General features: G+C 63.2%; 50 protein-coding genes (1 of these 50 running past the window's edge). 31 read left to right on the top strand and 19 right to left on the bottom strand.

What is annotated here, in order from left to right; all coding sequences use genetic code 11:
- From R3E49_RS05625 to rpoS, 11 genes are all read left to right on the top strand, one after another.
- Positions 1 to 1,447, top strand: partial view of a CTP synthase gene (locus R3E49_RS05625; protein ID WP_371294137.1) — the 3' portion only. 182 nt of this gene lie to the left of the window's left edge; the window shows 1,447 of its 1,629 coding nt (coding positions 183-1,629); its start codon lies off the left edge, out of view; its stop codon occupies positions 1,445 to 1,447.
- A gap of 21 nt (positions 1,448 to 1,468) precedes the next feature.
- On the top strand, positions 1,469 to 2,320 hold the full coding sequence (gene kdsA, locus R3E49_RS05620; RefSeq protein WP_371294136.1) for a 3-deoxy-8-phosphooctulonate synthase: 852 nt from the start codon (positions 1,469 to 1,471) through the stop codon (positions 2,318 to 2,320).
- A 24-nt stretch (positions 2,321 to 2,344) separates the two neighbouring features.
- Positions 2,345 to 3,640 carry a phosphopyruvate hydratase gene (gene eno / locus R3E49_RS05615; RefSeq protein ID WP_371294135.1) on the top strand — a complete coding sequence of 432 codons (1,296 nt, stop codon included), beginning with the start codon at positions 2,345 to 2,347 and terminating at the stop codon, positions 3,638 to 3,640.
- Between the two features lies 1 nt (position 3,641).
- On the top strand, positions 3,642 to 3,965 hold the full coding sequence (gene ftsB / locus R3E49_RS05610; protein WP_371294134.1) for a cell division protein FtsB: 324 nt from the start codon (positions 3,642 to 3,644) through the stop codon (positions 3,963 to 3,965).
- Positions 3,962 to 4,672 (top strand): 2-C-methyl-D-erythritol 4-phosphate cytidylyltransferase, encoded by a 711-nt coding sequence (gene ispD / locus R3E49_RS05605; RefSeq protein WP_371294133.1) that lies wholly within the window; start codon positions 3,962 to 3,964, stop codon positions 4,670 to 4,672. The genes ftsB and ispD overlap by 4 nt, the downstream gene beginning before the upstream one ends.
- A gap of 5 nt (positions 4,673 to 4,677) precedes the next feature.
- The gene (ispF, locus tag R3E49_RS05600) at positions 4,678 to 5,160 is read left to right on the top strand and encodes a 2-C-methyl-D-erythritol 2,4-cyclodiphosphate synthase (RefSeq protein WP_371294298.1); all 483 of its coding nucleotides are present in this window, start codon (positions 4,678 to 4,680) and stop codon (positions 5,158 to 5,160) included.
- Positions 5,157 to 6,212 (top strand): tRNA pseudouridine(13) synthase TruD, encoded by a 1,056-nt coding sequence (gene truD, locus R3E49_RS05595; protein WP_371294132.1) that lies wholly within the window; start codon positions 5,157 to 5,159, stop codon positions 6,210 to 6,212. Before ispF ends, truD begins: the two co-directional genes overlap by 4 nt.
- A gap of 22 nt (positions 6,213 to 6,234) precedes the next feature.
- Positions 6,235 to 6,867, top strand: coding sequence for a protein-L-isoaspartate(D-aspartate) O-methyltransferase (locus R3E49_RS05590; protein ID WP_371294297.1), 633 nt, complete (start codon positions 6,235 to 6,237; stop codon positions 6,865 to 6,867).
- 4 nt (positions 6,868 to 6,871) lie between these two features.
- On the top strand, positions 6,872 to 7,774 hold the full coding sequence (locus tag R3E49_RS05585) for a DUF368 domain-containing protein (protein WP_371294131.1): 903 nt from the start codon (positions 6,872 to 6,874) through the stop codon (positions 7,772 to 7,774).
- A gap of 4 nt (positions 7,775 to 7,778) precedes the next feature.
- Positions 7,779 to 8,618: a peptidoglycan DD-metalloendopeptidase family protein gene (locus R3E49_RS05580; RefSeq protein ID WP_371294130.1), complete on the top strand. Its 840-nt coding sequence runs from the start codon at positions 7,779 to 7,781 to the stop codon at positions 8,616 to 8,618.
- A gap of 151 nt (positions 8,619 to 8,769) precedes the next feature.
- Positions 8,770 to 9,741 carry an RNA polymerase sigma factor RpoS gene (rpoS, locus tag R3E49_RS05575; protein WP_371294129.1) on the top strand — a complete coding sequence of 324 codons (972 nt, stop codon included), beginning with the start codon at positions 8,770 to 8,772 and terminating at the stop codon, positions 9,739 to 9,741.
- A 4-nt stretch (positions 9,742 to 9,745) separates the two neighbouring features.
- Here the strand turns inward: rpoS and fdxA are convergent, their stop codons facing one another.
- The 3 genes from fdxA to R3E49_RS05560 all read right to left on the bottom strand — a co-directional run bounded on the left by fdxA (position 9,746) and on the right by R3E49_RS05560 (position 13,317).
- Positions 9,746 to 10,069, bottom strand: coding sequence for a ferredoxin FdxA (gene fdxA / locus R3E49_RS05570; protein ID WP_371294128.1), 324 nt, complete (start codon positions 10,067 to 10,069; stop codon positions 9,746 to 9,748).
- A gap of 143 nt (positions 10,070 to 10,212) precedes the next feature.
- Complete coding sequence (mutS, locus tag R3E49_RS05565) at positions 10,213 to 12,771, bottom strand: DNA mismatch repair protein MutS (RefSeq protein WP_371294127.1); 2,559 nt, start codon at positions 12,769 to 12,771, stop codon at positions 10,213 to 10,215.
- 75 nt (positions 12,772 to 12,846) lie between these two features.
- Positions 12,847 to 13,317, bottom strand: a complete 471-nt coding sequence (locus tag R3E49_RS05560) for a YbjN domain-containing protein (protein ID WP_371294126.1) — start codon at positions 13,315 to 13,317, stop codon at positions 12,847 to 12,849.
- A gap of 84 nt (positions 13,318 to 13,401) precedes the next feature.
- On the opposite strand from R3E49_RS05560, the gene R3E49_RS05555 reads away from it, so the two are divergent.
- From R3E49_RS05555 to R3E49_RS05535, 5 genes are all read left to right on the top strand, one after another.
- The gene (locus R3E49_RS05555) at positions 13,402 to 14,871 is read left to right on the top strand and encodes a glutamate-cysteine ligase family protein (RefSeq protein WP_371294125.1); all 1,470 of its coding nucleotides are present in this window, start codon (positions 13,402 to 13,404) and stop codon (positions 14,869 to 14,871) included.
- Positions 14,868 to 15,896 (top strand): succinylglutamate desuccinylase/aspartoacylase family protein, encoded by a 1,029-nt coding sequence (locus R3E49_RS05550; RefSeq protein ID WP_371294124.1) that lies wholly within the window; start codon positions 14,868 to 14,870, stop codon positions 15,894 to 15,896. The genes R3E49_RS05555 and R3E49_RS05550 overlap by 4 nt, the downstream gene beginning before the upstream one ends.
- Positions 15,897 to 16,071: 175 nt before the next feature.
- Entirely contained in the window at positions 16,072 to 17,121 is a 1,050-nt protein-coding gene (recA, locus tag R3E49_RS05545) for a recombinase RecA (protein WP_371294123.1), read from the top strand.
- A gap of 131 nt (positions 17,122 to 17,252) precedes the next feature.
- Positions 17,253 to 17,810, top strand: a complete 558-nt coding sequence (locus R3E49_RS05540; protein WP_371294122.1) for a regulatory protein RecX — start codon at positions 17,253 to 17,255, stop codon at positions 17,808 to 17,810.
- A gap of 8 nt (positions 17,811 to 17,818) precedes the next feature.
- A complete protein-coding gene (locus R3E49_RS05535; RefSeq protein ID WP_371294121.1) occupies positions 17,819 to 19,618 on the top strand; it encodes an ABC transporter ATP-binding protein/permease in 1,800 nt (599 codons plus the stop codon).
- On the opposite strand, the gene R3E49_RS05530 is transcribed toward R3E49_RS05535, so the two are convergent.
- The 6 genes from R3E49_RS05530 to R3E49_RS05505 all read right to left on the bottom strand — a co-directional run bounded on the left by R3E49_RS05530 (position 19,612) and on the right by R3E49_RS05505 (position 27,889).
- Entirely contained in the window at positions 19,612 to 21,147 is a 1,536-nt protein-coding gene (locus tag R3E49_RS05530; protein ID WP_371294120.1) for an AbgT family transporter, read from the bottom strand. The genes R3E49_RS05535 and R3E49_RS05530 overlap by 7 nt on opposite strands.
- Before the next feature lie 76 nt (positions 21,148 to 21,223).
- A complete protein-coding gene (locus R3E49_RS05525; RefSeq protein WP_371294119.1) occupies positions 21,224 to 21,646 on the bottom strand; it encodes a nuclear transport factor 2 family protein in 423 nt (140 codons plus the stop codon).
- Positions 21,647 to 21,839: 193 nt separating this feature from the next.
- Entirely contained in the window at positions 21,840 to 23,024 is a 1,185-nt protein-coding gene (locus R3E49_RS05520) for a hydroxymethylglutaryl-CoA reductase (protein WP_371294118.1), read from the bottom strand.
- A gap of 80 nt (positions 23,025 to 23,104) precedes the next feature.
- Positions 23,105 to 24,910, bottom strand: a complete 1,806-nt coding sequence (recQ, locus tag R3E49_RS05515) for a DNA helicase RecQ (protein ID WP_371294117.1) — start codon at positions 24,908 to 24,910, stop codon at positions 23,105 to 23,107.
- A gap of 44 nt (positions 24,911 to 24,954) precedes the next feature.
- Positions 24,955 to 26,415: an acyl-CoA carboxylase subunit beta gene (locus tag R3E49_RS05510; protein WP_371294116.1), complete on the bottom strand. Its 1,461-nt coding sequence runs from the start codon at positions 26,413 to 26,415 to the stop codon at positions 24,955 to 24,957.
- 1 nt (position 26,416) lies between these two features.
- Positions 26,417 to 27,889 (bottom strand): flavin-containing monooxygenase, encoded by a 1,473-nt coding sequence (locus tag R3E49_RS05505; protein ID WP_371294115.1) that lies wholly within the window; start codon positions 27,887 to 27,889, stop codon positions 26,417 to 26,419.
- A gap of 125 nt (positions 27,890 to 28,014) precedes the next feature.
- On the opposite strand from R3E49_RS05505, the gene R3E49_RS05500 reads away from it, so the two are divergent.
- The 4 genes from R3E49_RS05500 to R3E49_RS05485 all read left to right on the top strand — a co-directional run bounded on the left by R3E49_RS05500 (position 28,015) and on the right by R3E49_RS05485 (position 33,369).
- Positions 28,015 to 29,088 (top strand): helix-turn-helix domain-containing protein, encoded by a 1,074-nt coding sequence (locus tag R3E49_RS05500; protein ID WP_371294114.1) that lies wholly within the window; start codon positions 28,015 to 28,017, stop codon positions 29,086 to 29,088.
- A gap of 183 nt (positions 29,089 to 29,271) precedes the next feature.
- A complete protein-coding gene (locus R3E49_RS05495; protein WP_027949191.1) occupies positions 29,272 to 29,472 on the top strand; it encodes a cold-shock protein in 201 nt (66 codons plus the stop codon).
- Positions 29,473 to 29,629: 157 nt separating this feature from the next.
- Complete coding sequence (locus R3E49_RS05490; protein ID WP_371294113.1) at positions 29,630 to 31,540, top strand: DUF3604 domain-containing protein; 1,911 nt, start codon at positions 29,630 to 29,632, stop codon at positions 31,538 to 31,540.
- Between the two features lie 104 nt (positions 31,541 to 31,644).
- Entirely contained in the window at positions 31,645 to 33,369 is a 1,725-nt protein-coding gene (locus R3E49_RS05485) for an SLC13 family permease (RefSeq protein ID WP_371294112.1), read from the top strand.
- A 5-nt stretch (positions 33,370 to 33,374) separates the two neighbouring features.
- On the opposite strand, the gene R3E49_RS05480 is transcribed toward R3E49_RS05485, so the two are convergent.
- A complete protein-coding gene (locus tag R3E49_RS05480; RefSeq protein WP_371294111.1) occupies positions 33,375 to 34,379 on the bottom strand; it encodes a Rieske 2Fe-2S domain-containing protein in 1,005 nt (334 codons plus the stop codon).
- Between the two features lie 237 nt (positions 34,380 to 34,616).
- On the opposite strand from R3E49_RS05480, the gene R3E49_RS05475 reads away from it, so the two are divergent.
- The 3 genes from R3E49_RS05475 to R3E49_RS05465 are packed head-to-tail and all read left to right on the top strand — an operon-like array spanning position 34,617 to position 37,096.
- Positions 34,617 to 35,390, top strand: a complete 774-nt coding sequence (locus tag R3E49_RS05475) for an SDR family NAD(P)-dependent oxidoreductase (protein ID WP_371294110.1) — start codon at positions 34,617 to 34,619, stop codon at positions 35,388 to 35,390.
- A 4-nt stretch (positions 35,391 to 35,394) separates the two neighbouring features.
- Entirely contained in the window at positions 35,395 to 36,021 is a 627-nt protein-coding gene (locus R3E49_RS05470; RefSeq protein WP_371294109.1) for a nuclear transport factor 2 family protein, read from the top strand.
- 10 nt (positions 36,022 to 36,031) lie between these two features.
- A complete protein-coding gene (locus tag R3E49_RS05465) occupies positions 36,032 to 37,096 on the top strand; it encodes an alkene reductase (protein ID WP_371294108.1) in 1,065 nt (354 codons plus the stop codon).
- Between the two features lie 54 nt (positions 37,097 to 37,150).
- Here R3E49_RS05465 and R3E49_RS05460 read toward each other — a convergent pair whose 3' ends face one another.
- On the bottom strand, positions 37,151 to 37,909 hold the full coding sequence (locus R3E49_RS05460) for an SDR family NAD(P)-dependent oxidoreductase (protein WP_371294107.1): 759 nt from the start codon (positions 37,907 to 37,909) through the stop codon (positions 37,151 to 37,153).
- A gap of 217 nt (positions 37,910 to 38,126) precedes the next feature.
- Between R3E49_RS05460 and R3E49_RS05455 the strand changes: the two genes are divergently transcribed.
- Both R3E49_RS05455 and R3E49_RS05450 read left to right on the top strand, forming a co-directional pair.
- Positions 38,127 to 38,879, top strand: coding sequence for an SDR family NAD(P)-dependent oxidoreductase (locus R3E49_RS05455; protein WP_371294106.1), 753 nt, complete (start codon positions 38,127 to 38,129; stop codon positions 38,877 to 38,879).
- A 12-nt stretch (positions 38,880 to 38,891) separates the two neighbouring features.
- Positions 38,892 to 40,361 (top strand): alanine/glycine:cation symporter family protein, encoded by a 1,470-nt coding sequence (locus tag R3E49_RS05450; RefSeq protein ID WP_371294105.1) that lies wholly within the window; start codon positions 38,892 to 38,894, stop codon positions 40,359 to 40,361.
- Here R3E49_RS05450 and tauD read toward each other — a convergent pair.
- From tauD to R3E49_RS05435, 3 genes are read right to left on the bottom strand one after another with little or no spacing between them, the layout of a single operon-like run.
- On the bottom strand, positions 40,355 to 41,179 hold the full coding sequence (gene tauD, locus R3E49_RS05445) for a taurine dioxygenase (protein ID WP_371294104.1): 825 nt from the start codon (positions 41,177 to 41,179) through the stop codon (positions 40,355 to 40,357). The two genes, R3E49_RS05450 and tauD, sit on opposite strands and share 7 nt — an antisense overlap.
- A 56-nt stretch (positions 41,180 to 41,235) precedes the next feature.
- Positions 41,236 to 42,618: an ATP-binding protein gene (locus R3E49_RS05440; protein ID WP_371294103.1), complete on the bottom strand. Its 1,383-nt coding sequence runs from the start codon at positions 42,616 to 42,618 to the stop codon at positions 41,236 to 41,238.
- Positions 42,615 to 43,316, bottom strand: coding sequence for a response regulator transcription factor (locus R3E49_RS05435; protein WP_371294102.1), 702 nt, complete (start codon positions 43,314 to 43,316; stop codon positions 42,615 to 42,617). The genes R3E49_RS05440 and R3E49_RS05435 overlap by 4 nt, the downstream gene beginning before the upstream one ends.
- 173 nt (positions 43,317 to 43,489) lie before the next feature.
- Between R3E49_RS05435 and R3E49_RS05430 the strand changes: the two genes are divergently transcribed.
- Positions 43,490 to 43,951, top strand: coding sequence for a Spy/CpxP family protein refolding chaperone (locus tag R3E49_RS05430; protein ID WP_371294101.1), 462 nt, complete (start codon positions 43,490 to 43,492; stop codon positions 43,949 to 43,951).
- Positions 43,952 to 43,954: 3 nt separating this feature from the next.
- Here the strand turns inward: R3E49_RS05430 and R3E49_RS05425 are convergent, their stop codons facing one another.
- From R3E49_RS05425 to R3E49_RS05410, 4 genes are read right to left on the bottom strand one after another with little or no spacing between them, the layout of a single operon-like run.
- On the bottom strand, positions 43,955 to 46,909 hold the full coding sequence (locus tag R3E49_RS05425; protein WP_371294100.1) for an insulinase family protein: 2,955 nt from the start codon (positions 46,907 to 46,909) through the stop codon (positions 43,955 to 43,957).
- 34 nt (positions 46,910 to 46,943) lie between these two features.
- Entirely contained in the window at positions 46,944 to 47,726 is a 783-nt protein-coding gene (locus R3E49_RS05420) for a glutaminyl-peptide cyclotransferase (protein ID WP_371294099.1), read from the bottom strand.
- Positions 47,723 to 49,606, bottom strand: a complete 1,884-nt coding sequence (mnmC, locus tag R3E49_RS05415) for an FAD-dependent 5-carboxymethylaminomethyl-2-thiouridine(34) oxidoreductase MnmC (protein ID WP_371294098.1) — start codon at positions 49,604 to 49,606, stop codon at positions 47,723 to 47,725. The genes R3E49_RS05420 and mnmC overlap by 4 nt, the downstream gene beginning before the upstream one ends.
- A gap of 41 nt (positions 49,607 to 49,647) precedes the next feature.
- Positions 49,648 to 50,406 carry an SDR family NAD(P)-dependent oxidoreductase gene (locus tag R3E49_RS05410; protein WP_371294097.1) on the bottom strand — a complete coding sequence of 253 codons (759 nt, stop codon included), beginning with the start codon at positions 50,404 to 50,406 and terminating at the stop codon, positions 49,648 to 49,650.
- Between the two features lie 164 nt (positions 50,407 to 50,570).
- Here R3E49_RS05410 and R3E49_RS05405 point away from each other — a divergent pair, with 164 nt between their 5' ends.
- Positions 50,571 to 51,071: a hypothetical protein gene (locus R3E49_RS05405; RefSeq protein WP_371294096.1), complete on the top strand. Its 501-nt coding sequence runs from the start codon at positions 50,571 to 50,573 to the stop codon at positions 51,069 to 51,071.
- Between the two features lie 3 nt (positions 51,072 to 51,074).
- Here the strand turns inward: R3E49_RS05405 and R3E49_RS05400 are convergent, their stop codons facing one another.
- Entirely contained in the window at positions 51,075 to 51,545 is a 471-nt protein-coding gene (locus R3E49_RS05400) for a MaoC family dehydratase (protein WP_371294095.1), read from the bottom strand.
- An 88-nt stretch (positions 51,546 to 51,633) separates the two neighbouring features.
- Here R3E49_RS05400 and hrpA point away from each other — a divergent pair, with 88 nt between their 5' ends.
- From hrpA to R3E49_RS05380, 4 genes are all read left to right on the top strand, one after another.
- Positions 51,634 to 55,395 carry an ATP-dependent RNA helicase HrpA gene (gene hrpA, locus R3E49_RS05395; RefSeq protein WP_371294094.1) on the top strand — a complete coding sequence of 1,254 codons (3,762 nt, stop codon included), beginning with the start codon at positions 51,634 to 51,636 and terminating at the stop codon, positions 55,393 to 55,395.
- 126 nt (positions 55,396 to 55,521) lie between these two features.
- Entirely contained in the window at positions 55,522 to 55,863 is a 342-nt protein-coding gene (locus R3E49_RS05390) for a hypothetical protein (RefSeq protein ID WP_371294093.1), read from the top strand.
- Positions 55,863 to 56,717 (top strand): DUF692 domain-containing protein, encoded by an 855-nt coding sequence (locus R3E49_RS05385; protein WP_371294092.1) that lies wholly within the window; start codon positions 55,863 to 55,865, stop codon positions 56,715 to 56,717. The genes R3E49_RS05390 and R3E49_RS05385 overlap by 1 nt, the downstream gene beginning before the upstream one ends.
- Entirely contained in the window at positions 56,710 to 57,444 is a 735-nt protein-coding gene (locus R3E49_RS05380) for a DUF2063 domain-containing protein (RefSeq protein ID WP_371294091.1), read from the top strand. The genes R3E49_RS05385 and R3E49_RS05380 overlap by 8 nt, the downstream gene beginning before the upstream one ends.
- Positions 57,445 to 57,511: the final 67 nt, after the last annotated feature.

The following is a 57,511-nucleotide window of genomic DNA, read 5'->3' as shown; positions in this document are numbered from 1 at the left end:
GACCGAAGACGGCGCCGAGACCGACCTGGATCTGGGCCACTACGAGCGCTTTACCCGCGCCACCATGAAACGCACCAACAACTTCACCACGGGGCGCGTTTACAACACGGTGTTGAAAAAGGAGCGACGGGGCGATTACCTGGGCGGTACCGTGCAGGTGATTCCGCATATCACCGACGAAATCAAACGGCGTGTCATCCTCGGTGCCGGTGATGCCGATGTCGCCATCGTCGAAATCGGCGGCACAGTCGGTGACATCGAAAGCCTGCCCTTTCTGGAGGCCGCGCGGCAGCTGCGGGTAGAGGTCGGTTCCAGCCGGGCGTTGCTGATGCACCTGACGCTGGTGCCCTACATCGCGACCGCCGGGGAAATCAAAACCAAGCCTACCCAGCACTCCGTCAAGGAGCTCCGCTCGATCGGCCTGCAGCCGGATATCCTGCTGTGCCGCTGCTCCGTGCCCATTGAGGAGAGTGCCTGCAAGAAGATATCCCTGTTTACCAATGTGGAAGAGCGGGCGGTGATTCCGCTGCTCGATGCCGACTCCATCTATCGCATTCCCGGCATGTTGCACGCCTATGGGCTCGACGAATTCGTGGTAGAGCGTTTCAACCTGGATTGCCCGCCGGCGGATCTCGCCGAATGGGACGATGTGCTGCGCCGTGAGTTCAGCGACACCTGCGGTACGGTGCGCATCGCCATGGTCGGCAAATATATGGATCTGCTGGACGCCTACAAGTCGCTCAACGAGGCGCTGAAGCACGCGGGCCTGCAAACCCTGGCGGAAGTGAAGATCGACTACATCGATGCCGAGGATATCGAACGCGACGGCACGTCAGTGCTCGCCGGCGCTGACGCCATACTGGTGCCCGGCGGTTTTGGCGACCGCGGCGTGGAAGGGAAAATCACTGCGGTACGCTATGCGCGTGAGAACAAGGTACCGTTCCTGGGCATCTGTCTGGGGATGCACGTGGCACTGATTGAGTACGCGCGCAATGTGATCGGCCTTGAGGGCGCCAACTCCACGGAGATGCAGGCCTCAACCCCGCATCCGATCGTCGCGCTGATCACCGAGTGGCAGAATGCGGACGGCTCTACCCAGCAGCGCGATGCCAGCTCTGACCTCGGTGGCACCATGCGCCTCGGCGCCCAGACCTGCTACCTTGAACCGGGTTCCCAGGTGCGTGCAATTTACGGCCAGGACACGGTGCTGGAGCGCCATCGTCACCGCTATGAAATCAACAACAATTACGTGGAGCAGCTGACCGCTGCGGGCGTTCGAATTGGTGGCTGGTCGGCAGACAAGGCGCTGGTGGAGATGATTGAACTGCCCGATCACCCCTGGTTTATTGCCTGCCAGTTCCACCCGGAATTCACGTCTCGCCCGCGGGGCGGACACCCGCTGTTCACCAGCTACATTGAGGCCGCGCTGGCTCATGCCAGGGGTTGATCAGGCAGCGGGGCGCAGGCCGTGAGCGCGCGCGTGGAGCAACTCGGCGGCATCGCCATTGGTAATCGGGAACCCTTTGTCCTACTGGGTGGCGTGAATGTGCTGGAAAGCCGCGACTTCGCCCTGCGGGTGGCGGAGCACTATGTGGCGGTGTGCGAACGCCTTTCCATTCCCCTGGTATTCAAGGCTTCCTACGATAAGGCCAACCGCTCCTCCATCCATTCCTTTCGCGGTCCAGGGCTTGACGAGGGCCTGGCAATACTGGCGGCGGTAAAGGCGGAGTTCGGCGTTCCGCTGATTACCGATGTGCATGCACCGGAGCAGGCCGCGGCCGCCGCAGAAGTGTGTGACATTATCCAGCTGCCGGCCTTCCTCGCCCGCCAGACTGATCTGGTCGCGGCGATGGCGGCCACCGGTGCGATGATCAATATCAAGAAGCCCCAGTTCCTCAGCCCGACCCAAATGGCGAACGTGGTTGAAAAGTTCGTGGAGTGTGGCAATGAGCGACTGCTGATCTGTGAGCGCGGCAGCAACTTCGGCTACGACAACCTGGTGGTGGACATGCTCGGCTTCGGGGTCATGAAGCGTGTCTGCGGCGACCGCCCGTTGATTTTCGACGTGACCCATGCGCTGCAGTGCCGGGATCCCGCGGGTGCCGCCTCAGGTGGGCGCCGGTCGCAGGTGTTGGAGCTGGCGCGCGCAGGCATGGCGCTCGGGCTGGCGGGCCTTTTCCTGGAAGCGCACCCGGACCCCGCGCGGGCGCTGTGCGACGGCCCCAGTGCGCTGGCACTGCACCAACTGGAACCCTTTCTTGAGCAGGTGCAGGCCGTGGACAAGCTGGTCAAGCAACTGCCGAACCTCATTATTGATTGAACTTTGCCTTCTGGAGTTGACGCAATGAGCAAGATTGCCAATGTACAGGCCTTTGAGGTCATGGATTCCCGGGGCAACCCGACGGTCATGGCTGAGGTCACCCTGGACAGCGGTGAGGTCGGGTCTGCCTGTGCACCGTCCGGTGCATCCACCGGCTCGCGCGAGGCGCTTGAGCTGCGCGATGGCGACAAGCAACGCTATCTGGGGAAGGGTGTGCTCACGGCAGTTGGTCACGTCAACAGCGACATCCGTGCACTGCTGCTGGGCATGGACCCCGGTCGCCAGCGCGATGTCGACGCCGCGATGATTGATGCCGATGGCACCGAGAACAAGGCCCGCTTTGGTGCCAATGCGATTCTCGCCGTTTCACTGGCGACGGCCAAAGCGGCGGCGCAGGCACGCAAGCTGCCACTCTACCAGCATATCGCAGAGCTCAACGGTACCGAGCGTTTGAGCATGCCGGTGCCGATGATGAATATTCTCAACGGGGGAGAGCACGCGGACAACAACGTCGACATCCAGGAGTTCATGGTGCAGCCGGTCGCGGCCCCGACCTTTGCCGAGGCTTTGCGCGCCGGCGCCGAGATCTTCCACGCGCTGAAAAAAGTGCTGTCCGAGCGTGGGCTGAGTACGGCGGTGGGTGACGAGGGTGGCTTTGCTCCCAATCTGCCATCCAATGAAGCGGCGCTGGACGTGATTGCGGAAGCGGTCGCTAACGCGGGTTACCGGCTTGGCAGCGATATCACCCTGGCACTGGACTGCGCCGCATCGGAGTTTTACCGCGATGGGGTGTACGATCTCGCCGGCGAGGGCAAGCGCTTCAGCAGCGCCGAGTTCACGGATTACCTCGCCAATCTAGCATCCGCGCATCCTATCGTCTCCATTGAAGACGGTCTCGACGAGTCTGACTGGGATGGCTGGAAGATGCTGACCGACAAGATTGGCGATCGTGTACAGCTGGTGGGTGATGACCTGTTCGTGACCAACACGCGCATTCTGAAGCGTGGTATCGACACCGGCGTGGCCAATTCCATCCTGATCAAGTTCAACCAGATCGGCAGCCTGTCGGAAACCCTGGATGCGATCGCGATGGCACGCAAGGCCGGCTACACCGCTGTTATCTCGCACCGTTCCGGGGAAACCGAGGATACGACCATTGCCGATCTGGCCGTTGCTACTGCGTCGGGGCAGATCAAAACGGGCTCCCTGTGTCGCTCGGACCGGGTCGCCAAGTACAACCGCTTGCTGCGCATCGAGGCGGAACTGGGCGCCCGCGCCGCCTACCGCGGGCTTGCCGAAATCGCCGGTCGGCGCGGGTAACATGAAGTACCTGCTGGCCGGTATGCTGTTATTGCTGGTCGCGCTGCAGTACAGGTTGTGGTTCGCCGAGGGCAGTCTCGCTGAACGGCACCGTCTGCAGCAGCAGGTGCAGCGCGAAGAGGCCGTCAATAGCGAGTTGCGCGCGCGTAACGCGGTACTCGAGCGCGAGGTACTGGATCTGCAATCGGGCAATGATGGCCTGGAACAGCGCGCTCGTGAGCAGCTGGGGCTGGTGCGCGAAGGCGAGGTGTTTTATCAGGTGGTCCCTGAGGCTGCAGCAGAGCAGGGGCAAGCACAGGCGCCGCGCTCTGAGCCAGGGGAGTGAGCGAGGTGGCTCGGTGTTGGGGGGTGATCCCTGCGGCGGGAAGCGGCTCGCGCATGGGCCTGTCCGAACCCAAGCAGCATCGGCTGCTGGGTGGCAAGACCCTGCTGGAGCACAGCCTTGACGCCCTGTTACGGCTCCCGGGCATGCTGGGCGTTGTCATTGCCCTTGCGGCTGATGACCCCAGAGCGTCGGACTTTCGCGACAGGGATGAGCGCGTACACGTCGTAGCCGGTGGGGTGCAGCGCGCCGATTCCGTGCTGGCCGCGTTGCACTTTTTGCAAAAAATTGCATATGAAGATGACTGGGTGCTGGTGCACGATGCGGCGCGTCCCTGCCTGAGCCCGGCAGACGGGGAGCGTCTGGTGTCCGAGGTGCTGGCGCACGGCGGCGGTGGGCTTCTGGCGGAACCGCTGGTCGACACGCTGAAGCGCGTGGGTGCCGATGGCCTGGTGCAGGCCACCGTCGATCGCCGCGGCCTCTGGCGTGCCCAGACACCCCAGATGTTCCCGCTGCTGCCGCTGCAGCAGGCGCTGTTGGCGGCCCTGGCGGCCGGCGTTGCTGTGACCGATGAAGCCTCCGCCATGGAGTGGGGGGGGCACCCGGTACGGGTGGTGTCCGGGTCGCCACGCAACTTCAAGGTGACGGTCCCCGGCGATCTTGAACTGGCGGCTTTTTACCTGGGTATCGCCGACGGAGGGCGGGAGTGAGCGCAATGCGAATCGGACACGGCTTTGATGTGCATCGTTTCGGCCCCGGCAGTGGTGTGGTGCTGGGCGGTGTCAGCATCCCCCATACCCAGGGCCTTGTGGCGCACTCGGACGGCGACGTACTGATCCACGCACTCTGTGATGCCTTGCTCGGTGCGGTGGGTGCTGGAGATATCGGCCGGCACTTCCCGGACAGCGACCCGGCGTTTGCCGCGATCGACAGCCGTATCTTGCTGCGCCGCGTGGTTGAACAGGTGTTTGCCCAGGGCTGGCAATTGGTCAACGCAGACACCACGCTGGTCGCGGAGGCGCCGCGCATGGCGGCCCACATACCCGCGATGCAGGTGAACCTGGCCGCCGACCTGCGCGTGGCTGTGGGGCAGGTCAACGTCAAGGCCACCACGACCGAAAAACTGGGCTTTACCGGCCGTGGCGAAGGGATAGCGGCGCACGCGGTGGTGCTGCTGCAGGGTATTGCTCACGCATGAATCCCGAACTCGGTCGCGTTGGGCCCATCGCTGACGCGACGGCGATCATACGCAGTGTGCCCGAGGACTTCCGGGTGTCCGAGCAGTTGGGCTTCGTTCCTGATGGGCAGGGCGAGCACGTGTTCCTCTATATCGAGAAGCGGGGACTGAATACCGCGGATCTGGTGCAGCGTGTGTCATCCCTGGCGGGCATCCATCCCCGAGATATTGGCTTCAGTGGTCTGAAGGACCGGAACGCGGTCACCCGCCAGTGGCTCAGCGTGCGCATGGCCGGCAAGCCTGAGCCCGACTGGCAGCGCCTCCAGGTGACCGACGAGGTCACTGTACTGGAGTGCCAGCGTCATTCGCGCAAGCTCAAGCGCGGCGTGCATCGGAGCAACGCGTTTGCACTGCGCCTGCGGGATGTGCAGGGGGATATGGAGGGCGTGGTGTCAGCGCTGGAGCGTATTCGCGACCGTGGCGTCCCCAACTACTTTGGCGAGCAGCGTTTCGGGCGTGACGGCGGGACGCTGTTACAGGCCCAGGCGTGGATGCTGCGCGGCGCGCGCAAGTTGAGCCACAGCAAGCGTGGCCTGTTTCTGTCGGCATTGCGCAGCGACCTGTTCAACCGCCTGTTGGCGCAGCGGGTACAAGACGGCACCTGGGAGCGCCTGCAGCAGGGCGACGTCTGCCAGCTGCAGGGCAGTCGCAGCCTGTTCCCCTGTACCGAACTGGATGCCGCGTTGCAGCAGCGCGCCGCGGCGGGCGATGTCCATCCCGGGCTGCCACTCTGGGGCGGCGGCGAGAGCCTGCAGAGCCCCGCGCTGGTCGCGGCGCAGAAGGCCCTGCTGGCGCCCCAGGCGGGTGTCTGCGAGTTTCTGGAGCAGGCGGGTTTAAGCCTGGCATATCGCCCTGCGCGACTTCTGCCGGATGACTTTTCGTGGCGCTTTTGTGATGATGGGTCGTTGCTGTTGACGTTTCATTTACCGCCGGGCAGCTATGCGACCGCCTTGCTGGCGGAAATACTGAATTACAGGGAAGGGTACAGGGAGCGTGAGGGGCGCAGTGAATAACGTCGATCTCAATGGCATCGGGATGACCTCGCAGCGCACGCGTGAGCGTCTTGTGCGGCGTCTTGCCGAGCAGGGCATTCAGGATGAGCGCGTGCTCGACGTCATGCGCCGCACGCCCCGGCACCTGTTTCTCGATGAGGCGATGGCGCACCGCGCGTATGAGGACACGGCCCTGCCGATCGGGTTCCAGCAGACGCTTTCCCAGCCCTACATCGTGGCGCGCATGACTGAGCTGCTGCTGGAACAGGGCCTCCGCAGTCGCGTGCTGGAAATTGGCACGGGGTCGGGATACCAGACCGCGGTACTGGCACAGTTGGTCGATGAGGTGTGGAGTGTGGAGCGCATCAAGCCGCTGCTGGACAAGGCACGTGCCCGGTTACGCCAGCTGAAATTGCGCAACGTGCGCTTCAGTCACGCTGATGGTGGACTGGGTTGGGAAGAGGCGGCGCCATTTGATGGCATCCTCAGTACCGCGGCCCCGGAAAGCATCCCCGAGGATCTCCTCTTGCAACTGGCGCCCGGCGGTTGTCTGGTCATTCCGGTGGGCGCATCGCTGCAGAACCTGCAGGTTATCACCCGGACCAGTGAGGGCTACGAGACGCGACTGGTAGAAGCGGTACGCTTTGTCCCTCTGCGTTCGGGTACGGTGAAATGAGCCCATGACGCCACTGGGTGTGTTTCTTCGCGGGGTCCTGATGGGCGCAGCGGATATTGTGCCCGGTGTGTCGGGTGGCACCATGGCATTCATCACTGGCATCTACGATCGCCTGCTGGCGAGTATCCGCGCCTTTGATCTACCGCTCCTGCGCCTGCTGCATCGCGGTGACCTGCGGCGCGCCTGGGTGCATGTTGACGGCGCGTTTCTGCTCACGCTGGTCGCGGGCATAGCCACCAGCATCCTGTCTCTGGCCCGGGTCATCGCCTGGTTGCTGGAGGCATACCCGGTGCCGCTCTGGGCGTTTTTCTTCGGCCTGATACTGGCCTCGGCACTGGTGCTGCTGCGGCAGGTACCGCATTGGAGCACGGCCCGCGTGTTGTGCCTGATCATTGGGCTCGGCGTGGCGGCGGCGATCGCGCTGAGTCCTGTAGTGGCGCTTCCCCCGGGACTCCCCGCAGTGTTCATTACCGGGTTTATCGCCATCTGCGCGATGATACTCCCGGGCATATCCGGCAGTTTCATTCTCATCCTCCTGGGCATGTACTCGACCGTCCTGCATGCCGTGAAGAACCTTGAGCTGGCCGTTATGCTGGTGTTTGCGCTGGGTGCCGGCCTGGGCCTGATGTGCTTTTCCCGCGTGCTGCACTGGCTGTTGCGGCGCTACCACGCGGCGACCATGGCGCTGTTGACCGGTTTCCTGTTCGGGTCACTGCTCGTGGTATGGCCCTGGAAACATCCGCTGGACTGGGTGCTCGGCAGCGATGGTGTGCCGCGCCCCGCGCAGCAGGTGCCGGTACTACCCTGGCAGTTTGCCGACGACCCCTGGCTGCTAACCTGCCTGATTCTGATGGTGTTTGGCTTTGCGCTGGTGTGGGTGATTGAGAGGCGCTGGGGTGGGTCGTAGGCAAATGCCCCCGCTGCTGGGACTGATCGCGCTGTTGCTGCTGGCGGGCTGCGGTAGCGGTGGACGTGCGCCCATTGAAGATCGACAATCCCCAGCCGCCGTGGGTGGAGTGGCGTCTGAACGCTACGTTGTGCGGCGGGGAGATACCCTCTACGCGATCGCTTTCCGCTTCGGTATGGATTATCGCAGCGTCGCCGCCGCCAACGGGATTGCTGCACCCTACACGATCTACCCCGGGCAGAACCTGATTATCCGGCCCGGTCGCGATGTGGTCGCGAGTCAGCGCAGCTCCCAGCCATCGCCGGGCAGTCCCCGCCCCGTCCCGACCCAGGCCACAGCGACGCCGGCGGTGGTTCCCGGGCCTGTCAGCCCGCCAGCGGCGCCGCCACCGGGCAGCGTAGCGGGCGCGCCGCGCAGCGAAAAGCCGGCGCCACCGCTGGCCGCGGCCAGCACGCCACCGGCACCGCGCCTGACGCCGGTCAGCGCCTGGCGCTGGCCCTCCCAGGGCCCGGTGACACGCAGGTATTCCGCCACTGTGCACAAGGGCATCGATATTGGCGGACGCCGGGGTGACCCGGTGGTGGCCGTGGCTGCGGGTGATGTGGTGTACGCGGGTACCGGTATCGTGGGTTTTGGTGAGTTGCTGATTATCAAGCACGACGATGTTTACCTCAGCGCCTACGGGCACAACGACCGCTTGCTGGTCGCCGAAGGCGCACGTGTGGCCGCGGGCCAGCAGATTGCCGAGAAGGGCAGCACCGGCACCGACGTCGTGAAGTTGCATTTCGAGATCCGTAAAGAGGGTAAACCCATCGACCCCCTGCAACTTTTGCCCAGGCGTTAGGTGTCTTGTGGCGTCAGGTGTCTTGTAATGAATTGTAAGCATGGGGTAACCTGATCAACCGGCGACAGAAAGCTCCCTTACGCGGGTGAGATTGAGGTGTGGCATGGAAGTCGAGATAACAAAAACAGGCCAGAGAGCCGCGACCCACGCAGTGCGCGAAACCGAAGAACCGGTCTACGCAGAATGCGCCGACGCGGCTGAGCTCGAAGGGCTGGACGCGGAGGAGGCAGCGGTCGACGATGATGAGGAACTCGCCTTCGACCGCGCCAAGGCGGCTCGTTCCGGCGAAAAGTCGCTGGATGCGACCCAGTTGTATCTCAACGAGATCGGATTTTCCCCGCTGCTGACCGCCGACGAGGAAAAACACTTCGCGCGTTTGGCGTTGCAGGGTGACGAGGCAGCGCGTCGCAGGATGATCGAGAGCAACCTGCGGCTGGTGGTGAAGATTTCTCGCCGTTACCTCAATCGAGGCCTCACGCTGCTCGACCTGATTGAAGAGGGCAACCTGGGACTGATTCGGGCCGTGGAGAAGTTTGACCCCGAGCGGGGCTTCCGTTTTTCCACCTATGCGACCTGGTGGATTCGCCAGACGATTGAACGCGGCATCATGAACCAGACCCGGACCATTCGTCTGCCCATCCACGTGGTCAAGGAACTCAATGTGTACCTGCGCGCCGCGCGGGAACTCACCCAGAAACTCGACCATGAGCCCACCGCGGAAGAAATCGCGGAGATGCTTGATCGCCCAACCGGCGAAGTCAAACGCATGCTGGGGCTCAACGAGCGGGTAACCTCCATTGATGTGCCGATCAGTTCAGACTCTGATCGCGCTATGCTGGAAACCATTGCAGACAGCAACGACAGCGACCCCTCGCACCTGTTGCAGGAGGATGACATTCGCAACAGCATCAGCCAGTGGCTGGATCAGCTCTCCGAGAAGCAGCGTGAAGTGGTTGCACGGCGTTTCGGCCTGCGCGGGCACGAAAGCAGCACGCTGGAAGAGGTAGGGCGGGAGATAGGCCTGACACGTGAACGGGTCAGGCAGATTCAGGTCGAGGCGCTGCGCCGCTTACGCCAGATCATGGAGACACAGGGCCTGACCGGCGACGCGATTTTCCGCTGAGGCCTCAGCGCTCCAGCAGTGCCAGTTTGTTGGGCTTGTTGGCCCACTCTTCGGCGTCCGGAAGGGCGTCTTTCATCTCTGTGATGTTGGGCCACACTTCGGCCAGCTCGGCATTGAGCTCAAGGAATACCGCCTGATCCTCAGGCAGTTCGTCTTCGGAATAAATGGCGTCTACCGGGCACTCGGGCTCGCAGAGCGCGCAATCGATGCACTCGTCCGGGTGAATAACCAGAAAATTGGGCCCCTCGTAAAAGCAGTCAACTGGACACACTTCCACGCAGTCTGTGTGTTTGCACTTGATACACTGTTCGCCAACAACAAAAGTCATGCCAGTTTTGCCTCATTTGCAGGGGCGCCTCTGCCCCGTGGGCGCCCGTTTCGGGTCGGAAGTTTAACCGCTGCGCCCGGAGTTTTAAAGGGTTCGCGCCGCGCTGTTTTCCCGCGGGCAGGGCGGCCACCAGCGGGCTTGCCCTAGCCCAGGGTCTCACGGAGGCGGTAGAGCAGCTCCAGTGCTTCCCGGGGGGTCAGGGCATCCGGGTCCGTGTTTTCCAGAAGGGAGACCGCAGGGTGTGGTTCAGTGCTGGCGAACAGCTCAGCCTGGGTGGGTGCCGGCAACGGGTCGCCGCGCCCGGGGGCGCGCTCCAGCGCCTGCAGCTTCTCGCGGGCGGCGCGCAGCACCGTATCCGGTATGCCCGCCAGCTTTGCCACCTGCAGGCCAAAGCTGCGGTTTGCCGGCCCTTCCTGGATGTTATGCAGAAACACCACATGGTCCTCGTGCTCGGTGGCGTCCAGATGCACGTTGGCCATGGTCGGGCACTGTTCCGGCAGGGCGGTGAGCTCGAAATAATGTGTGGCGAAAAGCGTGAAGGCCCGCACGGTGCGGGCCAGCTGGACGGCAGCCGCCCAGGCGAGACTGAGGCCATCGAAGGTGCTTGTGCCGCGGCCCACTTCATCCATCAACACCAGGCTGCGCTCGGTCGCGTTGTGCAGAATGTTGGCGGTCTCGGTCATCTCCACCATAAAGGTCGAGCGCCCGCTGGCGAGGTCATCCGAGGAGCCGATACGGGTGAAGATCCGGTCCATGGGCGATAGTCGTACACGGTCTGCCGGCACGAAGCTGCCAACATGTGCGAGCAGGGCGATCAGGGCGTTCTGGCGCATGTAGGTCGATTTGCCGCCCATATTGGGGCCGGTGATCAGCAGCATGCGCCGCTGATCGTTGAGCAGTGTGTCATTGGCGATAAAGGGGTCTTCCAGCACCTGTTCCACCACCAGGTGGCGGCCAGCCTCCACTTCAAAAACCTGTTCCTGCGTGAACTCTGGCTGGCACAGGCGCAGCCGTTCGGCGCGTTCTGCCAGTGTGCCAAGCACGTCCAGCTCGGCGACGGCAGATGCGGTGTCCTGCAGCGCCGCCAGCTGTTCGTTCAGTGTTTCAATCAGGGCCTCGTAGAGCATTTTTTCCCGCGCCAGCGCGCGACTGCGAGCCGAGAGCGCCTTGTCCTCGAAGGCCTTGAGTTCCGGTGTGATAAAGCGTTCCGCATTCTTCAGCGTCTGGCGACGCTGGTAGGTGTCTGGCGCGCGGGCCGACTGCGCGCGACTGATTTCGATAAAATAACCGTGGACGCGGTTGTAGCCCACTTTCAAGGTGCTGATGCCGGTCGCCGCACGCTCCCGCGCTTCAATCTCCAGCAGATAGTCGCCTGCGTTGCTGCTGATGCGGCGCAGCTCGTCGAGTTCGGCATCGTAGCCGGTGGCGATCACACCGCCCTCACGAATGACCACCGGTGGATTCTCGCACACAGCGCGTTCCAGCAGCTGGCAGAGCTGCGGGTATTCCGCCGCCTGCACGGAGAGCGCGTCGAGACGATCCGCGCGACAGGGGGCGAGCGCCTCACGCAGGGTGGGCAGTGCGGCCAGCGAACTGCGCAGGCGGGTCAGGTCCCGCGGTCGCGCGGAACGCAGCGCGACGCGGCTCAGAATACGCTCCATATCGCCTATGGGTTTCAGCGCGGTGCGCAGCGCTTCGAAGCGGTAGTCATCGCAAAGCGCGCACACCGCTTCCTGACGTTGACTGAGCACCGCCGTGTCGGTCAACGGGCGATGTAGCCAACGGCGCAGCAGGCGGCTGCCCATGGCGGTGACGCAGTGGTCCATCACGGAAAACAGCGTGTGCGTTTCGCCGCCGGCGAGGTTGCGGTCAATTTCCAGGTTGCGTCGCGTGGCCGCATCCATAATCACGCTTTCGGCACGATTTTCATGCGCGATGCTGCGGATATGGGGCAGATTACTGCGCTGGGTATCCTTGACGTATTGCAGCAGACAACCTGCGGCCCCGAGTGCCAGCCCCAGGCTCTCACAGCCGAACCCCTGCAGGTCGTGGGTCTGGAACTGCAGGTTCAGGGCACGACGCGCACTATCCTGGTCGAACTCCCAGGCCGGCTGTGCCCGCGCGCCACGTCGTGCGCTGAGCAGGGGCAGGCCAAGCGTGTCCTGGAACAGTACCTCCGCCGGATTCAATCGCTGCAGTTCACTGGCGAGTGCCTCATCACCCTCGACTTCGAGGACGCGGAAACGGCCGCTGGCGAGGTCCAGCCAGGCCAGGCCGAAGCGGCCCCGGTGCTCCGCCACGGCGAGCAACAGGTTGTCGCTGCGCTCCTCCAGCAGAGCCTCGTCACTCAGGGTGCCGGGGGTCACGACCCGCACGACCTGGCGTTCCACCGGGCCCTTGCTGGTCGCCGGGTCACCGATCTGCTCACAGATGGCCACCGAAACGCCGCTTTTGACCAGCCGCGCGAGATAGCCTTCGGCCGCATGGTAGGGCACGCCCGCCATGGGGATGGGCTCGCCGGCGGATTTGCCCCGCGCGGTCAGGGTAATGTCGAGGAGCTCCGCAGCACGCCTGGCGTCGTCGAAGAACAGTTCATAAAAGTCGCCCATGCGATAGAACACCAGGTCACGTGGATGCTGCGCCTTGATTTTCAGGTACTGCTGCATCATGGGGGTGTGCACGGTTGCGGATTCGCTGGTCATTGTGTGCGGGGTGCCTGTTCCTTGGATCGATGGGTTAACGCAGTGGCGGGCATGCAGGCCGCAGTGGCCGCCCCTTCAATGCACCACGGAGCGTGGCCGCTGACGTGTGGAGCCATCCTCGGAGAAGAGGTAATCGAGCCGCAGGCATTCCTCCGCCAGCTGCAGCATGGCCTGCATGGTCATGGCAACGAAGTGATTGAACTGGCTCTCGGTAATGCCGGCATTGCCGGGGAAAATGGCGGCGGCTACCAGCTGCGGCGTCGCGTCGTCCACCACGTCGAGGAACAGCTTCAGCACCGGGTACTCCATGTTCAACCGCCCCAGGTCGGCGGACAGGGCAAGCAGGGCCATGGGGCGGATTTCCAGCTCTGTGGTGAACAGCAGGCCAAAGCTCTCGGGAATCAGGCGGCTGTCCAGCACCCCCTCCTGTGACCTGATTTCGCTGATGTGCAGGTTGTCGCAGTGCTCGCACAGGTAATTCTGTACGGCGCTGGCGTTCAGCCAGCGTTCCAGCAGGGCGCGGTCGGGTGTGACGGGGGTGGACATGGGACAACCAGTGGCAATTGGGGAAGCCCGATTTTACGTCATGCCCGGACTATCCTCCACCGGCTTCTGTGCTATAACGCTGCCATGGGCACCGATATCCACACCGTGCAGTTTTCCACGGCCGACTACCAGCGCTTCAGCCAGCGGCTCGAGGCGAACCTGCAGCGTCTCGAGGCACTGCTGGCGGTGCCCGGCTTCGGCGAGGGTCCGGCGTCACTGGGCGCTGAACTGGAGCTGTACGTGGTGGATGGTGCGGGCAGGCCCGCACACCTCAACGAAGAGCTGCAAGCCGCGGCGGGCGACGAGCAGCTGACGCTGGAACTCAATCGCTATAACCTCGAGTACAACCTGAGCCCGGTCGCAGTGGCGGACAGCCCTTTTCTCTCACTGGAGGAGGAAATCTGCCGCAAGCTGGGAACGCTGCGCCAGCTGGCGGCACAGCGGGATGCGCTGGTGGTGCCCATCGGCATTCTGCCCACGCTGCAGCGCGATGACTTCGGGCCCGCCTGCATGACGCCAAAACGGCGCTTTGCGGCGCTGGTGGAGCAACTGATTGCCCGCCGTGGGCGCCACTTCACCATCAATATCAACGGGCAGCATCCGCTGCAGCTGGCCATGGACGATATCACCCTGGAGGGCGCCAATACCTCGTTCCAGGTTCACTACCGGGTGGCGCCGGAGCGCTTTGCGGATGTGTTCAACGCGATCCAGGCGGTCACCCCGCTGGCGCTGGCGGTGGCGGGCAATTCCCCCACCCTGTTCGGCCACAGCCTGTGGCAGGAGACGCGTATCCCGCTGTTCAAGCAGTCCATCGACACGCGTCTACCCGACCGCTACGCCTGGAAAGAGCCTGCCCGGGTGAACTTTGGCCAAGGCTGGGTGCGCCGCGATGCGCTGGAGCTGTTTGCCGAGGCGGTGCGTCTCTACCAGCCCCTGTTGCCGGTTTGTGCCGAGGAGGCGGGTGATCCTGCCAGTCTGGAACTGCGTGAGTTACAGCTGCATCAAAGCACGGTGTGGCTGTGGAATCGCCCGGTCTACGACGCCGCCGCGGGCGGTCACCTGCGCGTCGAGATGCGCGCACTGCCGGCGGGGCCCACCGCTGCGGACATGGTAGCCAACGCGGCATTCCTCATCGGTATGGCGGAGGGCCTGCAGCCGGGCCTGCAGCGTTGGCTCCCGGCGTTACCGTTTTCAATTGCTGAACATAACTTTTACCGTGCGGTGCAGGAGGGCCTGGCAGCCCGGCTGGTCTGGCCGCGTCCGCAGCAGACGGTATGCGAGGAGCAATCCGCAGCCAGTCTGGTCGCGGACATGCTGCCGGTGGCACGCCGTGGGCTGGATGCCATCGGTATCGCCGGCACAGAGTCCGACCGCTATCTGGGGATCATCGAGCGGCGGCTGGCCACGGGGCAGACCGGGGCGCGCTGGCAGCTGGCGCATCTCGGGCAGCCGGAGTCCAGAACACGCCCGGATCTAACGCAGTTGAGCGCCATGCTCGAGGCTTACCGCTTGCGCAGCGAGACCAATGAACCGGTAGCGGAGTGGCCGCAGTGAGGCGGGTGCGCTTCCTGCGGAATCCGCTGGCGACGGAAATCGGCGACACCGTAGAGGAGTTTCTGCAGATCCTCGGTGGCCCCGCGAGTGTCTTTCTGGACGGGCGGGATACCCGTCGCACGCGGGCGCTGGTCACGCTCCTGCATGGTAACGAGCCGTCCGGCCTGATGGCCCTGTTCCGCTGGATCAAGTCGGGTCGCCAGCCTGCCGTCAACTGCGTGTGCATCATCGGTTCCGTCGAGGCGGCACTGCGGCCGCCGTTGTTCAGCCATCGCATGCTGCCCGGCGTGCGCGACCTGAACCGCTGCTTCAAGCCGCCCTTTGAGGGTGCCGAGGGCCTCCTCGCAGAGGAAATCCTGCAGATCCTGCGCGTGCACCACCCGGAGGCGGTTATCGACCTGCACAACACCTCCGGCAGTGGGCCGGCCTTTGGGGTCTGCACACACCTCGACCGTGAGCATGACGCGCTGGTCTCACTGTTTACCGAACGCATGATCGTGACCCGGTTGAACCTCGGTGCCTTGATGGAAATCAGCGAACACAGTTACCCCACGGTCACGGTTGAAGTGGGGGGGCGGCTTGACGAGCGCGCCCACGAGCTGGCCTGGGAGGGCCTTTGTCGCTACTTTGACCGTGATCGCGTGCTGGCGGGGGATGAGCCGGTCTGGGCGCTGGAGGTCCTGCAGGATCCGGTGCGCCTGCATCTCAATCCCGGCGTGACACTGGCCTACGGCGAGGTGCCGGACAGCACGGCCGACGTCACCCTGCGGCAGGATATGGAGCATTTCAATTTCGCCACGGTAGGTCCGGATGAACCGCTGGGCTGGATACGCGGAGACCTGCGTAGCCTGTTCTGGGCACAGGACGCGGGGGGGCGCTGTGTGCTTTCCAGTCTGCTGCGCTGCGTCGGAGGGCGCCTTTACCCGGCGACCGCAACAACACTGTTCATGATCACCACGAATGTCGTCATCGCCCGCAGTGATTGCCTGTTCTACGCGGTCCCGCAGGCCCGCGTGTCACCGTGAACCCCACCGACCTGTCGCCCAGGCAGGCATATCCCTGATCGCCGGGCAGATTTGGTGGTTCAGGGGGCTTGCAATTCGCGGCCAATGCACTGAGTATATATACAGTACTCGGGTCCGGGAATCTGGCACCCTCAACCTCCGCCGCACAGGCCATCAAAGACAGGAGCCGTCGATTATGGACGCCAACAAGCAGAAAGCACTGGACGCAGCCCTCAGCCAGATCGAACGCCAGTTCGGCAAGGGCACGGTGATGCGCATGGGCGACAACGAACGCGTGGCCATGCCCGCGATCTCGACCGGTTCACTCGGTCTGGATATTGCGCTCGGCATCGGTGGCCTGCCCAAGGGGCGTATCTGCGAGATCTACGGCCCCGAGTCTTCGGGCAAGACGACACTCACACTGCAGGTGATCGCCGAGTCGCAGAAAGCCGGGGGCACCGCGGCGTTTATTGATGCCGAGCATGCGCTTGATCCCAGCTACGCGGAAAAACTCGGCGTCTGCGTAGACGACCTTATCCTGTCACAGCCAGATACCGGTGAACAGGCACTCGAGGTCGCCGAGATGCTGGTGCGGTCCGGCGCGGTGGACGTGCTGGTCATCGACTCAGTTGCCGCGTTGACGCCGAAGGCGGAAATCGAAGGTGAAATGGGGGATTCCCACGTTGGTCTGCAGGCGCGGTTGCTGAGTCAGGCCATGCGCAAGCTCACCGGAGCCATCAAGCACAGCAACTGTCTGGTGATCTTTATCAACCAGATTCGTATGAAGATCGGCGTGATGTTCGGCAACCCGGAAACGACGACGGGCGGTAACGCGCTGAAGTTCTATTCATCGGTGCGTCTGGACATCCGCCGCATCGGTGCGGTGAAGGAGGGCGACGAGGTGGTCGGCAACGAAACCCGCGTCAAAGTGGTGAAGAACAAGGTGTCCCCACCCTTCAAACAGGCCGAATTCCAGATTATGTACGGCAAGGGCATCTATCACATGGGTGAAGTCATCGACTGGGGTGTGAAGCTCAATCTGATCGACAAATCCGGTGCCTGGTACGCCTACAAAGGAGACAAGATCGGGCAGGGCAAGGCCAATGCGGCGCGCTTCCTGGAGGAGAACCTGCCCATCGCGGAGGAAATAGAAGCCGAAATCCGTCGTCAGACCATGGTCGCCGCAGCGCCCCCGGCAAAAAAGGTTGCGCCGGCTGCTGAAGCCGATCTGCCGGACGACGAGTAAGGCAAAACCCGGGTGCCGCGCACCCGGGGTTGTTTTCCAGGTGCCGGGCTCCACTCACCCCCACTCTCGCGTGCCCGGCACCTCTTTTATGACTCATCGCATTGCGGATGGCTCGCGGTATCATGGCGTCCATGTCTGATCAAACTACCCATCCTGACACGCAGGACCCGGCGACTCGGGTGGAGGCCACGGCCTCAGTGGGTGACATACGCGTTGCTGCCATGGACCTGTTGGCACGGCGTGAGCATGCCCGCAGCGAGTTGCAAACCAAGCTGCAGCGCCGTTTCGACGACGCAGCGCTGGTGAGCCGCGTGCTGGACGACCTTGCTGCGGAGAACCTGCAGAGCGATGCACGCTATGCTGAAAGCCTGCTGCGCCAGCGACTGGACCGAGGCTACGGGCCGGTGCGTATCCGTCAGGAAATGCGCGAACGCGGTGTGGCGCAGGCGCGCATTCTCGCCGCCCTGGAGACCGTGGATCCAGACTGGTGTGAGGCGGCCACCGTGGCCTTTCAGCGCAAGTTCGGGCAGGCGCGAGAATTGCAGCCCGAGGACCCCGGGGAGTCGCCGTCCTATCACGTCCGCCGCGAAGCACAGCAGCAGCGCTTGAAGGAGAAGGCGCGGCGTATGCGCTTTATGCAGTACCGCGGTTTCCTGCCGGAGCATTTCCGGCACCTGCTTGAGGACTGATTGCCGCGATGCGACCCCGCACTGACGCCGAGCCTGGGCAGGTACTCGACTGGTCGGTTCTGCCCCGTCTCTGGCCCTACCTGCGCGATCATCGTCGACGTATCGCCCTGGCGATGGCCTGTCTGTTGCTCGCCAAGGGCGCGATACTCGTCATTCCCTTCATCATGAAGCATCTCGTGGATGGCTTGAACCTGGAGTCGGGTGCGCAACTCGCGGGGTCGGTGGCGCTGGGGTTGATCGCCGCCTACGGCGTGGCGCGCCTGTCCAGCGTACTGTTTGCCGAGTTACGTGACACCCTGTTCGGTCGCGTCACCGAGCGCGCCATGCGTTCCCTTGGGCTGACGGTGTTTCGCCATGTACATCAGCTGGACCTCGGTTTTCATCTGGAGCGGCGCACCGGTGGCCTGGCCCGCGACATCGAGCGGGGCACCAGCGGGGTGAGTTTTCTGCTGCGTTTCATGGTCTTCAATATTGTGCCCACACTGTTCGAGATCGCCGTGGTGGTTTCGGTTTTCCTGTTCAGTTACGGGCTGAGTTATGCGCTGGTGACCCTGGTTTCCGTCGTCGCCTATGGCTGGTTTTCCTTCGGCGCGACGGAGTGGCGCACACGCTTTGTGCGGGAAATGAACGAGGCCGATTCGGCCTCCAACACCCGCGCCGTGGACAGTCTGCTCAATTTTGAAACCGTCAAGTATTTTGGCAATGAAGCCTACGAGGTGCAGCGCTACGACGAAGATCTGGCGCGTTGGGAGCAGGCGCGACGGCGCAACCGCCTGTCTCTGTTCGGGCTCAACGGCGGCCAGGCGCTGATCATTGCGCTGGCACAAACGGCCATCATCGGCCTCGCGGTGTTGCAGGTGCGGACGGGGCAGCTTACGCTCGGTGACTTCGTGCTGATCAGTCAGTACATGATCCAGCTGTTTCTGCCACTCGGTTTTCTCGGTTTTGTCTACCGCGAAATGAAAGGGGCAATGGCCAATATCGAGCGTCTGTTTGGCCTGCTGGATGTACGCCCGGAGCTCGCCGACCGGCCCGGAGCGCCGGCCCTGGGCGTCGCCGGCGGCGGTATCCGTTTTGAGCAGGTGAGCTTTCGTTACCCGGCCGGGCGCAGCATTCTCGACCGGGTCAGTTTCGAGGTGCCGCCAGGCAAGAAAGTGGCGGTGGTGGGAGCCAGTGGCGCTGGCAAGTCTACACTGGTCAAGCTGCTGTTTCGCTTTTACGACCCCAGTGCGGGGCAGATACTCATTGACGGGCAGGACATCGCAGAGGTCACCCGCGAATCGCTGCGCAGGGCGATTGGTATCGTGCCCCAAGACACCGTGCTGTTCAACGACACCCTGCTGGAGAACCTGCGATACGGCAAGCCTGGTGCCTCGGACGCCGAGGTGGCCGAGGCCGCCAGCATGGCCCACCTGGACGAGTTCCTTGCCCAGCTGCCCGATGGTTGGCAGACCCGGGTGGGCGAGCGCGGACTCAAGCTTTCCGGGGGGGAGAAGCAGCGTGTCTCCATTGCCCGCACCATCCTCAAGCGTCCGCCCATCCTGGTGTTTGACGAGGCCACCTCCAGCCTGGACAGCCGCTCGGAGCAGGCGATTCTGAAGGCGCTGCGGGAGATTGCTCTGAACCACACCAGCCTGGTGATTGCTCACCGCCTGTCCACGGTTGTCGACGCAGACCGTATTCTGGTGCTGGATCAGGGCCGGATCGTCGAACAGGGTGGCCACCGCGAATTATTGGCTTCCGGTGGCCGCTACGCGGCACTGTGGGCCGCTCAGCAGGAGCAATCGCTGCCCGAGGCTCCTCAGTAGCTATAACTGGACTGCAGGCCCAGCGGTAGGCCCAGAGCCCAGTAGCCGAGCAGAAACAGCGTCCACAAAATGATGAAACTCACCGAGTAGGGCAGCATCAGCGCGGTGACCGTACCGATCCCGGCGCTGCGAACGTAGCGCTGGCAATAGACCACCACCAGCGGAAAGTAGGGCATCAGCGGTGTGATGATATTGGTGGTGGAGTCGCCGATACGGTACGCCGCCTGGGTCAGATCCGGTGACGCACCGAGTTTCATCAGCATGGGTACCAGGATGGGGGCGAGCAGCGCCCATTTGGCCGATGCCGAACCCACGAACAGGTTGAGAAAGCCTGTGAGCAGGACAATGCCGGAAATGGTGAGCGCGCCGGGCAGGCCCAGTGCCTGCAGCCCCTGCGCACCCTTCACCGCCAGCAGTATGCCCAGGTTTGAGGCGCCAAAGGCGTAAATGAACTGGGCGATAAAGAACATGATGACCAGGTAGTAGCCCATGGTTTGCATGGTTTTGGTCATGCCCTCGATCACGTCCCGGCTGCTGGTGACCGTGCCCGCGCTGATGCCGTAAACCACGGCGGGCAGCAGGAAGAGCAGGAAGATCAACGGCACGATAGACGCCATGAGCGGAGCACCATTCTCGGTCAGGGAGCCACCCGGGCCACGCCAGGCGGAACCCTCGGGCACTGCACTCAGGCACAGCAGTATGATGGCCACGAGCATGCTCCACAGAGCGAAGCGCAGCGCGCGCCGCTCAGTCGTACTGAGCGCCTGCATTCCGGTTTCAGCAGCAACATCCGCGTCGATCGGCGTGCGACGCAGGTGGGGTTCGACAAAGCGATCCGTGACCAGCCAGCCGACCAGCACGATCAGTAATGAGGAGGCGGAGGTGAAGAAATAGTTGTTCAGCGGGTTGAGGACCACAGACGGGTCAATAATCTGTGCGGCGGACTGGGAGATACCCTGCAGCATCGGGTCGACGGAGGAGGGCACAAAGTTTGCGGAGTAGCCCCCCGAAACACCGGCAAAAGCCGCAGCAATGCCCGCCAGCGGGTGGCGGCCCGCCGCGTGGAAGATGATGCCTCCCAGCGGTATGACCAGTACGTAGCCGGCATCTGCGGCGGTGTGGCTGACGATCCCAACCACAATCACCATGGGGGTCAGCAGCCAGCGTGCCGTCACCCCTAACATGGCGCGCAGGGTGGAGTTGATGAACCCGGTGTGTTCAGCAACACCAATACCCAGCATGGCCACCAGCACCACTCCGATCGGGTGGAAGTGGGCGAAGGTTGTCACCATATCTGCAAGGAACTGCGTCATGGCGGTCGGCGAGAACTGGTTGACAACCTGCAGTGCCTCGCCACTCCGCGGATCAATCAGGTCGTATTCGAACCGTGAAAAAAGCAAGGACAGCGCCCAGGTGATGAACAGCAGGGCGATGAACAGTACGGCCGGGTCCGGCAGGCGGTTGCCGACGCGTTCAATACCGGCCAGCAGCCGCTGGGTCACTGTCACGGGGTGGGCAGGTGGGTTCATGCTGGCGGCGACTCCCTAAAAGCCCAGTGTAAATCGCCCTTCCGCTGGACACAAACAGTGGGTGCAGGCGCGGCGCTCAGTCGAGGGGGTAGGGCGGCCGTTGTCCGCCGCAGAGTACGTCAGTGACCTGCTCGGTATCCATATATTCGGTGAGCTTGACCAGCTGTCCCTTGTCGAACTCGAACAGGAAATGGTAATCGTTGCTGTAGGTCTGGCCGGAGATGTGTTCGCCTTCGCTGCAGGCCTCCACGGCCACCTTTTCACCCTCCGCCACCATGCCGCGAATGGTGAACGTCAGGCCGTCTGGAAACACATCCATGATGCTGGCGATCGCCGGCCGCAGGTCGGCGCACTCGGTGACGCCGGAGATCAGGGTGGCGCCCATGGTTTCCACGCTCCCGTTCTTGGCGTAGGCCGCAACGACGGCATCGACATTGCCGGCACTCAGGTCGCTGAGAAACTGGCGCACGCGGGCTTTGTTATCGGTCTCTGTGGTCATGCGGTGGTCTCGTCGGGGCGCGCGCCGGTTGGCGTCACTGACTTCATCATAGTGCGCCCCGCCTGTGGCGCCACAGCGCTGGTACAGCATTTCAAGCCAGTGGGCCCGGGCGTTGTCAGGAGAGAGTTTCTGGTTCAACTATTCGATAGCGCTGCGGGCCCATCGGGCCCGCTCACGGGGATGGTCGCGCCGGTCAGCGATTGCGCCCCAGTCGCTCGTGTGCGTTCACCCACTCATTCTGCCGGGTTTCCTTGTCCACCCGCGTGGCTGCGCCCAGGGACAGCTCTCCCGCGACCACCAGTCCCGCGGCAATTTCCGCCAGCTTCAGGGCCTTGCCCTGGCCATGACAGCCCATGATCTCCAGGCATTCACGCTGTGTGGGCAGGTTGGTGCCGCCCCCGTAGGTGGCGAGAATCAGTGCCGGCAGGGTGATGGAGAAGAAGTAATCCCCCTCGCGGGTGACGCGGGTGTACACGCTGCACTGGTTGGACTCGCCGATGTTGGCGATATCCTGCCCGGTTGCCAGATACAGTGCGGCGAGTCCGTTGGCCGGGTGTGCAGCGTTATTGGAAGAGTGAGTGAGAAAGGAAGCGACGGTGGTAATGCCCCAACCATAGTGCATCGCCTCGGGTGTGATACGCAGATGCGATTGCAGCACATCGCGGGGTACGGTGATTTCAGCGGTCACGCGGCGGCCGCGCCCCTTCAGGGAGTTCACTGACGAGGTGCGCTTCTCGGTGTCGAAATTGCCGGAGAGCAGGTAGTGACGCATTTGCGGAAAGCGCTCGCGTATCCACTCACAGGCGACAAAGGTGGCCTTGCTGGTCATGTTTTGGCCCGCTGCATCACCCGTACTGTAGTCAAACCGGGTGAAGACCATGTTGTGTGCAATGTAGTGTTCAATCTCGTTGAGCTTGCCGACGGAGGTGGTGCTTTCCGCAACGGCTTTGATGGCGGTAAAGTGCTCATCCAGCCAGAGGTTGAAATCCCGCGCGTCGCGGGCATCGCGGAACACGAAGCAGGGCGCGCGCTGCATCGCCTCGCCGCAGACCGTGGTCTTGACACCACCGCTTTCACGGATGACTTTCATACCCCGGTTGTAGCTGGCCAGCATGGTACCCTCCACAGTGGCCATCGGGACATAGAACTCCCCCTGGGCGTGCTCGCCGTCGATCAACAGGGGCCCCGCGAGGCCGATGGGTACCTGGGCCACACCAAACAGGTTTTCAATGTTGCCAGACATGTCCTGCGGATCAAATGAATACTGCCGCGTGTGATTTAGCTGCGCCCCCGTCTTTTCTTCGATGAAGGACTGCCGCTGGGCGATGATCTCGGCACTGTAGTCGTTGTCGTTGGAACGGGGAATTCTGCTGCTCATGGCGCTGTCCTCGGCAAAAGGCGCCAGAGTAGGAAAAAGGGGGGTAGGGTGCAAGCGCGGGCCAGACCGGCCGGCGCCGCTCAGTTGTCCCTGCGTTGCAGGTGTTGCTGGATGACCTGCAGAAAGTCCTCGCCGTACTTGTCCCGTTTGCGTTCGCCGACGCCGCTGAGGGCGCCGAAGGCCGCTATGCTCCGCGGCAGCTCGGCACACATTTCCTGCAGGGTTTTGTCGTGGAAGATGATGTAGGGCGGAATGCCCTGCGCTTCTGCGAGGCCCCGCCGGCATTCGCGCAGCGCTTCCCAGAGCTCCGTGTCGATGTCGTCGGGGAGCCGCTGGCGTGTCTGCTGGCGCGTGGCCGGGCGCGCGAGGTCGCGGCGCAGCTCCAGGGTCTCCTCACCGCGCAGCAGGGGACGGCATTGGTCCTCCAGACGCAGTGCGCCGAAATGGTCAAGATCCGCGCGCAGGTAGCCGCGCGCCACCAGCTGTCGGAAGACTGAACGCCATTGATTGTTGTCCAGTGCCTTGCCTATGCCGAAGGTGGGCAATACGTGATGATCGTACTGGAATATCCGGTCGTTCTCGGCACCGCGCAAGACGTCGATCAGGTGGTTTACGCCGAACCGTTGCCCGGTGCGGTAGACGGCACTCAGGGCCATGCGCGCGGCTTCGGTGCCGTCCCAGGTGGGCACTGGCTCCAGGCAGGTATCGCAGTTGCCGCAGGGTTGCGTAAGGCTGTCGCCGAAGTAGCGCAGCAGCGCCTGGCGTCGACAGGTGGTGATTTCACACAGGCCCAGCATGGCATTCAGGCGCTGTTGTTCCGCCCGCTTGTGCTCCTCACTGCCCTCGGACTGGTCCATCATCTGGCGCAGCTTCAGAACGTCCTGCAGGCCGTACACCATCCAGGCGTCCGCGGGCAGGCCGTCGCGCCCGGCCCTGCCGGTTTCCTGGTAGTAGGCCTCGATGGTTTTTGGCAGGTCCAGGTGAGCAACGAAGCGTACGTCGGGTTTGTCGATGCCCATGCCGAAGGCGATGGTGGCGACCATGATCACCGCTTCGTCCCGCAGAAAGCGGGCCTGGTGACTGCTGCGCAGGGCAGCCGGCAAGCCGGCATGGTAGGGCAGTGCGTCGTAGCCCGCCTGCCGCAGGGCGAGGGCGGTCTCCTCGACCTTGTTGCGTGACAGGCAATACACGATACCGGCGTCCCGGGGGTGCTCGTTCTTCAGGAACCGCAGCAGTTGCTGCTTGGGGCTCTGCTTGAGCGCGATGCGGTAACGGATATTGGGGCGATCAAACCCGGCGATGTAGTGTTCAGCCTGGGCCAGGTCCAGGCGCGTAACAATTTCCTCGCGCGTGCGGGTGTCGGCCGTGGCGGTCAGGGCGATACGCGGCACCTCGGGGAAGCGCTCGTGCAGCAGGCTTAAATGCAGGTAGTCTGCGCGGAAGTCGTGGCCCCATTGGGAGACGCAGTGGGCTTCGTCGATCGCGAACAGCGCGATCGTGGACTGTTCCAGCAGGCGCAGCATACGGGCCTGCACCAGGCGTTCCGGAGCGATGTAGAGCAGGTCCAGTTCGCCGCGCAGCAGGGCTGTCTCGACGGCTGCGGCGTCGTCCGGCACCAGCGTCGAATTGAGATAGGCGGCGCGCACGCCCAGTTCACGCAGGGCGTTGACCTGATCCTGCATCAATGCGATCAGCGGCGATATGACGATGCCACACCCCGGGCGTACCAGCGATGGTACCTGGTAGCAGAGGGACTTGCCGCCACCGGTCGGCATCAGAACGAGGGCATCGCCGCCGCCCACCACCTGGTCCACGATACTTTCCTGCAGCGGGCGGAAAGCCGGGTAGCCGAAGACGGATTGCAATACGGAAAGGGAAGAGGTCATTGTGGGCAGTATACCGCAGGTGGGTGCCTCTGCCTGCCGTCGAATCAGTCCAGCAGCGCCTGGATCAGTTCGGCGCGTAACTGACGGGGATCGATAACGCGATCAAATGCCATATTGTCGGCACCGGCCCAGGCACCTGTCTGGCGCTCCCGAAGTGCGGCGGCGTCGACGGCACTGGCGCCTGTGGCGGCCGCCGCCCCCAGGGCTGGCACTCCGCCCAGACTCACCCCCGGCAGCGTCAGGCTGACCGTTTGCCGGTCCCAGGGGTTCATGCCCATCACCGAGCTGCCGAAGCCGAAGGCCTTGCGCAGTGTGACCACAATCTTGCGCCCGCGGAAGCGTCGCTGTGCACTGAACATGTTCCCGGCGGCGCGCAATACACCAGAGCGTTCAGCCGCTGGCCCGGGCATGACGCCGGGGTTGTCGACCAGCATGATCAGCGGCAGGCTGAAGCGGTGCGCCATGTCGATAAAGTGGCAGGCTTTCTCTGCGGCGTGTCGGGTGATCGCGCCGGCTTCAACCGCCGGCTGGTTGGCGACAATCAGGCAGCGCTGGTCACCGATGCGGGCGAGCGCCGTGATCAGCGTGCGGCCGAAATCCGGCTGCAATTCCAGCAGGCTGCCCGGATCGACCAGCTCACCGAGCACCTTGCGCATGTCGTAGGGGCGGGAGACGTCCGGGGGAATGATGTCCAGCAGGGCATCGCTGTCGCCTGTGGCGGCGGTCTCGCCAGCTGCTGCCGCTTCGGCAGCAGGCTCGCAGACCATGTGGAGGAAATGGCGGGCACGCGCAAAACACTCAGCCTCGGTGGCGCAGCACAGGTGAGCCACACCGCTGTCACGTGTGTGCATGTGTGCGGAACCGAGCTCCTCGGCGGTGGTGTCGATACCCATCGCGGCCTTGACCAGCGGTGGCCCTGCACTGAACAGGGCGCTGTCCTGCTGCATGATGACAATATCGGCAAACATCGCGGCCAGCGCACCGTGTCCGGCGGACATGCCGAGTACCAGCGCCACCACCGGGATGGTCCCCTGAATATCCGCCAGCAGCTGCAGATCGCCGGGCGCATGCGGATAGCGCTCTCCCTGGTTGCTCGCCCGCTCGCCGGCACCATCGAGGAGCAGCAGGAGCGGGTGCCGCTTCTCGAGTGCCAGGCGCACCAGCCGCGCACGCTTGGCGGCGTTGGGGTGGCCTATCGAGCCGCCCTGGACCGTAAAGTCTTCCACCAGCAGGACCACGGGTCGTCCGTCCAGGCGTGCCACCCCGCCGACGAGTCCATCGGCAGCAATCGCCGGTTCTCCCTGGGGGTGATGTCCGGCAGCGAGCAGGCCGTATTCGCGGAAGGAGTCTTCATCGACCAGGGCCGTAATGCGCTCCCGCGCCGTGAGCCGATTGCGGGCGTGCTGTCGCGCGATACGTGCTTCACCGCCCATGGCCGTCGCCGCTTCGCTGCGCGCGCGAAGTTCGGTGAGCAGCGGTTCCCAGTCCTGCCGATAGCGACTCATATCACGTTTCCAGGGGTGCCGGCAGGCCGAAGGCCACCCAGTCGGGCTCCGCCATACTGTCGACGAAGCGCTGGAAATTCCAGGGCCAGCTGGAGGGTATGCCCTCGGCGTCCAGGTACCAGCTTACGCAACCGCCGCGATACCACACCGTGCGCTTCGCCGCCTCCACCCGTTCGGTTTCGAAAGCCTCCATCGCCGCCAGGCTGGGCTCCACTTCAGTACAGTCGCCGGCATCCAGCCGCGCCATCAGGCGCTCGATATAACCCCACTGGTGCTCGGCGATGTCGATCAGGGAAAAATTGCCCACGGGACCATTGGGTCCGTTCAGCATAAACAGATTGGGAAAGCCTGGCATGGTGACCGCCAGGTAGGCCTTGGGGCGGTCATGCCAGAAGTCGGCCAGCGACACACCGTCGCGTCCAGTGATGGCCATGGGCCGCATAAAGGCATCCGCGTGGAAACCGGTAGCGAAAACGATAACGTCCAGCTCGTGCAGTTCGCCATCGACAGTGCGTATACCGGTGGCTTCAATCTGTTGGATGCCGGTGCTGACCAGGCGGGATTGTGGATGCTGTATCGCCTGATAGTAATCGGGGGAGAACACCAGGCGCTTGCACAGCGGCAGGTGGTCGGGGCGCAGTTGTTCACGTAGCACGGGGTCGGCGACGGAATGCTCGAGATTGTCGCGACAGGCCTGTGCCATGGCTTGCGAGGCCTCTGAGTCGATATCGGTAATGGACTGGGTATACGCCTCTACGGAGGCCATGTACTCGTCGACATTCATCGCCTTGGCCAGCACCGCGGGATCGCGAAATGCAGCGCGCTCCTCTGCGCTGAAACGTCCATTTTCAACAGGCATGATCCACTGCGGCGTGCGCTGGTAGTGCTCCAGCAGGCCGGCTTTTCCGGCCAGCGCCGAGACAATCTGCACGCCGGTAGAGCCGTTGCCGATGATGCCGATACGTCTGCCTTCAAGGGGCACGCTGTGATCCCAGCGTGCGCTGTGGAAGAGAGCGCCCTGGAATGTGCTGGCACCGGAGATGTCAGGGTATTTGGGATGATGCAGAACCCCGGTGGCTGCAATCAGGATATCTGCGCTGTCTCGATGACCACTGGCGAACTGGAGGTGCCAACGACCATCCCGGTAGGTGGCTTCGGTACATTCTTCACCGAAGCGGGTCAGCGCGTTGATACCGTATTTCTGCGCCGTGCGCTCAAAGTACGCCTGGATTTCCGGCCCTGGAGGCAGGTGTCTCGTCCAGTCCGGATTGCGCTCAAAGCTGTAGGTGTAGAAGTGTGAGGGCACATCGCAGGTCAGGCCAGGGTAGGTGTTCTCGCGCCAGGTGCCGCCCACCCTGTCTGCCTTTTCGTAGAGCGTGACGTTCCGGTAGTCCATTTGCTGCAGGCGAATCCCGGCGAGTATCCCGGCCATACCGGCACCAAGGACGATTATGCGAGGCTGTTTTTCAGGCATGGTACTGTCATCCGTCATCAAAGTGTGAGCAGCAGCTTACGCGATCACTGCGCGTCGCAAGGGTGCTTTATTGTCTTTAAATAATGCATTAATGTTAAGTGGCATGATCCCCCTCCGGAAACGCCATGAACAGACCACCTCGTACCGCCAGCCGATCGGCACCGATACCCACCTCTCAGGCGGGTACCGGTGCCCTGACCAGTGATACGTTTGCGCCGCTGGTGGCGTTGCTGGCCGCCGAATTGCGGCGCGGAGGTGATGCCCGTGAACAGCATCGTCCCCCAACCAACCTCGTGCAGTTCACCGCCTGGTACCTGTCGGCCGTGCAACGCCTCGAGCAGCGCCTGAGCGAAGCGCAGAACCACGGCCCGATGTCGCGCAGCGAAGTCGAATTGCAGTGTCGCCTGGCGTTGTCCGCCCGCAACCTCGAGGAGGCGATCCAGCTCTGCGCACAATTCGCGGCCCTGCTGTATCCGCGTGCCGGACGCATTGGCTTGGAACTGCACCCGGAACACGCCACATTTCGACTGGATTCACTGCGCCCCCAGGTCAGCAGCGCCAGTAGCCTGGTGGATATCACCGGCTTGTTTGCCTATTTTCAGCTCCTGCAGTGGCTGGCGGGGCGCACCCTGCCGCTGCAAAGGGTGCGAATTGGTCCGTTACGACGGGAGGACGTACTGCCGTTTCTGCGCCTGTTCAAGGCGCCGGTGCTCGCGGGCGGGGAGGGCTACGCACTGGATTTTCCACGCACTGCGCTGTCGATGCCTGTGGTCCGCACCCCCGCCGAGTTTCCCGCATTCTTTGCCTGTTTTCCCTGCGAGGTATTCGGTCCGCGCGGGCGCGGACTGGCTGAGCAGGTCAGTGCATTGCTTGCGGCCGCCCTGCGTCAGGGTGTGTCCCTGCCCGGTCAGGCGCGCCTGGCGGAAGACCTGGGGTTGAGTCTGTCAACGTTCCGGCAGCGACTGCGGGCGGCGGGAACGGGCTATCGCCAGCTGCGGGCCGAGGCGGTACGCGCCGCCGCCTGCGATGCGCTGCGGGAGTCGGACCGCCCGGTCGTCGATATTGCCCAGCAGCTGGGTTTCGCCGATGCGGCCACGTTCCGCCGTGCCTTCCTGCGCTGGGAGGGCGCAACGCCTGGCGCCTGGCGCACCCGGCACAGGGGCAGCGACACAGATGGCCTTGCCGACGACCGGGAATAAACCGTTGACCGCGTTAACAACTGCTGTATACTTGGTTCTGCTTGAACGTTTTACACCTATTTATGTATACCATTTCGAAGTCCGCAGTTAGTACCTCGTCCCTGTTTTCATAAGTAATTGCACTACCTCAAGCCTTACCGCCCTCACGAGGGTTAATCTCTACCTGAAATACAGGAACGCATCATGGCTACCGGCACCGTAAAATGGTTTAACGAAACGAAAGGCTTTGGCTTTATCGAGCAGGAATCTGGCCCGGACGTATTCGCGCACTTCAGCGCAATCTCCGGCTCTGGCTTCAAGACGCTGATCGAAGGTCAGAAAGTCGAATTCAACATCACTCAGGGCCAGAAAGGCCCGCAGGCAGAAAACATCGTCGTCGTCTAACGCCGACACGGTTCTGCAGAAAACCCGCGCCGGCAACGTCGCGGGTTTTTTTGTGGCTGAAAACGGCAACGTCGGTTCAAATTCTGCGCACAGGGCGTTTGCCCGCCTGCCGTTCAGGCTCTATCGTGAGGCCCGGTTAACGCAAAGGGACTACAGTGTGCTGCACATCCATATCGCGCGTCGTGTTGTAAAGGGTTTGGCCGTGGTGGGCCTGCTTGGGCTCAGTCCACAGCTTTCCGCTCTGCAGTCTGGCGAGCGCTGCGACCATTTTACGCCCGAGAAGCGGCCTTTTTTTGGCGACCTGCATGTGCATACCCGCTACTCGCTGGATGCCAGCACTCAGGGGACGCAGACCACGCCTGCTGAAGCCTACCAGTTCGCACGGGGTGAGCGCATCGGTGTGCAACCCTGGCATGCAGACGGCACCGCACAACGTTCCCTGCAACTGGCGCGGCCGCTGGATTTTGCCATGGTGTCTGACCACGCGGAACTGATTGGCGAAGTGGAGATGTGTAATAACCCGGATGTTAGCGGCCATAACAGCTGGCAGTGCCGTTTCTACCGGGCGTGGCCGCGTGGCGCGTTCTATCTGTTCAATTACATGGCCGCCATGCGTGCCTCCCACCTGGGTCTCTGCGGCGAGGATGGCGAGTTGTGTCGCGAGGCGGCCCTGGCACCGTGGCAGGAGATGCGCGACGCGGCAGAGAGCTACAATGACCGCAGCAGCGCCTGCGCGTTTACTACATTCATCGGTTACGAGTGGACCGGTGTGGCACCGCCGACCGGCGGCAATCTGCATCGCAATGTCGTCTTTCGCAGTGGTGAGGTGCCCGAGCTGCCAGTGAGCTACATCGATACGCCCGGGGAAACCCTGCTCTGGGATGCGCTGGAAACCGAGTGTAATGACAGCGGGAGCGGCTGTGAAGCGCTGGTGATTCCGCATAACTCCAATCTCAGCGCCGGCCAGATGTTCGCCTTGCAGCGCCCTGATGGCAGTCCGCTGGACGCTGATTACGCGGCGCAGCGTCAACGGATGGAACCGCTGGTTGAAATCATGCAGCACAAGGGCGCGTCCGAGTGTTTCTATGCCCCCGGCGTCACCCGTGACGAGTTGTGTGCGTTCGAGCAATTGCCGCGCGACAATATCGCGCGCTTCAACACGCCGCCGCAGCCCGATACCGGCTTCCTGCGCGATACCTGGCAGCAGGGCCTGTCCCAGGAGGAACAGCTTGGAGTCAATCCCTTCCAGTTCGGCGTGATTGCGAGTACGGATACCCACCTCGGCGCCCCCGGCGCAGTCTCGGAATCGCGTTTTCTGGGGCACGGAGGGGATGGCGTGCCTGCCCTCAAGGCGGTTCCTCCCGGACTGCCCGATAAACTGGAATACAACCCGGGTGGTCTGGCGGTGATCTGGGCAGAACAGAACACCCGGGACGCACTGTTTGCCGCCATGCAACGTCGTGAGGCCTACGGCACCAGCGGTCCACGTATCATCAGCCGCCTGTTTGCGGGCTTTGATCTACAACCGGCGCTTTGCGCCGCGCCCGACATGGCGGCGCAGGGATACGCGCAGGGCGTGCCGATGGGTTCGGAGCTTGGGCCCGCACCGGCCGGCGCCGGCCTGACGCTGTTGCTGGCAGCCCAGCAGGATGCGGGTGTGGACGCGGAACCCGGGTTGCCCCTGCAGAAGATCCAGGTCGTGAAGGGGTGGCTTGACGCCGCGGGTGAGCGCCACGAACAGGTTTATGATGTCGTGGGTGACGCCGAGCCCCGGGGCAGCGTTGACACGCGCAGCTGTGCTACGACGGGTACGGGGCATGCGAGCTTGTGCACGGTCTGGCGCGACCCGGATTTCGACCCGGCTCAGCGCGCCTTTTATTACAGCCGGGTGATTGAGAATCCCAGCTGTCGCTGGAGCCAGCGCCTGTGTGTTGCCGGGGGTGTCGATTGCAGTCGTCCCGAGACCATTGGCGAGGGCTTCGAAGGGTGCTGCGCAGCGGAACACCGGCCGGTGGTGCAGGAACGTGCCTGGAGCTCGCCTGTCTGGTATCAGCCCGCCACGCTGTGAGCAGGCAGGTGCTTGGGTTGATGAGTAGTAACGGGCCTGTTCCCCGGCCTGCCGAGCACGTATGCTTGTGCGCCGGAGAGGCCGCGGTGGTTGGATACGCCTGAATGATTGACCAGATTCTTATCGCACTGCTGTTTTTCGGGCTGCTGGCCGGTTTGATCTTTTCCACCTGGGCGGCCTCCAAGATTTTCGTCGGTGCGATGCTGGCCGCGTATTTTCTCGGTCTCGTCGAGACCTCGCAAATGCTGGAGAAAGCGACCAACACGGGACTGGTGACCTTGATTCTCCTGTTGCTGGTCTCCATCGGCCTGGAAAAGCTGTCCTGGCTGAGTCACCTTTCGGGGCGCCTCATTTCACCCAGCTACACGCTGAGCCTGCTGCGACTGGGGGGCGTCACGGCGCTGTTCTCCGCCTTCGTCAACAACACCGCGGTGGTCGCGACGCTCACCACCACAGTGCGAGCCAATCGTCATCACCCCGCGTCGCGGCTACTGATACCCCTGTCCTATGCGGCCATTCTGGGGGGTACCATGACGCTGATCGGTACCTCGACCAATTTGATCGTGAGCAGCTTTCTTGAGGACGCCACCGGCTCGGGGCTGGCGTTTTTCGACTTCCTGCCGGTCGGTTTCGCCGCGGTTCTGGCCGGTCTTCTCGCCCTGGTCTTCTCAGCGCGTTTGCTGCCCCGCAGCAGCAGCCATCCGGTACAGGTGGCGGAGTACGTGATTGAAGCCGAAGTGGCGACCCAGTCCAGCCTGATTGGCAGAACCATTGCCGAGAACGGTCTGCGTGAGCTCGACGCGCTGTTCCTGGTGGAGATTGTGCGGGCAGAGCACCTGATTTCCCCGGTGGCACCGACCGAGTTTATTGAGGCGGGCGACAAGCTGATTTTCTCGGGTGATATCACCCAGCTCAACGTTCTCGATCGCTTCGATGGGCTGCACCTGTTTGCGGTGGAGGAGGGGCTGCTGCGGGAGAACATGGTGGAAGTGATCGTCATGCCCAATGCCGCTATTGAGGGGAAGACCATCAAGGAGTCGGGGTTCCGCTCCTTGTTCGACGCCGCCGTGGTCGGGATGCGCCGCGGTGGCAAACGGCTGTCGGGAAAACTGGGGAACATCAGCATCGCCGCGGGCGATATTCTGATGCTCGCCACCGGCCCGGATTTCAACGAGCGCAAGAACCTCGACAAGAATTTCGTCGTGGTGGACGAAGCGGTCGGCGGCTCCAAAATCACACCGCTGCAGAACCTGTTCGTGACGCTGCTGCTGGCGGCAGTGGTGCTGCTGTCTGCGCTGAAGCTCTTGCCGCTGATCAAGGGGCTGTCGCTGCTGCTGGTGTGCATGCTGGGTATGCGACTGGTGCGAGGCTCGGAGTTGCGTCGGCGGTTCCCGTTCGAGATCTGGCTGATTATCACCTCGGCGCTTACCCTGTCCCAGGCGCTCACCAACTCGGGCCTGGTGACGCTGCTTGCCGGCAGCCTGCAGACTGAACTGATTGCTCTCGGCCCCTGGCTGGCGATGGCCTGCATGTATGCCGGGGCCCTGCTGCTGACCGAGGTGATGACGAACAATGCGGCCGCTGCGCTGAGTTTCCCCATCGCTTTTGGTATCGCGGAGAGTCTCGGGGTCAGCCCGATGCCGTTTGTGATGGCGGTGGCGTACGGGGCCAGTGCCAGCTTTCTGACCCCGTACGGTTACACCACGAACCTGATGGTGCAGAACCTCGGCGGTTACACCCTGCGCGACTATTGCCGCAGCGGCCTGCCGGTGTCGCTGGCCTACTCGGCCACCGTGATCTGGCTGCTGCCCAGGGTATTCCCTTTCTAGCGCTATCAGGCGCCGGGTCGCCAGCTGTCCGTGGTGTAGAACTGCGAGTACCACTTGCGGAATTTGGCGAAGGGGCCGTCGTTGTCACACAGCAGGGGTTTCTCGAAGTACTGCTTTTGCCGCCAGATGATCCTGTCTTCTTCCATCTGCTTGCAGATGTCCTTGACGATGGCGTCCGATACACCTCCGGTCTGTTCCTTGCCGTCCACCTTTTTCTGGATGAAGGCGTAGAAGGCGCGGCTGTTCTCCTGGTCGACCGGCGTCAGGTTGGCCATCAGGACGGTGTCGCAGATTCCGCTGAAACGTACCGTGGCCTGGCCCGGGCCATTGTTGCTGTTCTCGATAATGCCTGTGATCTCGCCGCGCGGGGTAGCCATTTTGCTCACCAGCTTGCCGGCACGTCGCACACCATCGAAGGTCATGAATTCAGGCGTGGGAATGTTCTGGGTGCCGTGCACGTACAGGAAGTGCGCGGAATCCACGGCGTTCTCACCGATCTCCTGCATATGCGTGGCGATATCCCAGGTATGTATCTTGAAGCTTCCCCAGGCCTCATTGTCCGCTGACGCTTCTTCAACCCGTTCCGGTTCGAACGTGGGGGCTTCACCCTCCGGGTGATACCAGACATAGATCACCTGGTTCATTTCGCGCACATGCCAGGGACGGATAACCTGCTCTCCGCGGGCAATTTTTGGCGGCAGGTTGTTGGCATAGGGCACATCGGTACACTGTCCTTCGCCGTTGTAGGCCCAGCCGTGGAAGGGACAGATGATGGAATCCCCGCGCACCTCTGAGCCGCCGCCAGCCTGGCCGCGAATACCGTAGCCGAGGTGGGCGCCCATATGCGGGCAGTAGGCGTCCAGCACTTTCGCCTCGCCGCTTTCCGTGCGGAACAGCACAAGATCAGTGTCGAAATAGCGCAGGGGCATTGAGGTGGCGTTGGCCAACTCGTGTGAGTAGGCGACCTGAAACCAGCCCAGGGGCATCGGCATAGGGATACGGTGGCTCATGAATAGTCTCCTCGGGAGCGTCTGTTGGCAGGTTGCAGCCACTCTACGGCAGGCACGCGCGGATTGGTATGACTTGCAAATTTCCGGCGAAACGTTACCGGAGTAAATAATTATACCCGGCTCGCTATTCGCGATTCAGGCAGTCCGCGGTGCGCGTTCACCCGGCGCCTCTGGTTGACCGGCGGGCCTCGCGCTGCCTAAGCTGGCGCACGCTCATCATATACTTGGGGAAGCACTATGAGACTGCAGGGCAAAGTTGCCATCATCACTGGATCGGGGCAGGGGATTGGCGCCGCTACGGCGCTGCGTTTTGCCGAGGAGGGCGCCTCCGTGGTACTGGCGGCGCGCAACGAGGCCAAGCTGGCTGCGGTGGCCGCAACCATTGAGGCCGCCGGTGGGCGTGCGCTGGTGTGCCCCACGGACGTCGCTGACGAGGCGGCGGTCAAGGCGCTTGTGGCCAAAACGGTAGACACCTGGGGCCGTCTGGATATCGTGGTCAATAACGCGGTGTTGATGGTCCCGGGCATGCTTGCCAGTCACGACACCAAAGCCTGGCGGCAGAATTTCATCGTTTCGCTCGACGGCGCTATGTTTCTGATGCGTGAGGCCTATCCTCAACTCAAGGCGAATCGCGGTGCGGTGGTCAATGTCTCCTCCGTATGCGGCTTGCGCGGATCACCGGCAACCGCAGGCTACAGCGCCGCGAAAGCCGCCATGCTGGGCCTGTCGCGCAACGCCGCCATGGAGTGGGGCAAGAAAGGCATTCGCGTGAATACCGTTGTGCCGGGCGCTTTCATGACACCACCGACGGAAGCCGTGCTGCCTGATGATGCCTCGCGTGAAGCCACCGCGCGGTCGATCCCCATCGGGCGAATCGGCGACCCGCGCGAGTGCGCCAATGCCATTCTGTTTCTCGCCAGTGACGAAGCCTCCTATATCACCGGTACGGAACTGGTGGTTGATGGGGGGCGGGTTGCGGAGTTGAACGCCGGCACGGCGAGCTGGGAGTAGGCGGATGAGCGATGACAACCTGCTGCAGCGCATAGACCGCCTGGAGTCACTTGACGCTATTCGGCAACTGGTGGCGCAGTACGCCCTGTCACTGGATATGCGTGACCTTGATGCCCACGTGAATCTGTTCGCACCAGACATCCGGGTAAGCCGTGACAAAGTGGGGCGCGCACACCTGAAACGCTGGCTGGACGACACCCTGCGCCTGCAGTTCACCGGCACCTCGCACCAGACCGGCAATCACATCATCGAGTTTGAGGACCCTGATCACGCGCGCGGCGTGGTCTATTCCAAAAACGAGCATGAGACCGGGCCGGAATGGGTGATCATGCAAATGCTCTACTGGGACAATTACGAGCGTATTGACGGGCGCTGGCTGTTCCGGCGCCGTTTGCCCTGCTACTGGTACGCGACCGACCTGAACAAGCCACCCATTGGGGATATGAAAATGCGCTGGCCGGGTCGCGAGCCCTATCACGGGGCATACCACGACCTGTGGCCGTCCTGGGCGGAATTCTGGGCCAATCCACCCACCAACGACGAGCCGGAAGTGGCGCTGCCTGCGCCGCTGGACGAGTTTCTGACCACAATGCGTCGCGGGGCTGCAGAGCCGCGCATTCGCGTACGCTAGGAGAGTGACTGTGAACCTGCTGACCCCACTTGACCTGGGCGCGCTGCGCCTGCGCAATCGGATTGTCATGGCCCCCATGACACGCAGCCGCTCGGATGCGGCGGCCATGCCCAACGCACTCATGGCGGAATACTACCGTCAGCGCGCGAGCGCCGGTCTCATTGTGTCCGAGGGCATCGCCCCCAGCGCCAACGGGCTGGGCTATTGCCGTACACCCGGTATTTTCACCGATGCACAGGTGGCGGCCTGGCGCCAAGTGACCGACGCGGTGCATGCGGAGGGTGGCTGTATCGTCGCCCAGATCATGCATGTGGGCCGCGTGGCCAGCCACTATAACAAGCCTGCGGGCAGCGAAACCGTCGCGCCATCGGCGGTGGCGGCCAAGGCCCAGATGTATACCGATGAGGCCGGCATGCAGGCTATGGATGAACCTCGCGCGCTGGCCCTGGCGGAAATCCCTGCGGTGATCGATGAGTATCGCGAGGCGACCCGCAAGGCGTTACTCGCAGGCTTCGACGGTGTCGAGCTGCATTGCACGAGTGGCTACCTGCCGGCACAGTTCCTGTCTACTGGAAGCAATCAGCGCACCGATGCCTACGGCGGTAGCGTTGAGAATCGAGCGCGCTTCGCCCTTGAGGCCCTGCAGGCCATGGCGCAGGTGGCGGGTGCTGATCGGGTGGGCATGCGCATCTGCCCGGGGAACCCCTTCAATGATCTGTCTGACGCTAACCCGCACGAGACCTTCGATTACCTGCTGGCTCAGGCATCGACACTGGGCCTGGCCTACCTGCACGTGATCCGCATGCCCAAGGGGCCGGTTGACAACCTGGCACTGGCGGCAAAATACTTTGCCGGTCGCCTGATCGGTAACGAGAGCTATTCGTTACAGGAAGCTGATGAGGCAGTGGCTGCAGGCGAGCTCGTCGCGGTGTCCTTCGGTCGGCCCTATATCGGCAACCCCGATCTGGTGAGGCGCTGGGAGCAGGGGCTGCCGCTAGCCAAATTCGATATCGACACGCTGTACACACCTGGCCCTGAGGGATATACCACGTACCCTGCGGCAGACCAGGTGTAACACACCGCTGACGGCGCAAAGGCGCCGTCAGCGCCCACAAGTACCGGTGCGTTGTTATTTTACCGAGCCACCACCGTCCACAGACAACAGCTGCCCGGTGATGAAGGAGGCGCGATCGCTGCACAGGAAGGCTACCGCTTCGGCGATTTCCTCCGGCTCACCCAGACGGTTGAGCACAGCGCTCTTCTTCAATATCTCCGCCGTTTTGGGCTGCTCTTCGAAGTACTTTTCCACACCGGGCGTGCGAATAACGCCAGGGGACACGGCATTGATGCGGATGCCCTGGCTGCCGTATTCGGCAGCGGAGCTCTTGGTGAGTATGTTCACGCCGCTCTTGGCGGCTGCATAGGCGGTATTGAAAGCCTGTCCCTTCAGGGATGCATTGGAGGAAATGTTGACGATGGCACCGCCACCGTTGGCCAGCATGGCGGGGATTTCGTATTTCATGCACAGCCAGGTATTGGTCAGGCACATCTCGAGTGTCTGGTCAAAGACCTCGCGGGTGAATTCGTGAATCGGGCCGGAACCCCTGCTCAATGCGGCGCTGTTGCAGGCGATGTCCAGTCTGCCCCAGCTGTCTACCGCGGTTTCTACCATGGATTTTACCGACGCTTCGTCGCTGACATCACCCTGCACGAAGCGGGCTTCGCCGCCCGCAGCATTGATAAGCTGCACGGTTTGATTGCCGGATTCTGCGTTGAAATCTGCAACGATGACCTTGGCACCCTCGCGGGCGAAGCACTGGGCAATGGCCCGCCCAATACCCTGGCCCGCCCCCGTCACAATACCAATCTTCCCTTCCAGTATGCCCATCGCCGGATTCTCCCTTGTTGAATTCACTACACAGAGACCATGATACCTCGACGCGCGCTCGCCCCTGACCACCTGCAGTAAACATCCCATAGAAGGTACAAAATGGCAGTACGGCCGGGGTTAAGGCTGCCTCACTGGCTTGCACGGCCCGCAGCACTCTGTCACTCGCTGCTTCGCGCCGGTATGCTGCCTTCATCACACACAGTGGAGATTAGCGATGAGCTTGCAAGGAAAAGTCGCCCTCGTCACGGGGGCTGGGCAGGGCGTGGGGCAGGGTATCGCCCTGGCGCTTGCCGCGCAGGGCGCGCGCGTTGCCGTTACCGGTCGGACACTGTCCAAGCTGGAGACCACGGCAGAGACCGTTCGATCACGCGGCGGTGAGGCACTGCCCCTGGTCTGCGAGGTTAAGTCCCCGGACTCGATGAAGGCCTGTGTTGAGGCGGTAGTCGAGGCCTGGGGTGGCGTGAATATCCTGGTGAATAACGCGCAGGAAGTGCCGCTGGGTCGCCTGCACGATCTCACCGACGAGGCCTTGATGGCGGGCTGGGAGTCCGGCCCGATGGCCACCTTCCGCTTGATGAAGCTGTGTTACCCGTACCTCAAAGGCGATGGTGTTATCATCAACCTGGGTAGCTCTGCCGCCAAGCGCTGGGATATGGCGGGTTACGGCGCGTATGCCGCTGCCAAGGAAGGCATTCGCGCGCTGACGCGCGCTGCGGCTTGTGAATGGGGGCCAGACAACATACGCTGCAATGCCATTCTTCCGCATGCGATGTCGCCGGGCATGCAATGGTGGATAGAGAGTAACCCGGAGGAAGCCCATGCGTTCCTGTCACAGATTCCCCAGCGACGTGTCGGAGACTGCGAGCAGGACATCGGCCGTTTTGTCGCCCTGTTGTGCAGCGATGGTGCGAACTACGTCAATGGCCAGAGTATCGCACTGGATGGCGGCCAGGCCTTCCTCGGCTGAGCAGGCTTCCGGGTGAGCCTGGACCAGCAGGTTGAAGCGGTTGTACGCCCGGTAGCGGATACCCTGTCGCGCCTGGTGTTCTTTCCACTGGAACTCTTCGGGCAGGACTTTCCCCTCATCGTATTGTGGCTGGCGGGTGCCGCCGTGTTCTTCACGCTGTACCTCGGCTTTGTGAATGTGCGCGGGTTTTCCCTGGGGCTGCGACACGTCCGTGGGCGGTTTCACAATCCGCGAGCGCGTGGCGAGATATCCCACTTCCAGGCCGTGGCAACTGCCGTCTCGGGCACAGTGGGGATCGGCAACATCGGCGGGGTTGCGGTCGCGATCACCATCGGTGGCCCCGGTGCGGCCCTGTGGTTGATGGTCGCAGGTTTTTTATCCATGTCGACCAAGCTTGTGGAGTGCACGCTGGGGGTGAAATACCGGCGCAACAACCCCGATGGTTCGGTGTCTGGCGGCCCGATGTTCTATCTCGAGCGCTATTTCTCTGACCGTGGCGCACCGGGTTGGGGGCGTGTGATGGGCGGGTTCTATGCCATCGCGCTGGTGATCGGCTGTTTCGGCATCGGCAACATGTTCCAGTCCAACCAGGCCTACGTCCAGTTTCTGGTAATCAGCGGCGGCGAGGACAGTTTTTTTGCCGCCCGCGGCTGGTTGTTCGGCCTCCTGATTGCCACGGCTGTGGCACTGGTCATTATCGGCGGCATACGCAGCATTGCGCTGGTCGCGTCGAGAATCGTGCCGCTCATGGCTGTACTCTACGTGGTGTCGGCGCTGGTGATTATCGGCTTCAGCGCGGCACAGATTCCCGCCGCCGTGCAGCTCATCGTCAGCAGCGCGTTCTCCATGAGCAGTGTGACCGGCGGTATGGTCGGCGCCATCGTTGTCGGCTTTCAGCGCGCCCTGTTCTCGAATGAGGCGGGCATCGGTTCGGCCTCCATCGCCCACTCCGCCGTGCAAACCAACGAGCCCGCCTCCGAGGGGCTGGTGGGGTTGCTGGAGCCCTTCCTCGACACGGTGGTGATCTGTACGCTCAGTTCCCTGGTGATCGTTACGGTGGCCTACCCCAACGGGCTCGTCGAGCAGGGCTTTGAGGGCATTGCCCTGACATCGGCCGCCTTCGCCCACCACATCAGCTGGGCGCCGTACCCACTCGCCTTTGCGGCACTGTTGTTCGCCTTCTCCACCACCATCGCCTGGGCTTACTACGGCCTCAAGGCCTGGACCTACCTGGTGGGTGAATCGCAACTGATGCAGACCGCTTTCAAGACCGTATTCTGCGGTTTTGTGGTGCTTGGGTGCATGATCGAGCTGTCCGCGGTACTCGATTTTGCCGATGCCATGATCTTCCTGATCGCGGTGCCGAATATTATCGGCCTCTACCTGTATGCGCCGGAAGTCAAACGCGATGTGGCGGACTACATGCGGCGCGTGCGCTCGGGAGCGGTGCGCACCACCGAGCAGTACCCGCCGCTTCAGTAGGGCAGGTCGCCGTCCACGGTGATGCGTTCCATGCGCCGGTGTGCCGGGAAGTAATCGTTGACGGGTTTGTGTTGCGTGCTGCGGTTGTCCCAGATGGCGATGCGGTGCGGGCGCCAGTGAAAGCGGCAGGTGAATTCGTCCGTGACGACATGGCGGAACAGGAAATCCAGCAGTGCACGGCTCTCGTTCGGTTTCAGCCCCTCAATGTGGGTGGTGAACAGGCTGTTGACAAAAATCACCTTCCTGCCGGTTTCCGGATGCGTGCGGATGACCGGGTGACGAACGGGCGGGTTGGCCGCCACCGCCTCTGCGAGGCGTTCGCGGCCTCCGGGTTCGGCGAGGCTTTCCTTGAATCCCCAGCTGAAGTCGTGAACAGCGACCAGCCCCTCGAGCAGGCGCTGCATCGGCGCGGACAGGGCATTGTAGGCGGCGGTCATACTCGCCCACAGCGTATCACCGCCCCGCGGCGGAATAATCACCGATTTCAGGACTGTCGCCATCGGAGGATGTTGCCGGAACGTCATATCTGAGTGCCAGGCCTCGATTTTGGTCGGCTTTTCGGCCGTGCTCTCCAGGATGGTAATTTCCGGAAAGCCCTCGATGGTGGCGTAGGCTGGATGTGTTTGCAGGGGGCCGAAGCAGGAGGCCAGTGCGTGTTGTCTGGCAGGGCTGATATCCTGGTCGCGAAAGAAGATCACCTCGTGGTCGTTGAGCAGCGTGCGCAATGCCCCCACCTGCTCCGGCTGAAGGTCCTGCGCCAGGTCAATCCCGGTGATTTCGGCGCCGAGGGCACCCGCCAATGGTGTGACGTCGAACATGCTGAGCGGCCTCCGGCCCTGATGATCCGGCAGCGATTCTAGCACTGCCGTGGGGTTTAAGCAGCGTCTGCCGCGCAGGCGGGCAGGGTGATTTCCACCGCCAGCCCGGGGTGGGTATTTCGCGCGCTGATCCCTGCGCCGTGTCGCAGCAGTGCCTGCTTCGCGATGGACAGCCCCAGGCCATGGCCACCTGTCTGCCTGTCGCGCGCGGTGTCGACCCTGTAGAAGGGCTCGAAGATACGGGTCAGGTCGGATTCCGGCACGCCCGGGCCCTGGTCAGCAACCGTGATCGTGTGAGCGGCGCCGTTCTGCTGCAGGCTGACGGTGATCGTACTCTGTGGTGGGCTGTAGTGGCAGGCGTTGCGCAGGACATTGTCAAAGGCTTTGCGCAACTGGCTGCCATTCCCTGTGACCAGTGCTTCCGCAAGGTCAGTGTGGAAGACGATACGGTGTTTCTCACCCGCCTCAAACCGGGCATCGCCGCACAGCTCCTCCAGCAGTACGACGAGATCAATGTGCTGCTCCAGGTCGGGAGAAGCCGTCTGGCTGTCCAGTAACTCGCCGACCAGACTTTCCAGTCGCTGCGCTTCTCGCGCGATCCGCGCCAGCTGCGCAGGCGCGCCTTCAGGTTTCTGCTCCGCCAGCGCCAGCGCAACCTGCATGCGCGCAAGCGGGGAGCGTAACTCGTGCGATACGTTGGCCAGCAGGGTTTTCTGCGCGTTGATACGCTCCTGCAGCAGCTCCGCCATGTGATTGAAGTCGCGGGCCAGATCGTCGGTTTCGTCGCGGCCGGAAGCGCGCACGTGGATACGCGTCCCCAGGTCACCCTCCGCCAGTCTCCGCGCCGCCTGCCGCAGGGCCGCCAGCCGCCGCGTAAGCAGGCGGGAGACCGCGTAACAGAGTAGCCCAGACACCAACAGGGCAAGGGCAGCACGCAACCAGACATTGCTTCCCAGTACTGTCACCAGCGGTATCCGCGGCGCGGGCAGGACCAATACGGATCGCAGGGGGCCGGTATCGGCACGATAGAGAAGGTGGCCCAGATACTGTTTTGCGCCGCGGCGCTGAAATACCCGGCGACGATCGCGGTCCAGTTCTGCCGCGATGCTCGCCGCCGGCGGCGGCAGCGCTCGTTGCAGCAGGTCTCTCCCTTCGGGATCGATCAGGTAGACCTCAACCTTGTGTTTGCTCTGGGCCGCCTGGATGATCTGGGGCACTTGCTCTCTGGGTGCATTCTGCAGTTCATACAGAAGGCGCACAAAAACCCGGGGTGGCCCTTCCGGACCCGGGGTTCGGCGCTTGCCCTCGATCAGCGAGCCATTATCGGGCACCAGTGCGTCAAGGTAGTTCCCGGCAACAATGGCACTGCCCAGTACGACGATGGTCACCAGCCAAAACCCGAGGAAAATGCGCAGGAACAGCGGTATCGCCAGCCTCATGGCCTGCGCTCCCCGTGCACCAGCAACTGGTAACCGGCCCCGCGTACGCTGGCAATCAGCTTGCCTGCGCCAAGGGCCTGCATTTTTTTGCGAATCTTGCTCACATGCACGTCGACACTACGGTCGTAGGCGGACAACGGCCGGCCCAGGGCCTGCTGGCTGAGTTGATCCTTGCTGACCACGCTGCCTGCCTGGGTCATCAGCAGGCGCAGGATGTTGAATTCAGCACTGGTGAGTTGCAGATCCCGGGCATCCCACGTGGCCTTGCGCTGTGCGGCATTGATCGCAAGCAGGCCCGATGTGATGTCACCATTTTCCGTTACGCGCGGTACGCCTGTGCGGCGCAATATGGCTCTCAGGCGCGCCGCAAGTTCTCGCGGGTTGCAGGGTTTGGCCAGATAGTCGTCTGCGCCGAGTTCCAAGCCCACGATACGATCGGTGTCTTCACCGCGTGCAGTCAGCATGAGCACCGGGGTGTCGACGGGAATCGCGCGCAGGCGGCGCAATATATCCAGGCCCTGCACGCCTGGCAGCATGACGTCGAGAATCATGGCGTCATAGTGTCGCTCGCAGGCCTTTTGCAGCGCCTTGTCGCCATCGTGGCACGTGTCGATGTCAAAGCCGTCGGAGCCGAGGTATTCGCTCAGCAGCTGGCACAGCTCCGTGTCGTCATCAATTAACAGCAGGTGTGGACGCATTGCTCGGGTCTTGTTCGGGTTCGGCGAATATACAGTTTGCCCGGCGCTGCGCAGTAAAGCCACGGCCCCGGCGCAGCGGCAGGTAATCTTTACCATTCTTTACGCAACCGCCGCACTGCTTAACGCTATCCGGCTCTACTATGTACCTGCGTTTCATCCACAGGAGACAGGTTATGAAATCACGCACACAGGTATTACTTCGTCGCACCGCCAGCGCTCTGGCGCTTGTCACCACCATCGCCGTAGCGCCGGCTTTTGCCGCACCGGAGGGCGGCAATCCGGAGCGTATGCTCGAGCGCATGGCGCAACACGTGGACCTCAGCGATTCGCAGCGGGTTGAAATTGGCGCATTACTGAAGGCCGCTGCCGAGGAAGGGGCAGGGGACCGCGCTCGAATGCAGGAAATCCGTCGCGAGCTGCAGTCGCAGGGCGCCAGCTTCGATCCCACGGCCAGTGAATCGCTGACCCAGGAGCTTGGCGCTATCACTGCACGCAGCGCCTACCGGCGAACCGAAACACGTGCGGCGGTACGCGCACTGCTCAGCGAGGAGCAGCGCACTAAGCTGGATGCCATGGAAAGCCAGCGCGGCAAGGGGCGGGAACCCGGCAAGATGAAGGGTTCTCGCCAGGATTGAGGCTTACAGCACCTCGACCCGTAGCTCGAGCTCGGCCAGCGCCGAGCCGAGCTTTTCCTGCTGTTTCCGGTTGCTCACCACCGCGGTGCTTGCGCGCTCGGGGGTCAGGTAGGAGTCGGCTACACGCCTGAGGTCATCCAGGGTGACCTCCAGAACAGATCGCCGAAAGGCTTCCCGTTGCGCGTGACTGCGGCCAAAGAGGTGGTTGTAGAAATGTTGGCGAGCTTCCCCGGCAGGCGACGCAGGCTTGTCGAGGCTGCCTATTACGCCGAGGATTGCCTCTTCCAACCCGCGCGGATCGTGCTTGCTCTCCAGCATCCAGCGCACCGACTGGTCAAAATCGTCGAGCGTTTCGACAAGCCTTGGGTCGCGGTAGGAATAAAAGCGGAACGCTGCAATGCTCGAGTCCTGCCCCGCACCACCGCCATAAGCACCGCCCTGCTCGCGAATCGACCGGTGTAGAAACCCATTGCGCAGGAAGCCACCAAGCACGGTGAGCGCCGGCGCATCGGGGTGTCCGATGGGCACCGTCGGATAGGCGCGTGCGCAGAAGTTCACCTGCGTGTTGGCGACCCAAAACTCCCGTCGCGTTTCGAGTACGGGTGCGGCGCTGAGCGTGGCCTGGCCCTGCTTGCCTCCCGCAGCGTCGCCCCACAGTTGCAGGGCTTCATGACACACTGTCTCGGCGGCATGTTCATCGGCGATCGCCAGTAACTGCCGTGGCATCGCGATGACTGCCGCGTGCAGGCGGGCCAGTGCGTCGCGCAGACCGCCCAGCGCGTCTGCCTGCTGCAGATTGTCATCGAGTGCCTTCAGGCGCCGTATCCCCTCAAGCCCGCCCAAGCGGTGGTTGATACTCGCCAGACCGCTCATGCCGGCGCAGGCGGCGGCCATGGCCAGACCGTGGCCGTTTCCTGTGACGGACTGCTCGCGGCGCGCTCGAGACTGGCTGACCAGCTCGCGGATGCGTGCATCCTCATCGAAACGTGCCTGCTCCAGGGTGTCGCGCATCAGACTGACCTGTGCACCGCTGTTGCGTGCCAGGGCCCGTGAAGACAGCGAAAAGTAGCCGTGCAGGCGCTGGACGTCGTACAGTTCGCTGCGGAGCGAGATGCTGGCACTGATGCTGCCCACGGTCGCGGCCTGACGCTGCTGAACCTGCAGGTAGTCCTTATCGCCGAGCCCGATCTCGGTCAGCGTACGGGTATACAGCGGCAGCAGCGCGATATCGTCCTCCGACAACGCGGGCAGCGGCGCCACCACATGCTGGTATACCAGTCCGTTCGTGCCCTGGGTGTAACGTGTCAGTCGCAGGGGGCCCTGTGCATGTTCGGTACACTCCAGCTCCGGTATACGCTCAGGTACGTCGGCCAGGGTCACACAGGGGAGCACACCGGGATCGTCCTTGTGCTGTTGGCGCTGCTCCAGCTTGCGTGACAGCTCGATCACCGCCTGCTTCTGGGACGCATCCATGTTGGCCTTGAGCCGGGCAAGGCGCTGGGTCTCTGCCTCGAGGCGCCGGTGCGACAGCTGGGTATCCGGCGTCATCACCAGGGTGACGCGGTGCGGGTTGTCGAGCAGGAGTCGTTGGGCCAGCTGACGGATATAGGCGGGATCGCTGATCTTGCTGCGCAGCGCATCGAGAACCGGATCCAGATCCAGCACGGCGACCGGATCCGCATAGTGTGTAGCGGGGCCGAGAGCCTGCAGAATCAGCTGCAGGCCATAGGGGTAGCCGCCGCCGGTAATTTCCCGCTGGTGCAGTTCCAGCTGGTGCAGCACCGCCTCCAGATGTTCCTGCGGCACACCCTCACGCGCGACGCGCGAAATCACCTCCAGTACCAGCGCCTCCAGTGCATCGCGGGATGATGCTTCGCTGCCTTCAATGCCGCAGCTGAAGACCATTTCGCGCTGGGAATCCTCAAGGCCACACAGGGGCGAGGGCGCCTGTCCCAGCTCTGTTGTTTCCAGCGCGTGCATCAGCGGCGATGCGCTGTTGTCCAGCAATACACTGGACAGCAGCTGCGCTTCCAGCTGTTGCTCCAGGTCGGTGCTTTCGCCGAGCAGCCAGCCAATCACAATGTGTGTCTTGGCTGCGGTGTCGCCCGAGTCGTCCAGTGCGTAAGGCCTCTCCACCTGCAACGGCGCGCTGAGGCGTTGCTCTCGAGGCACCGCTATGCGCTCTTCCAGACGCTGGAAACGCTGCAGTGCGCGGGCTTCGAACACCGCCTGGTGTTCGTGTGCGGGGATATCTCCGAAGGTCATGAAGATGGCGTTGCTGGGATGATAGTGGCTGCGGTAGAAAGTTTTCAGCTGTTCATAACTGAGGTCGGGAATGTGCTCCGGATCGCCGCCACTGTTGAAGTGGTAAGTGACCGTGGGGAACAGGTGTTCGCACAGGGTTTGCCAGAGCGTGCTCGACACCGAGCTCATGGCTCCCTTCATCTCGTTGAATACGACTCCCTTGAATACCAGGTCGCTATCCGGATTTCCCGGCTCTGCGAAATCAACCCGGTGACCCTCCTGGGCGAAGTCCAGTGGATCGAGACGCGAAAAGAACACGGCATCCAGATAGACATCCAACAGGTTGGCGAAGTCCTTGCGGTTCTGGCTCGCAAACGGGTAGGCGGTCCAGTCACTGCTGGTGAACGCATTCATGAACGTGTTCAGCGATCGACGCAACATCATGAAGAAGGGATCGCGCACTGGGTAGCGCTCGCTGCCGCAGAGGGCTGTGTGCTCCAGAATGTGTGCCACACCTGTCGAATCGGTGGGTACCGTGCGCAGTGCCACCAGGAACACGTTTTCACTGTTGTTTGCCGCCAGGTGGTAATGCATGGCGCCGGTAGCGCTGTGCTCATACTGCTCAACGCGCAGCTGCAGCGATTCGATCTCGTGGCTGCGCAGTAGGCGGAAGGCGGCGTGGCTAACGGCAGCGCCGGAGGTAATCTGGTTCATACGGGTCCTGTCTCAGGGGAAACGACTGCTTATTCTAACGTGAATCGGCTGCGGCTGCCGTCACCGGTCTGAGTTCGATGCGGTATATCCAGGGCCAGTTCTTGCCGGTCACCCAGATGCTGCCGTCCTCGGGGTTGTGGGCGATGCCGTTCAGTACGTCGGTTCCTGGCTGGCGCTCCGGTACCGGTAACAGGCCACGGAGGTCGACAGTCGCCGTGACCTCGCCGCTCGCCGGGTCGATGATAACGATGCGGTCTTCCTGCCAGACGTTGGCCCAGATGCTCCCGTCAATCCACTCGAGTTCGTTGAGGCGTGCCACTGGCATGCCGCTCTCCATGACCGCAATACTGCGCCGCCGCTGCGCGGTGTCAGGGTCGAGAAAGTACAGGCGGTGGCTGCCATCGCTGTAGATCAGATCCGTGCCATTGTGCGTCAGGCCCCACCCCTGGCCGGGAATGGAGAGCGCCGCAAGCGGGCTGAGGTCGTTGCGGTTGTAGACCAGCAGCTTGCGAGCCTGCCAGGTCAGCTGGTAAACGCGGTCTCCGAACACGGTAACGCCCTCGCCGAACAGCCGCGGGTGCAGCCGCCGCTCGGCCTGCAGCACACCATCGTCGAGACGGTATTGCAGTAAACGGGACTGGCCGTAGCCGCCGGTTCCCACGTAAAGCATGCCGTCGATTATCTGCAGACCCTGCACGAAATGGCTGCGAGACTGCGGTTTTTTCTCCAGCACCCGGAAGCTGAAGTGCTCTGCGGCGGAGACCGTGGTCGCGAGCAGCGCCAGCAGACAGGCGCATAATCGGTAGCAGATATTCAAATTCGGTTTCTCCCCAGATCCCTCAGCAGGAAGCGCGCCGGCGCCAGTGCGCGCAGTGTTTCCGGCTCCACCGGCAGTGACTCACCGCACAACTGGCTGGCCAGCAGTTCTGCTGCCAGCGGTGTCGAGGTGAGCCCGCGAGAGCCGTGGCCGGTGTTCAGGTATAGCCCCTCGAGGTAGACCCCCTGTGCGGCAACCGGCTGCCTCGCGTTGTCTCGCAGGGCCGCGAAGCGTTGCATGAACGCCTCTCGCTCCGGCACCGGGCCCACCAGTGGCAGGTAGTCCGGGCTGGCACAACGCCACTCCGTGCGACCCGCCAGTGGCGTATCCTCCAGCGCATCGAGAGCCTTTGCAAGTGTGGGAAGGGCAGCCGTGAGCTGTGCCAGGTTGTAGGCCTGGTCTGCGGGGCGCAGGTTCGGGTCACAGTCGCCGGGTCCGAAAGTAGCGCCAATGCAGTGCTCCCCCGCGCGCGCGGGGGCAATGTACCCGCGATGACAGAGTGCAGCGCGCAACGGAGCCAATGCAGTCAGGCTGGGTAGCTGCGTGGTCTGGCCACGTATGGCGCGCAGTGGCAGCCACTCCAGGCCGGCGAAGGAGCTGCAGGCCGTGCCGGCCGCGACCACCGCCGCAGGCGCCTCCGCGATCACCTGTCCGTTGGCATTTACCGCCTGCCACTGATGACCGCTGCGCACCAGTTGCAGTGTGCCGCAGCCGGCCTGTAGTGTCACGTTGGCCTGGCGCAGGAGCGCAGCGCAGACGGCAGGAGGCGACAGCCAGCCCGATTGCGGGTACCAGTACCCTGCGCTGTGCTGCTCGAGACCGATGAGCTGAGAGGCCTGCGCTGCGTCCACCACCTGTGCAAGCTCGGGGACCTTTGTGAGCAGCATACGCATGCGATCCAGCTCACGACTGTCCTGAACCTGGTGAAAGCTGCCGCAGAGCGCGCCGTCGAGGCCCTCACGCAGTCGCCCTGCGGCGAAATCGTGGCGGTATTGGCGCACCGCGAAATCGAAGCTGGCGAGCGCGAAGTCGGTGAGCGCTGAGTGGCGGTGCGAAAGTCGGGTGTACAAGACACCCTGGGCGTTGCCAGAAGCCCGCTGTGCGGGTTCGCCGCTCTCCAGAACGGTGACGGCCAGGCCGCGCCGCGCCAGTGCAGCGGCCGTGTGACAGCCGGCCAGTCCGGCGCCGAGTACCAGCACGGCTGCCGGAGGTGCGCTGCTGTGCCAGGGCTGATCCCAGCGTGGCGGCAACCGGGCGGGAGCGGTAACGGCAGGCGTGGGGTGCTCGCCGTCTGCCGTGCTGTGCGCACGGCCCAATGCGGCCAGTTGTGACTGCTGCGCCGACGGTAGTTCCCCCGCAGTGACGGTGCCGCGCCCTCCGTCAGTGTACCAGCTGTCAACGAGAGGCACCCCGGCCTGTCGCAGATCCGCCAGGACATCCTCTACCGGGCCCCACCAGAGGTCCAGGATAACCGTGCCGGTATCGAAAACCACCCGATGAACACCCGGTAACGGTTGCGGATACTGGGCGCAGAGTGCTGCCGCAAGCGGTGCAAGTGCCGTGCAGTGAGCGGCCGTGGCTGACAGCTCCGTGCGGTGCGGCGGATTGGCTTCGATGGCGATGTAGTGCAGCCGGCGGGCGCCCTCATCCGGATTGCCGCGCTGCCGCCACAGGTCCCAGGTGAGTAGAAAGTTGAGACCGCAGCCAAACCCGATCTCGGCGATGGTGAATACAGGCGTCTTATGCCGTGTCCAGTGTTCGGACAGGCGGTTGTCTGCGAGGAAGGTACGCCGGTAATCTGCCAGGCCCTGTGCGTCACAGCGCTCGCGCTGGCCGGGGGGAGCAGACAGCGCGGCCCAATGCTGATTGTCACGTCGCATGGGCAGGCCGGGAGCAGTGCAGTCTGGGCACGGCGGGGAAGCTACCCGGAGACCGTGTAGCCGCCGTCGATGGGCAGTGTCTGGCCGGTGATCCAGCTCGCCTGGGCGCTGGTCAGGAAGAGTACGGCGCCAGCGACGTCGGTCGGCTGGCCAAGGCGACCCAATGGCGTGCGGGCGAGTGTGGGTGCGGACCACTCCGGGTTAGCCACCGTAGCCGCGGTCATGCGGCTGGCACACAGGCCAACAGCGACCGCATTGCTGCGTATGCCCAGTCGGCCCCATTCCACGGCCATGCTGCGGATGAGTCCGAGCAGGCCCGTTTTGCCTGCCCCGTAACCCGGTACGATGCCGATGCCGAAGTACGAACTCATGGACCCGATCCCCACGATGGAGGCGCCTCCGTCCAGCGTGCTGCGCGCCAGGGCGTCACGGCAGCGCCGGGCCAGCCGGAAGCCTGAGGTGAGGTGGATAGTAACGGCCCTGTCAAACGTGTCCGGGTCCCATTCATCGAGCCCGAGGCTGGGTAGGGCGATGCCTGCATTGTTGACCAGGATGTCCAGTTCGTCCTGTGCGGACGCCACGGCATCAATCTGTGCAGGATCCTCCACATCCAGCGTCAGGTAGCGGTAACCGGACAGGTCGTGGTCATAGTCGGCAGCGCTGCCGCGGGTGCCGGTAACGGTGACGGTGGCGCCGGCCGCACGGTAGGCCGCTGCGATGCCGGCACCAATGCCACTGGTCCCTCCGGTAACCAGCACCCTGGCGCCCTGGTAATCGTACTGCACACGGTTATTGCCCATTTCCGGCCTCTCGTTCGCTGCGTGATGTTGGCGCAGCAAGCGTACCAGACTGGCGCCCGGCAGGAACCTGTGAAGCGGTGGAAATCGCCGCCCGGAGAGGGCAGGTCGCTGGCGTTTGCGCCGGGCAGGCAGTAGACTTGCGCGCTGGCGCAAGAGGGTAGCTCATGGCTCAGAATCCAACTAGATCGATCCCGCGGGATCAGTTCCTGACGATTGCAGTCAACCTGCTTTACAAGGCATTTCTGGAGAACCGCCGCACCGAGGCGAAGAACGTATTCCGCGATCTGGCGACGGGGCGGTCCGTGCACCTGACGAACGTGGTGATGGAGGACAAGTCACAGGTGCGCTTTGATGTTGCGCTGGATCATAGCGAGTTTCGCGGCAAGTTGAATTTCGGTGCGTTTCGCTCCAGCCTGGCCATGCTGGTGGCGCAGTTGAGCGATGCGCTGCGCGCCGGCAAGGACATCAAGGTCTTCTCAGAGCAGAACAATCCTGACAATGTCGTGTTCGGGCTCAGTGCGGCCACTGAGGAAGAGGGCGAGGTCAACGTGATGGTGTTGGGGGCTGACTCGAACGCAGCGCGCGGCTCCATCGAGCTGCGCCTGCAATACCTCGACCCGGCGCAGTTTGCACAGGCATCACCGGCCAACGCCAGCGGCGCCTGAGGCTCAGCCAGCCGGAATGGCGTCGTGTTCGACGGTGACGCTTTGCCGTTCGGCCGGCGCGATGACCTCGGCACTCCCTGTCACCACCTTGCGGCCCTCCTGATTCACCACCGTGCAGTCCAGCGTCACGCGGCGTCTGCGCGGCTCCAGCGCGCTCACTGTCAGTTCGACGGTCAGCGTGTCACCGACATGCACCGGCTGGCGAAAGCTCAGCGACTGGCTCAGGTAGACGGTACCGGGCCCCGGCAACTGCATGGCGAGGGCCGCTGAAATGAGCCCGCCGCTGAACATACCGTGTGCGATGCAGCCGCCAAAGGGCGTGGTAGCCGCGTAGTCCGGATCCAGGTGCAGGGGGTTGTAGTCACCGGATGCGGCGGCAAAGCGGCGCAGATCCTGCAGGGTGACTGTGTGGCTGCGCTGTGCCTGTTGCCCGAGGCTCAGCTCATCAAAGGTGTGGTTGTGTATCTGCGGCATGCCGGCATCCTGCGGGATTGTTGAGCGCGCCATGATACCGTAGTGTAGCGGCCCCTACACAATCGCAGGCAGCGAGCAGGAGAGAGTTATGCCGGATGCGGTGGACCGCATCATTCCGCCGATTTCCTACCCACCGCACCTGCCGGTCGTGGCGGCGCGGGAGGAGATCGCGAGAGCCATCAACAATCACCCGGTGGTGATCATCGCCGGTGAAACCGGTTCTGGCAAGACAACCCAGATCCCCAAAATCTGTCTGGAGCTGGGCCGTGGACGCGTCGCCCGGATAGGCCATACGCAGCCCCGCCGTCTCGCGGCGCGCACTGTTGCCCAGCGCATCTCTGATGAACTGGCTGTGCCGCTCGGCGCCACCGTCGGCTATCAGGTGCGTTTCACCGATCAGGTGTCGGAGGCATCGGCGATCAAGCTGATGACCGATGGTATTCTGCTCGCGGAAATTCGCCACGACCGACTGCTGCGGCAGTACGACACCCTGATCATCGACGAGGCGCATGAGCGCAGCCTGAATATCGATTTCCTGCTCGGGTATCTGAAACAGCTTTTGCCGCGCCGACCGGACCTGAAGCTGGTCATAACCTCGGCCACGATTGATGTTGAGACCTTTTCACGGCACTTCGACAATGCCCCGGTGATCGAGGTTTCCGGCCGCGGTTACCCGGTGGAAACTGTCTACCTGGACCCGGCAGAGGACCGGGATCTGGGTCTGCAGGAGCAAGTAGCGGCACTGGTGGCCGATATCGAACGCGGACAATTCGGTGAGCGCGGCGATGTGCTGGTGTTTCTCCCCGGGGAACGCGAAATCCGTGAGCTGGCCCGCGCCCTCAGGGCGTTGGAGCGTGTTGAGGTGTTGCCGTTGTACGCACGGCTCTCGAACGCGGAACAGAGCCGCGTATTCGATCTCTCACGGCGCCGCATGATGCGTGTCGTACTGGCCACTAACGTCGCCGAAACCTCTCTGACAGTGCCCGGCATCCGCTATGTCATCGACCCCGGTGACGCCCGCATCAGTCGCTACAGCTTTCGTACCAAGGTGCAGCGGCTGCCGATAGAGCCGATATCCCAGGCCAGCGCCAACCAGCGGCAGGGGCGCTGCGGTCGCGTTGCCGCTGGCGTATGCATACGTCTGTACAGCGAGGCGGATTTTCTTTCCAGGCCGGAGTTTACTGACCCCGAGATTCTGCGCACCAACCTTGCGGCGGTTATTCTGCAAATGCTGCAGCTGGGCCTCGGCGAGGTTCAGCGTTTCCCCTTCATCAACCCTCCCGACCCGCGCATGGTACGTGACGGCTATAAGCTTCTGCAGGAGCTGGGTGCCGTAAATAGTCGGGGCAAGCTGACGGCACTGGGGCGGCAGTTGGCGAAACTGCCGATTGACCCGCGGCTGGGGCGCATGGTGCTGGCCGCCCAGGCACTATCCTGCCTGGAGGAGGTGTTGGTCATTGCAGCAGCGCTGGCCATCCAGGACCCGCGTGAACGCCCTGCAGACAAGCAGTCGCAGGCCGATCAGATGCATGCGCGTTTTCGCCATGAACGCTCGGACTTCATGGCCTGGTTGGCCCTGTGGCGATATTATGAGGAACAGCGGCAAGCCCTGACCCAGAGTCAGCTGCGCAAGCTCTGCCAGCGGGAGTACCTCTCTTTCTTGCGTATGCGTGAGTGGCGCGATATGCACGCCCAGTTGCGAATCGCCTGCCGGCAGCTGGGGCTGCGGCTGGCTGGCGAATTGTCAGACGCTGCAGGGGAGACCTTCGAGCCGATCCACCGCGCGCTGTTGGCGGGTTTGCTGTCCAATATCGCCCAGCATCAGGAGAACCGTGATTACCTGGGCAGCCGCAATCGGAAACTGCAGATATTTCCGGGTTCAAGCCTGGGGCGGCAGCGCCCGAAATGGATTGTAGCCGCAGAGGTTGTGGAAACCTCGCGGGTGTTTGCACGCACGGTGGCGGCGATTGATCCCGCCTGGGTGTTATCGACCAATCCGGAGCTGCTGAAACACCATTATTATGAACCTCGCTGGGAGGCCCGGCAGGGGCGCGCCATGGCCTGGGAGCGGATTACGCTCTACGGGCTTACCGTGGCGGACAAGCGCCCCGTGCATTATGGGCCGATCAACCCCGCTGAAGCGCGTGAACTGCTCATACGGGAAGGCCTGATAGCGGGCCGTTTCCCGCGACATCCGGGCTTCCTCAAGCATAATCTGCGTATTGCGCGCGATGTCGAAGACCTCGAGGCCAAGGCACGGCGACGCGACCTGCTCGCGGATGAACAGGTGCTGTTTGCCTTCTATGATGAGCGTCTGCCGTCGGATATCACAACGGCCGAACGTCTGCGGGCCTGGTTGGCTGGGGAGGCCGACGCTGACCGCCTGCTCCGCATCTCCCGCGAGCAGTTACTGGCGCGCGATCCCGGTGCCGCTCTGGGCCAGCAGTTTCCTGACCGGCTGGTCTGGGGCGACCTGGAGCTGCGCCTCAGCTACCGCTTCGAGCCCGGGCAGGAAGCGGACGGTGTCTCGGTGACGTTGCCCGTCGGCCTGTTGAATCGTGTGCCGCGGTTTCGGTTCGACTGGCTGGTACCCGGATTGCTACGGGATAAATGTATCGCCCTGGTGAAGGGGCTGCCGAAGGACAAGCGCAAGCAGCTGGTGCCTGTGCCCGACAGAGTGGATCAGGCGCTGGCAGAGCTTCAGCCGAATGATGAGTCCCTGGGCGCCGCACTCGCGAGAGCGCTGGGCCGGGTCACGGGCGTCAAATTGCGCGCCGAGGATTTCAATCCGGACGCGCTGGATCCGTTCTACAGCATGAATATTCGGGTGGTAGACTCCGATGGACGACTGTTGGGGCAGGGACGTGATCTCGCCGCACTGGTGGCGGCGTTTCGCGACGATGTGCGTGAGACAATCGTGGCGGCGCCGGGTAACAGCCCGGCCCGGGAGGGGCTCACTGCCTGGCCAGACAGTGCTCTGCCAGAGCAATGGCGTTTCCGCCAGGCTGGCACGGAGATCGTCTCCTGGCCCGCGCTGGTCGACAGGGGGGACAGTGTCGCGGTAGCGCTGTGCGACTACCCGGGTGAGGCCCGTTGGCAGCACCGTCTTGGTGTGTTGAGGCTACTGCGTTTGCAGCATCGTCAGCAGGTCAAGTTTCTGCGCAAACAACTGCTGCAGGGCAATGAAACCAGCCTGCTGCTGGCTGCGGCGGGCCAGCGTCGCGAAGACCTGGTGGAGGACATGATTGATGCCGCCTGGGTGGACGCAGCAGGGCTTGATGACAGCTTGCCCCGGGACAGTGCGTCGTTTGCCCTTTGCGCCGGGCGCAGTGGCCAGGTTGTGGCGTGCGCCAACCACCTCGAGGCCACACTCATCAACGCGCTGCGTCCGGTGGCAGAGGCGCGGACCACGCTGGCACGCTACAGCGAGCCTGACTGGGTCGCCGCACTGGCCGATATCGAAGCGCAGCTTGCAGCCCTGTGGCAACCGGGATTTCAGCGCGACACGCCAGCCGAGTGGCTGGCACAGTACCCGCGCTATATGAAGGCCTTGCAGCAACGCGCAGAGCACCTGAAGGGCCAGCTGGCGCGGGATGACAGTCATCGGGAGCGTTTGCAAAAATTTGCACAGCCGCTGCAGGAGGCCCTGCAGGGCTCCCCGCGGCTGCTTGCCTCCTGTCCGGCAGCGGCGACGTACCGGTGGATGCTGGAGGAGTTTCGCGTCTCCCTGTTCGCCCAGCGGCTGGGCACTCGCACCCCCGTCTCCGACAAGCGGCTGCAGCAGCAGTGGCAGGCGGTGGTTGAATGGCTGTCGACGCACCCGGACGATGCGGCGCCGACGGCTCGATAAGCCAATGTGGCCCAGGAAAAAATCGATGAAACTTACCGGACGATATCGGGTCACACACTGAGACACGCTCATCACGCTGTCTGCGGTAGACTGTACGGACCTTATGACAACAAAAGGACAACCATCATGAAAGACTCCAGAAAACCCCTTGCGCTGGCACTGGGTGCCGCATTCCTGGCCAGTTCGGTCGTACCGGTGGCTTCGGCGGGGGCAAACCCTTTTGCGGCGCAGGAACTTGGCTCTGGCTACAACCTTGCCAACTTCAACTCCCACGGTGACGGCGATCACGAGGGCAAGTGCGGCGAGGGCAAGTGTGGTGAAAAGGATGCCGCAGAGGGCAAGTGCGGTGAAGGCAAGTGCGGGGAGAAGGACGCCGCTGAAGGCAAGTGCGGTGAAGGTAAATGCGGCGAGAAAGATGCCAAAAAAGAAGCCGAGGGTAAATGCGGCGAAGGTAAGTGTGGCGGCTGATGCCCGGGCACTCTGACAGGCTCGCCGGTGCGGGCCTGGGTTTGCGGCGGGCCCTTCTGGGCCCGTTGCTTTCGGGGGATACCCCTGAGGTCGACTTTTTTGAAGTGGCACCGGAGAACTGGATCGGGGTAGGTGGTCGCCTCGGGCGGCAGTTTCGCGAACTGGTATCGCAGCGGCCGCTGGTCCTGCATGGCCTGTCCCTGGATATAGGCGGTATCGACGAGCTGGATACCGCGCTGGTACAGGCGGTGCGCCGCCTCATGGACGACACCGGTGCCAGTCTCTACACCGAGCACCTCAGCTACTGCGCCGCGGATGGCCACCTCTACGACCTGCTCCCGCTGCCTTTCACAGCAGAGGCCGTTGCGCATGTGGTTGAGCGCGTGCAGCGCGTGCAGGAGATTATCCGCGCACCCATTGCACTGGAAAATGCTTCGTATTACGCCCAGCCCCATGCCGAGATGACGGAGCTGGAGTTCATCACCGAGGTTGTACGGCGCTCGGGCTGCGACCTTCTCCTGGACGTGAACAACGTCTACGTCAACAGCATCAACCACGGTTATACGGCGTCGGATTTCCTGCAGGCCCTGCCGCTGGATCGGGTGCGCTACATACACGTGGCCGGCCACTACGATGAGGCACCCGACCTGAAGGTTGATACCCACGGCACCTCGGTGATCGAGCCGGTCTGGTCACTGCTGGCAGAGGCCTACCAGCTGCTGGGCTCCGTACCCACACTTCTGGAACGCGACTTCAATTTGCCACCGCTGGCCGAGTTGCTGCGCGAGGTAGAGCACATTCGCCGCCTGCAGGCGGCCGACAACGTCGGGTTGATGGGTTGTGCGCATGGCTGATCTGCGCACCCAACAGCTGGCGATGGCCCGCTACCTGCGTGACCCGGACACGCAGCCCCCGCCCCGTGGTGTGGAACCGCGGCGCCTGAAAATCTACGAAACCCTGGTGTACAACAACATTGAAGGGTTTATCAGTGGCGGTTTCCCGGTGCTGCGCCGTCTTTACGGGGACACCGCATGGCACCGTCTTGTTCGCCAGTTCATCGACGGCCACCGCTGTCACACGCCCTATTTTCTTGAAATCAGCCAGGAGTTCCTGCGCTTTCTGTTTGAGCGCCACAACCCCGGCCCGGACGATCCTCCGTTTCTTGCAGAGCTCGCCCATTACGAGTGGGTGGAGCTGGCGCTCAGCGTGGCAGAGGAGGAGGTGCCCGCCGACGCGGGAGGGGACCCCATGATGGCACCGCTGGTGATCTCCCCCCTGGCGTGGCCCCTGGCCTACCGTTACCCGGTGCACCGCATCGGCGTTGATTTCCGGCCGACTGAGCCCGAAGCGCCTGTTTATCTGGTGGTTTACCGTGATCGGCAGGATACCGTGCGCTTTCTGTCGCTCAATGCTGCGACCGCAAGGCTGCTGGAACGGGTTCGCGATGGCGCTGCTGTTTCGGGTGCAGAGGTGCTGCAGGATCTTGCCGCAGAGCTCTCGCTGCCGGGCGACACGGTCAACACATTTGGCGCGGCGCAGCTGCGAGAGTTTGTCGAGCGCGGCATATTGGTGACGTGCTGACGGGTACTTTTCCCAGGTTGCCCCGCTACCGCCACAGGCGTAATATGCGGCGCCTGAACCTGACCGC

It is taken from the genome of Haliea sp., assembly GCF_041395985.1.
GTDB lineage: Bacteria > Pseudomonadota > Gammaproteobacteria > Pseudomonadales > Halieaceae > Haliea.
Note: the sequence above shows the minus strand (reverse complement) of the source record. Positions and strands in the feature narration are given on the sequence as shown.

Coding starts and splice junctions, on each gene's coding strand:
- R3E49_RS05555 (WP_371294125.1), top strand. CDS start 13,402: ATGGGCACCGATATCCACACCGTGCAGTTTTCCACGGCCGACTACCAG.
- ftsB (WP_371294134.1), top strand. CDS start 3,642: ATGAAGTACCTGCTGGCCGGTATGCTGTTATTGCTGGTCGCGCTGCAG.
- hrpA (WP_371294094.1), top strand. CDS start 51,634: ATGCCGGATGCGGTGGACCGCATCATTCCGCCGATTTCCTACCCACCG.
- R3E49_RS05410 (WP_371294097.1), bottom strand. CDS start 50,406: ATGGGCAATAACCGTGTGCAGTACGATTACCAGGGCGCCAGGGTGCTG.
- recQ (WP_371294117.1), bottom strand. CDS start 24,910: ATGACCTCTTCCCTTTCCGTATTGCAATCCGTCTTCGGCTACCCGGCT.
- R3E49_RS05390 (WP_371294093.1), top strand. CDS start 55,522: ATGAAAGACTCCAGAAAACCCCTTGCGCTGGCACTGGGTGCCGCATTC.
- R3E49_RS05530 (WP_371294120.1), bottom strand. CDS start 21,147: ATGAACCCACCTGCCCACCCCGTGACAGTGACCCAGCGGCTGCTGGCC.
- R3E49_RS05485 (WP_371294112.1), top strand. CDS start 31,645: ATGATTGACCAGATTCTTATCGCACTGCTGTTTTTCGGGCTGCTGGCC.
- R3E49_RS05525 (WP_371294119.1), bottom strand. CDS start 21,646: ATGACCACAGAGACCGATAACAAAGCCCGCGTGCGCCAGTTTCTCAGC.
- R3E49_RS05425 (WP_371294100.1), bottom strand. CDS start 46,909: ATGAACCAGATTACCTCCGGCGCTGCCGTTAGCCACGCCGCCTTCCGC.
- fdxA (WP_371294128.1), bottom strand. CDS start 10,069: ATGACTTTTGTTGTTGGCGAACAGTGTATCAAGTGCAAACACACAGAC.
- R3E49_RS05405 (WP_371294096.1), top strand. CDS start 50,571: ATGGCTCAGAATCCAACTAGATCGATCCCGCGGGATCAGTTCCTGACG.
- truD (WP_371294132.1), top strand. CDS start 5,157: ATGAATCCCGAACTCGGTCGCGTTGGGCCCATCGCTGACGCGACGGCG.
- R3E49_RS05385 (WP_371294092.1), top strand. CDS start 55,863: ATGCCCGGGCACTCTGACAGGCTCGCCGGTGCGGGCCTGGGTTTGCGG.
- mnmC (WP_371294098.1), bottom strand. CDS start 49,606: ATGCGACGTGACAATCAGCATTGGGCCGCGCTGTCTGCTCCCCCCGGC.
- R3E49_RS05475 (WP_371294110.1), top strand. CDS start 34,617: ATGAGACTGCAGGGCAAAGTTGCCATCATCACTGGATCGGGGCAGGGG.
- R3E49_RS05590 (WP_371294297.1), top strand. CDS start 6,235: ATGACCTCGCAGCGCACGCGTGAGCGTCTTGTGCGGCGTCTTGCCGAG.
- R3E49_RS05520 (WP_371294118.1), bottom strand. CDS start 23,024: ATGAGCAGCAGAATTCCCCGTTCCAACGACAACGACTACAGTGCCGAG.
- R3E49_RS05430 (WP_371294101.1), top strand. CDS start 43,490: ATGAAATCACGCACACAGGTATTACTTCGTCGCACCGCCAGCGCTCTG.
- R3E49_RS05435 (WP_371294102.1), bottom strand. CDS start 43,316: ATGCGTCCACACCTGCTGTTAATTGATGACGACACGGAGCTGTGCCAG.
- R3E49_RS05500 (WP_371294114.1), top strand. CDS start 28,015: ATGAACAGACCACCTCGTACCGCCAGCCGATCGGCACCGATACCCACC.
- R3E49_RS05400 (WP_371294095.1), bottom strand. CDS start 51,545: ATGCCGCAGATACACAACCACACCTTTGATGAGCTGAGCCTCGGGCAA.
- R3E49_RS05455 (WP_371294106.1), top strand. CDS start 38,127: ATGAGCTTGCAAGGAAAAGTCGCCCTCGTCACGGGGGCTGGGCAGGGC.
- tauD (WP_371294104.1), bottom strand. CDS start 41,179: ATGTTCGACGTCACACCATTGGCGGGTGCCCTCGGCGCCGAAATCACC.
- recA (WP_371294123.1), top strand. CDS start 16,072: ATGGACGCCAACAAGCAGAAAGCACTGGACGCAGCCCTCAGCCAGATC.
- R3E49_RS05380 (WP_371294091.1), top strand. CDS start 56,710: ATGGCTGATCTGCGCACCCAACAGCTGGCGATGGCCCGCTACCTGCGT.
- R3E49_RS05440 (WP_371294103.1), bottom strand. CDS start 42,618: ATGAGGCTGGCGATACCGCTGTTCCTGCGCATTTTCCTCGGGTTTTGG.
- R3E49_RS05505 (WP_371294115.1), bottom strand. CDS start 27,889: ATGCCTGAAAAACAGCCTCGCATAATCGTCCTTGGTGCCGGTATGGCC.
- mutS (WP_371294127.1), bottom strand. CDS start 12,771: ATGACCAGCGAATCCGCAACCGTGCACACCCCCATGATGCAGCAGTAC.
- R3E49_RS05540 (WP_371294122.1), top strand. CDS start 17,253: ATGTCTGATCAAACTACCCATCCTGACACGCAGGACCCGGCGACTCGG.
- R3E49_RS05535 (WP_371294121.1), top strand. CDS start 17,819: ATGCGACCCCGCACTGACGCCGAGCCTGGGCAGGTACTCGACTGGTCG.
- R3E49_RS05580 (WP_371294130.1), top strand. CDS start 7,779: ATGCCCCCGCTGCTGGGACTGATCGCGCTGTTGCTGCTGGCGGGCTGC.
- R3E49_RS05460 (WP_371294107.1), bottom strand. CDS start 37,909: ATGGGCATACTGGAAGGGAAGATTGGTATTGTGACGGGGGCGGGCCAG.
- R3E49_RS05510 (WP_371294116.1), bottom strand. CDS start 26,415: ATGAGTCGCTATCGGCAGGACTGGGAACCGCTGCTCACCGAACTTCGC.
- R3E49_RS05495 (WP_027949191.1), top strand. CDS start 29,272: ATGGCTACCGGCACCGTAAAATGGTTTAACGAAACGAAAGGCTTTGGC.
- R3E49_RS05585 (WP_371294131.1), top strand. CDS start 6,872: ATGACGCCACTGGGTGTGTTTCTTCGCGGGGTCCTGATGGGCGCAGCG.
- R3E49_RS05560 (WP_371294126.1), bottom strand. CDS start 13,317: ATGTCCACCCCCGTCACACCCGACCGCGCCCTGCTGGAACGCTGGCTG.
- R3E49_RS05480 (WP_371294111.1), bottom strand. CDS start 34,379: ATGAGCCACCGTATCCCTATGCCGATGCCCCTGGGCTGGTTTCAGGTC.
- ispF (WP_371294298.1), top strand. CDS start 4,678: ATGCGAATCGGACACGGCTTTGATGTGCATCGTTTCGGCCCCGGCAGT.
- R3E49_RS05470 (WP_371294109.1), top strand. CDS start 35,395: ATGAGCGATGACAACCTGCTGCAGCGCATAGACCGCCTGGAGTCACTT.
- eno (WP_371294135.1), top strand. CDS start 2,345: ATGAGCAAGATTGCCAATGTACAGGCCTTTGAGGTCATGGATTCCCGG.